We start from the raw sequence: 57671 nt of genomic DNA on the forward strand, positions 1-57671 counted from the left end.
TATAGCGCCAGCTAATTCCCAAGACTATGAGGTAATGATCAAATAATCTACATTATTCATATTTTTAATCCCCCTGTAAACATTTCGTCCAAAAATTTTCTCATTGCTGAAAGCGAAAGAATTTACTATCCATAAATTTTAAGTAAATTAGCCCTGCGATAAAAACATAGTGCCAATATGCTTCAAAAGCTTTTGATTAAAAATTACGCCTTAATTCAAGAACTTAATATCAACCCCTCCCGCAACCTCAATACTATTACAGGTGAAACAGGAGCAGGAAAATCTATTATGCTAGGTGCTGTTGGATTATTACTTGGTAAAAGGGCTGACACTAAAGTGCTTTACTCAACTGATGCCAAATGTGTTGTTGAAGGTATTTTTGATATTAAAGAATATAATTTAAATTCTTTTTTTGAAAATGAAGATCTAGATTATGATGAAGAGTGTGTCATCAGAAGAGAGATTAGTGCTAGTGGCAAATCAAGGGCTTTCATCAATGATACTCCAGTTACCTTAGATATTCTTAAGCATCTTGGAAGCTATTTGATGGATGTTCATTCGCAACATGAAACCTTGTTAATAGGAGACCAAGATTTTCAGTTGAGGATAATAGATGCTTATGCTGGTACGATTAGCGATCTAAAAAATTACCAATCACTTTTTTTAGCCTATACTAAAGCAAAAAAAGACTAGAGTCATTCAAAGAAAGTGCCTCCCAAATGCAACAAGAGAAGGATTTCAATCAATTCCTTTTTGATGAGTTGGATAAAGCTCAACTAAAAACAGGGGAGCAAGATGAGTTAGAAGAAAAATTGGAGGTACTAGAAAATGGTGAATTGATAAAAGTCAAATTATCTGAAGCTTATCAATTAGTGGATGGTCAAGAATTTGCAGCCATTCAAAATTTACATCAAGCCACCGAAAGTCTTAAAACTATTCAATCTTATGGGAAGAATTTTCAAGAATTATCGGAAAGATTAAATAGCAGCTTTATAGAAATTCAGGATATTGCAAAAGAGTTGGAGATAGCTGCTAATGAATTTGAACACCAACCTGATGAGCTTCAACAAACCCAGGAAAGATTAAGCTTAGTATATTCTTTACAACAAAAGCATCATGTGGATTCAGTTGAAGAATTACTCAAAATAAAAACAGAATTAGAGGAAAAACTCTTAGCCGTTGCTGATGTTGAAGGAAGTGAGAAAAAACTTCAAAAAGAGGTTGATGAAGCTTATTTACAAATGAATAAAAAAGCTCAAGCAATCAGTCAGCAAAGAATCCAACATTTTGAACGACTTGAAAATGAGTTAAAAGCTCTTTTATCTGGTTTGGGAATGGAAGATGCAGTTGTTAAAATTGCCAATCAAACTAAAACACATGATAAAAGCGGTATAGATGATATCAAAATATTATTTAGTGCCAACAAAGGAATAGCTCCACAAAATTTAAAAAGCATCGCTTCAGGAGGTGAATTTTCACGGCTAATGTTTGCCATTAAATATATAATGGCTGACAAAATTGCCATGCCTACGATTATTTTCGATGAAATTGACACAGGAATTTCGGGAGAGGTAGCTATTAAAATGGTAAATATGATGCAAAGAATGGCTGAAAATCATCAAGTGATTACCATCAGCCACTTGCCGCAAATTGCTGCTAAAGGACATCAGCACTACTTTGTATTCAAGGATAATACTGCAGAAAAATCTGTTAGTAAAATAAAATTGCTTAGCGATAATGAACGCTCATTAGAAATAGCAAAAATGATTGGGGGAGAAAACCCGAGCGAGTCAGCTATTCAAAGTGCGCGGGAGTTATTGGCGGTATAAAGCCCCTTAATCCCCAAAGGGGAAATTAGAGCTATAATCTACCAAAGAGAGGTCTTAGAAGTTAGAAGCTCGAAGTAGGAAGTTGGTTGGATGATTGAATGAAAATTTGCACTTAGATCAGTGCCAAAGGTCAGACCGGAAAGCCCCCTAACCCCCAAAGGTGGGAATGGTCGCCCCAATTATTGAATATCATTTAGATAAAAAGTGGGGAGTTTTGAAGTATTGAGGTGATTTACTAGATACTAGCTACTTGATACTTAATACTTAAAAAACCATTAAATTGCATCCTCTGATATCTGAATAATCAAAACGACCTAAAACTTTAAAGCTTCCATCAGAATTCACCAAACCCACATCTTGCGTTTCAATAAATGCACAACTATCAATATTAGCTAAATCCACCACATTTATTCCCCCACTTCTTTTATCTGAAAATTTAACATCAAATGGATCATTCACTTCTCTCACTAAAACTTTCATGCTGTGAGAGGGTTGGAAAACACCATTACCTTTACTGTAACTTTGAGACAATAATTCAGTCATGCCATATTCAGAATGAATTTTGTTAACATTTAATCCTGCGCACAAAATCTCATGTAACTCATCTCTTGTTATCTCCTTTCTTCTGCCTTTCATTCCTCCTGTTTCCATTATTATGCAATCTGAAAAATCCACTTGGAAATTTTCGGCTAAATCCAATAAAGCAAAACTTACACCCCAAATAATTACTTTCCTGCCGTTGTTTACTTTCTTTAGCTTCTTTACCTTTTCAACTAATTTATTCAAGTCATATAAATAAAATCCAGAATCATCAGATTTTGTCTTTTTTATAAAATCATCCACCATAGCTACCAAAGAAGATCCTTCTCGTTCCAAATAAGAAGGGAGTAGCGCCAAGATCACATAGTCATCCAAACTTCCGTAGTGATCCTCGAAAATTCGTTGAGCATTTGTTAAGTAATGATTTAAGTCAGGTACAAAGTGTTGACTAGTTGTTCTCGAACTAGTCCCACTGCTTTCAAAAATCGCCTCATATTTTTTGATATTGTCATGATGAGTGATGATTTTATGCTGCTTAAAGAACTCAATAGGGAGAAAAGGTATTTTTCGAATATCCTGTACAGCATCTATATTTATATTTAAGGCATCAATATATTTTTTATATATGAAATTGTATTTACTTTGGTATTGGAACAGGGCTAGAGCAAAATCTTGAAAATTTTCAACATTTAGGGCATCAAATTGCTTTAAAAAGCGTTCTCTTTCTGACATTTGTAAAATAAATTATGCGCTACAATATTATAAATAAGGCTCGGCATCTCATATTTAATTCATTATTAATTCTATCAGTATCACTATTGATTACTGCTTGTCCTACTCCACCAGAGTTTGACATGGTGCCGTCAATCACATTCGAATCTCTTGAATTCAGTGAAAGAACAGATACGACAGATAGCGGCCAACCGTTAAATAAAGAAGTAATAAGTTTGACTATTTCATTTGAAGATGGTGATGGTGATTTAGGCTTTCGAACTAATGAATTTGACCCTCCATATGATTTCTATGACTTAAAATTGGATGAAGAAGGAGAACTAATATTTTTTGGCAGTTCTCCAGATTTACCTCCATTCAATTACTATGATTATTTTGTAACTAGCGATACAACGGAAATAAACAATACAGTGCTTGTTAATGATACTATTCTGATTGATTTTAATGAGCGCTACTTTAATATCTACGTCAACTTTTTCTATAAACGACCTGGAAGCGAAGATTTCGAAGAATTTGAATGGGGGCGTGAGGAAGGCTTCTATCAACCATTTCATGGTAGATTTCCGATTCTAAATACTGAAAACTATGATCGTCCTCTTAATGGGTCGTTAACTTACGATATTGTTGGAAGTGGATTTAGATCGATCTTTAGAGATTATGAAATGTATTTTGAAGTCTATATTTTAGATAGAGCTGGAAATGTTAGCAATACGATTAGAACAGATATCATTCGACTACCCAGCCGTCAATAACCTGATTCACAAGATATTGCAAGAAGATTCAAACAAAATCTAAAACCAAGAATTGACAAATCCCTCTTTATCAGTTCTTGGTTTTAAGTTAGCTAAAGCAATCAATTACCTATCTTCATTTTTATTTTGGTCTTTTCTCCACTATTTTTTTCCTGAAGGTTTGTACTAGAAATGCTTCCTAAGTTCGGAATAGGATTGTTTTTAGCTTTACTACTTTTAGCATAATACTTCTGAGCTTCTGGTAGCAATTTGTTTAAGTCCTCAATTCGAGTATTATTACTTGGGTGAGTACTTAGAAATTCGGGAGGGGCTCCACCAGATTGTGCTTTCATTCTTTGCCAGAACTTTGGTGCCTCTGCAGGATCGTATCCTGCTAATGCCATAAACTTAATTCCTAATTCATCTGCTTCAGATTCGTGCAAACGACTAAAAGGTAAAACTCCCAAAACAGTACTGCCGCCAGTATATGCAGCCATTGCTAAGGCTTGAGTTTGTTCAGGTTGCTGTTGAAGGGCTACACTCAGAGCTACTCCGCCCAATTGTTGCACTAAAGCCTGACTCATACGCTCCCCTCCATGCTTCGCAATAGCATGAGCCACTTCATGTCCCATTACTACAGCTATACCAGCTTCATCTTTGCAAACTGGTAATATGCCTTCATAAAAAGCTACTTTCCCACCTGGCATACACCATGCATTTACAACATTCTCAGCAATCAGATTAAATTCCCATTTAAAACCTTCAGTAGCATCTCCTATATTATTTTCTTTTAAATACTGTTCAACTGCCTTTTTGATTCGATTCCCTACATCCTGTACCATTTTCACTTGACCTGAATTATTAGAAAGTTTACTTTCCTTTAGCACTTGATCGTAGGAAGTAAAACTTGAGGAGTTTAATTGACTATTTGGAATTACATTAAATTGATTTCGATCAGTCAAGGGTACCTTCTTACATCCTATAAGAATTAAAACAAGAATTAATATACTTAAAATTTTTTTCATAATCACTTTTATTAAATGGGGCAAGTTGTAAAATTACAGTTTAAAACCCCTTAAATACAATCTAAAATATTTCTTTTAATATTTAACGTAGCTTTCATTTTTATAGTTAAAAGAAAGCATATTTTTGCATAAAATTTCTCAAATGAAGATATTGGCTATAGGTAGAAATTATGGAGACCACATTGAAGAGCTTAAAAATGAGCGTCCTGATGAGCCTGTGATTTTCACTAAACCAGACACTGCTCTTCTAAAAAATAATGATCCATTCTACTACCCTCCTTTTAGCAATGAAATTCACCATGAAGTTGAATTAATTTTCAGAATTTGTAAAGAGGGTAAATTTGTAAAGGAAGAGCATGCGCATAAATACTATGATAAAATAGGTTTAGGAATAGATTTTACTGCCAGAGATTTACAATCAAAAGCTAAAGAAAAAGGCTTACCTTGGGATATTGCTAAAGGGTTTAATGGTTCTGCTCCTATTTCAGGGTGGTTAGATAAAAATGATTTTGAGGATCTTCAAAAAATTAACTTCTCGTTAAAAATAAATGATCAGCTCAAACAAGAAGGGAATTCGGCATTAATGTTGTTTTCCATTGACTACATCATTTCATATTTATCAAAATTTTTCACTTTAAAAACTGGAGATATTATTTTTACTGGGACTCCAAAAGGGGTTGGCCCAATTTCTATAGGTGATAAACTTGAAGGATATATTGAAAATCAAAAATTATTGGATTTTGAAATCAAATAGAATTAACTTAATACTTCTACTACTTATACATAGCTTACCATTTGCGGTGCAAGCGCAGAATTCCGACCCTTATACTTTCCCAATTCGACCCAACAAAACAAATTTCTTATCTGGCACAATGGGCGAATTACGTTCTTCCCACTTTCATGCCGGAATTGACATTAAAACAGGTGGTAAAATTGGCGAGCCTGTGCATGCTACTAAAAGAGGATATATTACAAGAATAAAAATATCAACCTCTGGTTATGGAAATGCGCTTTATATGTTGCACCCAGATGGAAATACCTCTGTTTATGCTCATTTAGAGGAATTTGCCCCGGAAATCCAGAAATATGTTAGACAGGAGCAATACAAACAACAAACTTTTGAAATAGAATTATTCCCTGAACCCTACCAATTTGCTTTCAAGGCGCAAGAAGTAATTGGACTTTCTGGAAATACGGGTGGTTCTTTAGGTCCTCATCTGCATTTCGAAATTAGAGATCCGCAACAAAGAGTTTTGAATCCTCTTCATTACGGTTTTGATGAGATCAAAGATAACATCCCTCCTATTTTGCAAGGATTTGCAATCCGGCCTATGAACATCACTTCCAGAATATCGGGTGAATTAACTAGAACTGATGTCAGAATAAACAGAACTGGATTTAATTACAAAGCCATGGATACCATAAAAGCCATCGGTAAAATTGGTTTGGAACTCTGGGGACACGACAAACTGAACGGTTCTGCAAATAAAAATGGGATTAGCATAATTGAGGTAGAAGTAAATGAAGAAACCCATTATAAGCAAATTATTGATGTCATGAGCTTTAGTTTACAACGACATATTTTGGTGCACTATCCCTATGACGTAAAAATGACAGATGGTTCAAGATTTCATAAATTATACATAGATGATGGAAATGAGCTAAGGTTTTATGAAAGCCCATCAAATAATGGTCTGCTAAATTTAGAACAAAGCAAGCTTTATGATATTAAAATTAAAATGTATGACCCTTATGGCAACATGAGTCAACTGGAAATGATCATTGAGGGTAAACAACCAGAAAAATTCTTAAACAAATCAATAGATTTTGAGCTGGATGAAATTGATTATACTATTGAAGAAAACATCCTAAAAGTATTTTCAGAATTCAATTGCGAAGATGAAAGTGAGGAACTAAATCTCAACCTTGGGGGAAAAATTGAATCCATTAAGCCAGATTATTATTTAAATAATGTTGCTGTCTATTTGTGGGATTTAAAGAATGGCATCCCTAAATCTCTACTTAATTGTGATAAAGGCTTAAATTTGAGAACAATCCACGAAGTCTTCCCTGGGGAAAATAAAAATATCTCAACTGAAAAAATGAACATTAACTTCAGTGCTTATTCTTTATTTGATACGCTCTATTTAGAAACAGATTATGCAATTAAAACGAATGATTCACTTGAGGTTTTTTCATTGGGGCCTTTCACCTCTCCTCTTAAAAGCTCAATGGAAATTGAATTAGCACCGATACCGAATCGTTATAATCCAGAAAAAAGTCACGTTTATAAAGCTGATGATACCGGCAATTTCTCGTTTGAAGGTGGAGAATGGCAAGATGGAAAAATAACTTTTAGCACAAGAGAGTTAGCAGATTACACGGTTTTAACTGACAGTATCGCCCCATTGATAAAAGAACATACTAAAAAATACAGTTATATAATTGAGGATGAATTATCAGGTATAAAATCTTTTGAAGCAAAACTCAATGGTGAATGGGTTTTAATGAAATATGAACCCAAAGACAATATGATTTGGATAGATTGGCTAAATGATGAAATGAAGAAAACAGGTGAGTTTGTATTAAAAGTTACCGACCATGCAGGAAACGAAAAAGAATATATCACTAAATTATAAATATTATGGAACTGAATATAGGCGATAAAGCACCAGATTTTAAGGCAAAAGATCAAGACGGCAACGACATCAAACTAAGTGATTTTAAAGGTAAAAAAGTAGTCCTTTATTTTTATCCGAAAGATAATACACCTGGTTGCACCGCCCAAGCATGCAATCTGAGAGATAATTATGAAGAACTTCAAAAACAAGGATATATCGTTTTAGGAGTTAGTCAGGATTCAGAAAAATCCCATCAAAAATTTATTGAAAAGCAAAATCTGCCATTTCCATTAATTTCAGATGAAGATCATACCGTCCATAATTTATATGACACATGGGGCGAGAAAAAAATGTACGGAAAAACCTATATGGGAACCAAACGCACTACCTTTATTATAGATGAAGAAGGTAAAATTGAGGACATTATCCAGAAAGTAAAAACAAAAGAACATACAGCACAAATTTTAAACTCATAATCAATGGCAAATCAGGCAAACATTCAAGAGCTTGAAAAAATAGCTTCTCAAGTAAGAAGAGATATCGTTAGGATGGTTCATGCGGTTAATTCCGGACATCCTGGAGGCTCTTTAGGATGCACAGATTTTTTTGTAGCATTATATTTCCACATTTTAAAGCACAATGTTGATTTCAATATGGATGCTAAAAATGAGGACTTATTTTTCCTATCAAACGGACATATTTCACCCGTTTGGTACAGCGTCTTAGCTAGAAGTGGCTATTTTGAAACGTCAGAATTAAGCACATTCAGAAAGATTGATAGCAGATTACAAGGACATCCCACTCCAGAAGAAAATCTTCCTGGTATTAGAATTGCATCTGGTTCATTAGGTCAAGGTTTATCCGCTGCTTTAGGTGCAGCTCAAACCAAGAAACTGAATAATGAAGATAATTTGGTTTATGTTCTAATGGGTGATGGAGAGTTACAAGAGGGACAAATCTGGGAAGCCGCCATGTATGGCGCTCATCATAAGGTAGATAATATCATTGCAACCGTTGATTATAATGGCCAGCAAATTGACGGGCCAATTACAGAAGTAATGGACTTAAAAGACCTAAAAGCTAAGTGGTTAGCTTTTGGTTGGGAAGTGATAGAAAGTAATGGTAACAATATGGAGGAAATTGTTAAATCATTAGAGCATGCAAAAAGCTTGACAGGAAAGGGGAAGCCTGTTTTAAATTTAATGAAAACAGAAATGGGCTTTGGAGTTGACTTTATGGTCGGCACCCATAAATGGCACGGTGTTGCTCCCAATGACGAGGAATTGGCAAATGCATTATCCCAACTGGAAGAAACACTTGGCGATTACTAAACTATGATCAAAAGCGTCAGGAGAATTCTTCTGGCGCTTAATAGTATTGAATGAAATATAAAATTATCATATCGACCCTTCTCATATTTACTGTGATATTCAACGTGAAATCACAAAAAGTAGAGCAAAGTATTCCTGAAAAAACACGGATTCTGTTTTTGTTTGATGCATCAGGAAGTATGCTAGCTAAATGGGGAAATGAACTTCGAATTGATGCTGCAAAAAGAGTTCTAACTGACTTAGTTGATTCTTTAAGGGTAAACAATAAAGTAGAATTAGCCTTAAGACCGTACGGACATTTAACACCAGCGAAAGAAAGAAATTGTCAGGACACAAAATTAGAAATCCCTTTTGCACCAAATAACAATGACCGAATAATTGATAGGTTAAAATATATCTATCCAAGAGGAACCACACCAATTGCCTATTCCTTAGAGCAATCAGCCAAAGATTTTCCAAAGGATAACAATTATAGAAATATCATCATCATCATAACGGACGGTATAGAATCATGTGATGGTGATCCATGTGCAGTTTCCTTAGAATTACAGAAAAAAGATATATTCTTAAGACCATTTGTAATTGGCTTGGGTATGGAAGAAAAATTTGCTGCAGAGTTTGAATGCATGGGTGAATATTTCAACGCAAAAGACATCAGTGCTTTCCAAGCTGTTTTAAATGGGATCTTAGACCAATCTTTGAGCAAAACTACTGCTAGTGTAGAATTACTGGATCAAAATGGTAAGCCCGTAGAAAAAGACGTTAATGTGTCTTTCATCAATTCTTTCACAGGGATCTCAGAATTCGACTTTATACATTTTAGAGACCGAAACGGTAAACCAGATACAGTAGAAGTTGACCCTGTGCTAAGCTATGATGTTATTGTAAATACTGTTCCACCAGTAGTAAAAAGAAATGTTTATCTAAAGGGTGGCACACACAATGTGATTGATATAAAAACACCTCAGGGAAATTTAAATGTTCGTCAGAAAAATACATTTGAATATGATCGTGATGTTCAAATTCTTATTAAAAAATCCTCTGGAAGTGAAATCATTAATAACCAAGCAATTAATTCAGACCAGAAGTATTTGATGGGTAGTTATGATTTGGAAATTTTAACACTACCCAAAATTGAAATGAATAATATTAAAATTCGACAGGGAGAAACACGAAACATCGAAATTCCAGCACCAGGAAGAATTAATATGGTATACAGTAGTAAAGGTATTGGAAGTTTATATTCCATTAATGAAAATGGAAGGCAACAATGGATTAAAAAGCTGGATTTAAGAGGAGATAAAGCGAGTTTTGGAATTCAACCCGGAAAATATAAATATGTATTCCGATCAGATCGGGCTATGGGAAGTAAATACACACAAATAAAAGAATTTACCGTACAATCAGGACAGACCCTAAACATCAAAATATATTAATTAGAGCAAGATGGCAGAAACTAAATTTACATTTACAGAAAAAAAAGATACACGTTCAGGCTTTGGAGATGGGCTTTTAGAAGCTGGTAGAAAAAACGATCAAATAGTTGGACTGTGTGCTGATTTAATTGGCTCGTTAAAAATGGGCGCATTTCAGAAAGAATTTCCAGAAAGATTCTTTCAAACAGGTATAGCTGAAGCGAACATGATGGGCTTAGCAGCTGGAATGACTATTGGTGGAAAAATACCATTTACAGGAACTTTTGCAAATTTCTCAACGGGAAGGGTTTATGACCAAATACGTCAGTCCATTGCCTATTCTGAGAAAAATGTGAAAATATGCGCCTCTCACGCAGGAGTTACCTTAGGCGAGGATGGTGCCACACACCAAATATTAGAAGATATAGGCATGATGAGAATGTTACCTAATATGACCGTCATCAACCCTTGTGATTATAATCAAACAAAAGCAGCCACACTTGCTATTGCTGAACACGAAGGACCAGTTTATTTAAGATTTGGAAGACCTAAAGTACCAATTTTTACTTCCGCTGATCAAAAGTTTGAAATTGGCAAAGCAATCAATATGATTGAAGGATCTGATGTAACCATATTTGCCACAGGCCACTTAGTTTGGGAAGCGATAGAAGCAGAAGCTATATTAAGAGAAAAAGGAATTAGTGTGGAATTAATCAATATCCATACTATAAAACCAATTGATGAAGAAGCTATTTTAAAATCAGTAGCTAAAACTGGCTGCGTGGTGACTGCTGAAGAACATCAACGAAATGGAGGCTTAGGAGATGCTGTAGCTCAAGTCTTAGCACAAAACAACCCTACACCTCAAGAATATGTTGCAGTTAATGATAAGTTTGGAGAAAGCGGTAAACCGGATGAACTTATGAAGAAATATGGACTTGATGCAGAGCATATTGTTGCAGCTGTAGAAAAAGTAATAAAAAGAAAATAAATAGAAATAGAAGACCGGCAAATTGCCGGTCTTTAATTGGCTTAAATTATGTTGATTAGAATAGTAAAAATGACTTTTCATAAAGATAAAATTGATGATTTCATCAAGATATTTGAAGAAAATAAAGAAGCTATTCGTAACCAAGCGGGCTGCATACACCTAGAGCTTTGGCAAGACCAAAATCAGCCCAATATTTTTAGTACTTACAGTTTATGGAAAAATGAGGATTACCTTAATCAATATAGGAATTCAGAAACATTTGGAAAGGTTTGGCCAGCTACAAAAGCATTATTTGTAGAAAAACCTATTGCCAGTTCGCACATTCAGCGATACAAATTAGAATAGATTACTTCTTCCGCTCAATGGTGTATTTCACCAAATCCATTAATGATTGACGGTATTCTGTTTTAGGAAAGTCTTTTATGATGGTCATAGCCTCATCGTAATAATTTTGCATTACTTCCTCCGCATAAGCTATACCATTTTTATTCTTCACAAAATCAACGACAGTTTTCACGGTTGAATTTTTGTCGCTCTTATTTTTAATCAATTTGATAATTTGCTTTTGCTCACTTTTATCAGCATTATTCAAGGCGTGGATCAAAGGCAAAGTCATCTTCTTTTCCTTAATATCAATACCTAGAGGTTTCCCAATATCATTAGTACCATAATCAAACAAATCATCCTTTATTTGAAATGCCATCCCTACTTTTTCACCGAAAAGCTTCATTTTTTCACTGATATCATCGTCCTTATTTACAGAACGGCTCCCCACTGCGCAGCAAGAAGCTATTAAAGAAGCCGTTTTTTGCTTAATGATGTCATAGTAAATATCCTCGGTGATATTGAGTTTTCTTGCCTTTTCAATCTGAAGCAATTCTCCTTCGCTCATTTCTCTTACAGCTTCAGAAACAATCTTCAATAGATCAAAATCTTCATTATCAATTGAAAGAAGCAAGCCTCTAGAAAGTAAATAATCACCAACAAGAATAGCGATTTTATTTTTCCATAATGCATTAATGGAAAAAAAACCTCTCCTATAGTTTGCATCATCTACCACATCATCATGAACCAAAGTGGCAGTATGTAACAATTCAATAAGAGCAGCACCACGATAAGTAGCTTCATTGATTTGACCATGTACTCCTGCAGAAAGAAACACGAACATAGGGCGCATTTGCTTCCCCTTCCTTTTTACAATATAGCCCATGATTTTATCCAGCAAATAAACCTTGCTTTTCATGAATTGGCGGAATTTTATTTCAAATTCTGCCATTTCGGTGGCTATTGGTGATTGTATTTCTTTAATTTTACTCCCCATGCGTGTGCAATATTACTACCAAATGTATATCTAAGCAATTCAATTAAACAAAATGATTAAAGAAAATATAATTATTACAAGTACGGTTCATAATAAGCCCATAACAGCTGATTTAAGATACATTTCTACAAATGATAAGAAACCGTTGATCCTTTTTGTTCATGGTTTTAAGGGATTTAAAGATTGGGGCGTTTTCAATTTAATGGCAGATGAATTTGCAGAAAATGGATTCATTTTTATGAAAATAAATTTGAGTCATAATGGTACTACACCTGAACAATTAACAGACTTCACAGATTTAGAGGCTTTTGGAAATAATAACTTCACCCTTGAATTAGCAGATCTTAAAGATAGTATAGACTATCTATTTTCATCTTCCAGCATTGTTTCGACAAAAGAAATCGATTTGAATAATATAAATCTACTGGGGCATAGCAGAGGTGGTGGTCTCATACTACTAAAGGCAAAAGAAGATCCTAGAGTTAATACAGTGACAACACTTGCTGCAATAAGTGATTTAAGTAAAAGGTGGCCACAGCGCTTCTTAGATGAATGGAGAGCAAAAGGAGTACAATATATAGAGAACAAAAGGACAAATCAGCAAATGCCAATTTATGTTCAATTGTATGATGATGTTTTAAACAATCCTGATAGATTATCTATACCATCAGCAGTAAAAGAAATGCAGCAACCCTTATTGGCTTTTCACGGCACTGAAGATGAAACTTTACCCGTCAATATGGCGCATCAAATAGAAAAATGGAAACCTGATACTAAACTAGTGATTTTGGAGAATGAAAATCATGTTTTTGGAGCTACTCATCCGTGGGAGAAAAATGATCTACCTCAAGCATATAAGGTAATCATTAAAAAAACTACAGATTTTATATTGTATGAAGCGGAAAAGTAAAAAAGGAGCCTTAGTAATTGGCTCCTTTTTTATTAGATGATTTCCCGGTTTTTACATTATAAATAGTCTTATAATCTTCTGCTGTTTCAAACTGATCCTTATGAATACCAGGAGGACTATAAATTTCCACTTCATAAGCCGATATCCAATTGATCTTACCTTGAGGTAAAGTGCCTTTTTTTAGTACCTTATCTTCGGATATATTAATAATAACATATTTTAATACGCCAGCATCGGTTGCATTACTTTCATTTTTATAATAAGTACCCAACACATAATCTTTTTCCGAATTTTCAGAAAACTGAACTGGTTCCACTTCTAGCGTTTCGTATGCCAACTTTCTATAATTCTCCATAGAGGAATTTGAAGAGGTTGTGCTTTGTTTAGCACAACCTCCAATGATACCTATTATGAGTAAAGAGATTAGAACTCTCATTATTCTTTAATAATTCTTTTAGTGAGCATTTTACCATCTTGACCAACTATTTGGATCAAGTAAACACCTTGGTTCAGTAAAGATAAATCAAGCTGAGTATTTTTAGCATTGGTGTTTACATCGATCTTATTTACTTGAACACCTTTGCTATTGTATATTTTAATTACATCAACTGCAATTGTATTAGATGATATATTTAAATAGCTAGCTGTTGGGTTAGGATAAACCTTAATGGCATTATCTTCTGAACGTATATTTGATGTCACAACATTTAAATTTGCTAGTGAAACAAACTCACTTCCATTTAGAAAAGCTTTTATTTTTAATTGAAACTCTCCTTGATCCTCATAATCAAATTGAATAATACGCTTTGCATCATTTCTTGTTAAGTTTTGTTGGTCGGTATGAACTAGTTGATCATCAAACAGTACCTCTACTCTATCAAAAAATTCATTGTTTTCTAATTCAATAGTTACTGGATATACGGCACCCTCTTTAGAAGTTTCAAAATTCAAAATCTCAGGAGCTACATTTATTGCTTCAATAGGGAATTTATTGGATGGAAATTCATTTCCTTGAATCACCCCAATAATTTGAATTTCTGCTCCTGAAAACTGATTAAAATCAGTAATTGGAACATCTATTTCACCTTCTTGAGGATTGTCTACTAAAGCAGTCTCTTCACCATTTATTAAAACCTTAACTTGATCATAACTGACAGGAAGATTTAAACTAATTTCTCCTTCTCCAAATCCTAAATAGTCGAAAGAAGCAACTGTTAAGGTATACTCAGCCAAATCCTCAATAGTAGCAGTCCAAATACCTCTTCCGTGAGTCCCTAAAACTACCTCATCATCCACTATCTTCATTGACCATATAGATACAGCGGGGATATCATTCCTAATATTCCAACTTAATCCTCCATCTAGCGATTCGTACAAACCAATTTCAGTTCCTGCCCAAATAATATCCGTATCGAATGGCATTACTAATAGGCTATGCACAAACACATCTGGGAATCCACGATCACTAACACCATTATTACCTTCAAAACCTGAAATATCCTCCCAAGATTGTCCTAAATCAGTAGTCTTTAAAATTTTAGGAAAATTAGCCCGACTAAACAATGCATAAGCAGTATTCTCATCTGTAGGGTGGGTATAAATACCTGTTGAAGAAGTATTCGGCAGTGGAGAGTAATTATTAACCGCAGTATAAGTTTCTCCAGCATCAGTAGAAACAAAGAAATTATATTTGGTATTTGTATCAATCATTCCAGCACCGGCCCAAACAATATCACTGTTGGCTTTTGAGACCTCCACGTCACTTGCACTTGCATTTCCACCCCAGCCAGTCTGATCAATTGTCTTCATCGTCCATGTGCTACCAAAATCAGTACTTTTATAAACTCCTTCAGCACCAATCGCATAGACGGTGTTTGGCGAATCGACTGAACCAGCTAATCTGGTAATAAATGGGCCGTCATTTGAAGTAATCCCACTTGCAGATGGAGAAAAAGACTGACCTCCATTTGTAGATTTCCTTATCTGGTTATTGTAAATACTGCCTAAAACTAAATCAGTATCAATTGGATGCCATAAAACTTCAAAGCCATCTCCACCAATTACAAAGTTATACGCATTGGTTTCGTCAACAGTGGTTCCAGATGAAACCCAAGTGCCATTATCTTGAGTTCCCCCAATATATTTTTCCTCCCCTGGTTTTTTATCAGCACCATAAAATTGCGTGGTTACATAGCCATCTGTAATTTGATCTATTACGCCACCACTATTGGAAGAAATTCCTAACCCACCATCGTTTCCATTTACTATCATAAAAGTCTCACTAGCATCATTCATTTTTATCATAGTTAAATGATGATGATCTGGATGAAGATTATTTTGATTTTGCCCTTCATAGCTTCCATATGCATCATAAACAGCAACAGCTTTTGCGGCTGCGGTAAGAGTTGAACCATATTTTAGTCGAACTGTAGACTCCTGTAAATTATTTGAATCCCATTCTGCATTTTCATTCAAAACAGGCCAGAAATAATACATATTCGCATATTCCACAGCTCCATCTTGAGCAATATTTTCATTAGGGCTTTCCTCATAAGTAACATCATGAATATAAAAATATTCTCTAGCATTACTCAAGTCAGAATCAGAATCAGACCTCTTATTCAAGTTAAAAACACCATCGTTTTCTTGATCTCTAAAAGAAAAAGCTAATTGTCTATTATTCTCTATATCCCAAATCTCAAAAGGAACCTCAACAAAATCCTGATATGCATAATTTGCTATGGGCACACCTGAAGTCTCTCCTTCAGGAACAGTAAAACGATGAGCCATTTGACTATTGTCGCCCCCGAACCTAATTTCAACAGTTACGGGATCTTCTGATGGACTATTATTTCCGCTGCCTATATCTAATGTTCCACCATTAGCCAATTGATCATTAAAAGAAACGAAGTCAAACAATACCGATGATTCCACTTCAACACCAATAAAATCTCTATCAGATTCACTCACATCGTTAGGATCAACCTCATATTTTCCAATACTGACTCCACCAACAAAAACTTCATAAGGATTGTATGGATTAACAGCCACGGTATTATCATACCAACCCTGTCCACCCAAGAAATCAGTATTGTAGTTAGGGTCATTTGCTAGCACCCAGTTTTCTCCTTTATCTTCTGAAAAGTATAAAAAAGTAGTGGAACCAGAATAAGTTGAGGTGTAAACTATATTTGGATCACTTGGTGAAACAGCAACCTCAAATCGTATACCTTCAGAAATTCCATCTGAAGAAATATCCCAGGTTTCTCCAGCATCATTTGACTTTATAATACCTAATCCATTAACCCCTGCATATTGAACACTAAAATCATTGGGGTCAACTTGCAAATCTTGAACTGCGCGGTAAGTTGCTCCTATTCCAGCTGGCGATTCATATTGAATATTCCATGAATCACCTCCATCACTAGATTTTAACACACCTTTATTAGTAGCTATAACTAGAATGTTTTCATTAGTAGGATCAACTTGAATTCTATTTACTGATTGAAAAACATCAGAATCGGTCGTAGAAGGAAGTAAAGCCCAATTCTCTCCTCGATCCGTTGATTTATAGATTCCTTCTCCTCTTACAAATGTAGTATTACCAGCAAAAACTTCACCAGTACCTACATAAATTACATCTGGATTTGATACAGCCTGAGCTATAGAATTAGTAGATAAATTAGGTAAATCAGGTGAAATATTCACCCAACTATCACCGCAATCAGTTGTTTTCCAAAGACCACCGCTTGCTGCCCCAGCTATCCAGGTACAATTAGTAGCATCATCAGGATCAATAGCAATTGCTCGAGTTCTACCGCCTACATTTCCAGGTCCTCTCGATTTAAATTCTGCATTTAAGCTTGATTTTCTAGCTTGAGCGGATTTTTTAATTGATTTAGAAAGCTCCTTAAAGCGATATCCATTAGCATAATCAGAGGTTTTTTGATCTACCCTCTTAGAAACTGAATTGTAATATTCAATGAATCCGTCAGGTTTCATATAAGCTTCTTTCCCTGACTTTACTTTAGTCTTTTTGGTAGACCAAATTTCCTCCTTGGTCTTGACAGAATAAGTAGACTGCTCCGAAACATTAGCTGTGTAGAAGTATAACCCGCCTAATGAAATGAAACAGAAGAAAATTAAATAGTAGAGGTAATATTTTTTCATATACGTTATTTTTTTTCAAAAATACTACAAAATATTACACTATAAAAATTAAACTTTAGATGAATGTGGCACTTTTCTTAAAACAGCTTATACAAACTACACAAAAAAAGGTGAGCTAAAATTAGCTCACCTTTTAGGAAAAATAAATATAAAAATATCTAATTACTCAGCTGGAGCGGCTGTTACAGAAACTGTATTAGCATCACCCAATACTACCTCACCATCGCCTGATGAAACTGCTGCCAATTCTACATTAAGCACTGTTGGTTCTGCACCTTCGGCAACCCAAGATTCATCAATATCTAATACGATTTGAGAACTTGTTTCACCTGCAAAGATTTCCACTGATCCTCCTGTTTTATCGGCACCCACTACAGGTAATCCGTTTTCATCCTCCACAGTATAGGAGATCGTTACATCTTCATTTATTGCAGCACTTAAACTAACATCTAAAAAGAAGTTTCCAGATGTATTTGTACCTATAGAATCAGACTCGACAACTAAATTTACTGATTTTAAATCATCAGCAATATAAAATACTGATTGTCCAATTTCCAAAGAATCTGGAGCATTTTCAACTGCTGTTGATTTCGGACCGGTGGTTAAAACATCACCTAATTCAACTCTAAAATCTCTAGTGCCATCAGCAGTGGTATTGTCAACCAATTGAACCAAAACATATGCTTCGGTCTCTCCTTCTTCGAAAGTTAAAACGTTTGATTCATTCAACACTTCAAAGTCAACACCTTCCTGAGCTGTTCCTTCCACAATACTAAATTCAGCTGTAGTTTCGAATACATTTCTTTCAGAAATCGTAACTGGCAAAAACAAAGTGTCTCCTCCTGCATTGTATTGATTTTCTGATAGATTCAATGTATCTACACCGACACCTAAGAATTCATTTACTGTAGAAATTGTAAATGCAAATGATCCGTCCAAACCATTGTCGTTTGAAACTGAAACAGTATAGTTACCAGCATCTTCAGCCATTACACTCACGAATTCACCTTCTCTATCTGGCACCACCTCTAGAGAGGCCTGACCATCACCCGAAACAGTCCAAGTGTAGGTCTCATCGACTGTAAATCCTTCAACATTAAATGAAGAAGGTTCGTATGTCAAAAACTCATCAGGTCCAGAAATCAACAGATCACTACCCGGTTTAAAACTAATTTGCTCTTCTTCTGTGTCACAGGCTACAAAACCCAATGACAACATAAACAAGGCAATTAAAAATATACTATTTAATTTTTTCATAATTTAAGAATTAATCAATATCCCAAAATAAATTTGTGTCATATGCATCTGAACCAATATTTTCAGAGGCTGCTGAATAATTACTACTATTTAAGTTTTGCTCATCTTGAGGATAAACTCTTCTGTTCAAGATATTTGAAACATCAACAAAGTTTACATCAGGATCTATTTCGACTAAATTAGCAGCAGGTAGGCTTTCAAGATCCATTCTTCTTATTTCAGCCCATGATTGCCATCCTTGATAGTACATAGCAATATATTTCTGAACTTTCAAATTCTGTTCAGAATAAGGATTACTTGCAATATATTCAGCAATTGCAGTCTGATCTGTAACACCCCAGTAATTCATACTAGCAGAAATTGCCTGAGCATAGTAATCAGCAGGAGCACCACTAACCCATCCGTTGGCAGCAGCTTCAGCCAAAATGAAAGATGTTTCAACATAATCCATTAAAATACCTGGGAAATCCGCAGCATAAACTTTAGGATTAAGCTGAGAAACTGCATCTCTACTTATCCCAGCAGCTACTGCACTCGTTACTCCATAAGGAAGACCAACAAAAGTACCAGTGTTTGCTGCTGGCAAGAAATATTCACCAATCCGTGGATCACCTAATCCATTTAATAGTTCAATAAAGTTTTCAGTTGCACAATAATCCTGACGCCCATTCACCACATATGAAACATATAATGGGTTAACATTAGGCTGAGCAGTAATATATTTCACTGAAGCATTATCATTCAAACTTTCCATTGCACCAGACGCTGCTGCAGAAATAGTTGACTCTGCTAATGAGGCATTAACCTCAGAAACTCTAATTCCCATTCTTAGCAATAAAGAATTACCGAATTTTTGCCACTTTTCTAAATCACCACCTAAAATCACATCTCCACCTGAAAATCCAGGTGCACTCGGGTCAATTGCATTTACAGCAGTTGAAACAGAATCAATCAAGGCTGCATAAATCTCCGTTTGATCCGAATAAGCAGGCGATGGGATGTCTACACCTTGAAGTGCTTCTTCAAATGGAATATCACCATAGATATCAACCATAGAATGGAATGCCCAAGATTGTAGTATAGTAGCCACAGCATCTTGGTTCACACCCTGTTGACCTTTGTCAATCGTCTGGTTTATTCTCTTAATTTCCTGCAAATCATTAATTGCAGTATAAAATTCTGACCAAAATGTATTGTTGGTATTAGCACGGAATTGATATCTGGTTTCATCAGAATACTCATTTTGAGCCCAATACTGTGAAACAGTCATTCCGAAAGCAACATTGTCAAATCCGCCATATAATCTGTTTCCTAATTCACGTTCCGCAGAAGTCAATAAATATTCAACGGGCACTTCTGTTGGCCTGTTGGGATCTTCGTTAAGCTCCGTAATATTCTCACACGATGTTCCAAATATTACAGCGAATAACAAGAAATATATCTTATGTAAATTTTTCATATTTAAGTTATTTCAATTTTAAAATCCTAAACTCACTTTAAAACCATATGATCTTAAGCTTGGTAAAGCTCCACCTTCAAGTCCTTGAATATTACCCGAATTTGTAACATTCTCTGGATCAAGATGAGGAATTTTCTTGGAAAGAATAGCTAAATTCCTACCTTCAACTGCTAAGTTAATTTTTGTAAATGGTGTATTGCTTATGATACTAGTAGGTAAAGAATAGCTTAATACTACTTCTCTCAATTTAACAAAACTTGCATCATAAACGTGAGCTCCTCCTAAACCGAAGTGTCCTTGGAAGAAAGAGATAGGGTCAATTACAGTGGTATTTTCCTCCCCACCTTCTGTGACACCATCAGCAATCAAACCTACTTGTCTGATATTCCCTTCAACAGTTTCTGTAGTCATACCAGAATATTTTGCAAAAAGATTTGTTACTGAGTGTAATGCTCCTCCTTTCTGAAAATCAACAAGGAAGCTTAAATTAACACCTTTATACGTAAAGCTATTTCTAACTCCACCTGTAAAATCCGCTAAAACAGATCCTAATGCTTGTGGACTACTAGTAGCTAAGTAATTTCCATTGGAACCAATAACTTTATTACCGTTATCATCTCTTACAAAATCAGCTCCGTAAATCGTTCCATAACGTTCACCAACTCTAGCATCTAAACTTACAACACCAAATAATTCATTAGCTAATCGGTAGTTATCAATACCTTCAGCCAATTCTTCAACTCGGTTGTCATTTTTTGCCCAGTTGATAAGTGCATTCCATTGGAAATCTTGATTTTGAACAATTGCACCTGATAAACTTAACTCAAGACCTTGATTAACCATCTTACCAGCATTAATGATCTGCGCATTATAACCTGAAGCTGCAGAAACATCAACCTCAAATATTTGATCTGTTGATACATTATTATAGTAAGTTGCATCAAAAACTAGACGATCACTAAGAAATCTCAATTCAGTTCCTACCTCATAACTGTTTGTCTGCTCTGGTCTCAAATTTGGGTTATTTAAAGTCCCTGGTAAAGAATAAGCTGGATTAGGCCCAAAATTCTGACCTGGTGCATACACAGTAGAAATTCTATATGGATCTGTATCATTACCAACTTGTGCCACACTGGCTCTTAATTTACCAAATGAGAATACATCTCCACCACTTAATGCGTCCAATTCAGAGAATATGAAAGTACCGCTTACAGAAGGATAGAAATAAGAATTTGATCCTTCAGGCAATGTTGACGATACATCATTTCTCAATGTAGCATCTAAGAAGACTAAATCCTCATAGCCCATTGTTAATGATGCAAACCAACTGTTAATTTGTCTTTCGGAGGTAAAATCAGTTAATACATTTCTATCAATTGAATTCTCTAAGTTATAAAAACCAGGAACACTTAACCCTCCTTGCGTATTTCCATCGTTTCTGTCGTACTTATCCATTCGAATATTACCTCCAACAAATGTAGAAAGTGAAATCTGATCGTTGATCTCTCCGTCATATTTCAAAATCAAATCCATATTGGTTTCTGAAACTTGACGAACATCTTCACTGTAGAACGACTGACCTACTGATCCCTCAGCAATACGGCCTTCTCTTCTGTCTGTATAGAAATCAGTCAAAACTCTCCCGGATAAGGACAGATTTTCAGTGAAATCATAGGTTAATCCTATGTTACCAAATACCCTATCTCTTCCATCATTTTGCAAATTCTTATTTCTGATCCAGTAGGGATTATCCGCATATAAAGGAAATGAGTTGCTCTCACTGATTCGGTTCCAAGATCTTTGCTCACCAGTGGCTTCCACTATATAGTTTTGCAATTCCGAATCGCTCAACTGTCTTTGACCAAAGTGGTTAAATTGAACTATTAAATCGCCATAACCTTGTTGAGGTCGACCTTTCGCTCTTGATTGAACATAATTAACTGTTGCATTTGCACTTAATTTATCAGTCAAGAAGTATGAACCATTGAAGTTCACAGTATTTCTAGTCATTTTACTATTCGGCATTATACCTTTTTGATCTAAATTAGTAAATGACATTCTGAAAGAACCTTTATCATTTGCCCCTGAAAATGAAACATTATTATTAAATGTAACTTGAGTTTGATAAAATTTCTCAATGTTATCAGGGTGCGCTTCCCATGGAGTTTCCTCTCCAAAATTAGGGTGATCTTCATAGTAGCTGTACCACTGACGAACAGGTCGTCCGTCTAATCTTGGCCCCCAACTTTGATCGACAGCAAAACTTACAATTTGCTGACCATCCTCATTAGTTCCAAAAGGACCAAATCCACCACCATATTCATTTTGGTAGTCTGGTAGTACTAATGGATTAGCAAAGGTCACACCTGAATTTACATTCACACCAATTCCTTTTCCTTTTTTACCTTTTTTAGTAGTGATAATAATTACACCATTAGAAGCTCTATTTCCATATAAAGCTGCTGCACTGGCACCCTTTAATACTGACATGCTTTCTATGTCTTCGGGGTTGATGTCCTGAGCAGCATTACCGTAATCATAACCGCTAGCTCCTCTTGATTGTGCAGTAGAGTTAAAGTTAGAATTGTCTATTGGGGTTCCATCTACCACGAAAAGTGGCTGATTGTTTCCAGCAATAGAATTTGCACCTCTGATCAAAATTCTAGAGGATCCTCCCAAAGCACCAGAGTTACCACCAATTTGCACCCCTGCAATTTTACCTTGCAAAGAATTCACAATATTAGTTTCACCGGCTTTAACGATTTCATCCCCTCCTACTTCCTGAACAGAGTAACCAAGTGATTTCTGTTCTCTTTCAATACCTAAAGCAGTTACAACCACTTCAGATAATTGTCGTACATCCGCTTCCATTGCTACGTCAATTACAGAACGTGAACCAATTTCCACTTCTTTATTTGCCATACCAATAAAAGTGAAAACCAATGTACCACCATCTGAAGGAACAGAAATCTTGTAATTTCCATTCAAATCAGTATTCACACCTTGCGAAGTACCTTTCAATAAAACATTCACACCTGGTAAGCCATCTCCTGATCCTGCGTCAGTTACTTTACCGCTTACGGTGCGATCCTGCGCCCATGCATGTAGCACGAACACCAACATGAGACATGTTAATAGAATCTTCTTCATTACTGTTTGTTTAGGTTAAAAATTTATTTACTCAAAACAAACTTAACAAAGATTTAACGCAGGCAAAACTTTACACCAACGAATATGAACTTATTCAATATAATAAAAGAATTTTTCACTAATAACTAAATTAGATATTGAAATATTTCAACTCACGAAAAAAAATCAATTTTTAGCAATTTTTGCAGTTTATTTAGCCTCAATTCACATATTTTTTTCAGTAAAAACATATAAAAATAATCATAATTTTAGCTAACTATCGAAAATATGAAAAACACATACATTTTTACATGAGGATCAACTAACACATTATTACAACACCGTATACATATATTAATTTAATTTTTCTTCTGTCTCTGGGTTTATAAAAACAAAGCCCCTAGCATCATTGCCTTCATGAAATTGCACTTCCATTCCTATAATGTACATCACATGACTTTTATCGATGTATACGGGTATATCCTCAATCTCAAAAGTTTTATCAGACTCTTTGGGTTTATCGAAACCTAACATATAATTCATTCCTGCAGCACTACAGCCTCCACCGCCACGCACACCAACGCGCAACCCATAGCCTTCTGGAATATTTTTATTCTCCATTATATTTTTCACTTCTTTTAAAGCTTCTTTTGAGATTTTAACTGGAATCATAAATTATGAATTTTAATACATGAACGAACAAGCAAAAACAAAAGTTTGACCTACCTACTTGCTTTTATTTGCTGCGAAATTAACTAAATTTGAACATCATCATAGAATAAGAAATTTATGGAGCCGATTTGGGACTTATTTAAAATCATCATTCCAGCTGGAATCGTTTTGTACGCCATGTTTTTAACTGTCAAAACCATGTTACAGAAACAAAATGAAGCTAAGATCATTGAAATAAAAGCCAAAAACAAAGAAATTGTTCTACCAATTAGGCTTCAAGCTTATGAAAGAATGAGCCTTTTCTTGGAAAGGATTTCTCCAGATCAAATTATTAAGCGAGTTCAGAAAAGCGACATGAATGTGGCCGAACTTCAATATTTATTGCTAAACGAGATTAGAGAAGAGTTTAACCATAACTTGTCTCAGCAAGTCTATATGAGTGATGAAGCTTGGAAAATCATAAAAAATGCCAAAGAAGAACTGATTATGGTAGTGAATCAATCAGCAAAAGCCTTGGATCCTGAAGCCAAAAGTATAGAACTAGTTAAAAGAATTTACGAAGAATCATTGGATAAAAAGATTGACAATATAGAATATGGACTTAGTTTTCTTAAAAATGAGATTCAGCAGGAATTTTGATTAGAATTATAAGATTTAAGCATCAAGTTATAAAAAACAAAAATTTATTTTTTAGTCTTCTGCGAAAGAATTCCACATTTATTCCAAACAATCCCCTATTATTTTCTCAAAATCACTTTTCTTCGGTGAGTTCTAGAAACTGATCTATTTTATCATTGTCAATTGTAACAGATAAATCATAAAGGGCTATTTTCCATTCATCTTCCTTAAATACTAAAACAGCTGTTCCTTTACATATACCCATCCAAGTATCTAGTTTTTCATTGAGCCAGGCTGTATTTCCATCTTCAGAAAAATATACATCCCTTTGAATAGCTGTGAACGACCATGCGGATTCCCTTTGGAAATATTCATTTGCCCACTCTGCCATTTCATCTCTAGTCCATTTTTCAGTTTTATCAGTACCTAAATAAACACCTTTTTCAGCCATACTTCCAAAAAATACGTCTTCATCAGCTGTAGCAGCAGCTTTATGCCAATCATCCATGAATTGATTCACCGTTTCTAGCGGAGTTTGAGCAAACAAATAAGCAGGAAAAAGTAGGGCGAAAATAATTAAGGAAGTTCTCATTTGTATAAATGTTTAAATATATGAACATAGAACTAAATACAATTATAGTAAATTGATCTCTACAATTTCACTGTTATGGCAATAAAAGGAATACCAAAAGGGATTACTTCTGCTATTTCTTGATTAAATAAAAACCCTAAATCATAGCTTGCCGTCTCGGTTAGATATCTCCCACCATAAAAAATAATAATTTCATTATTATCATTCTGAAGAGGAACGTAAAAACCTTCTGAAACTATCATTAATTTCTTTGAAATACGAGCCATACCTGCTAAGGAATAAAATGGATCTAATCTTTCGAAATCACTTAAGGCTCCCCAATATACCGTTCCAGTTATATTTAAATCTGGTTCCCCTATTGTTATTCCAGTATTTATAAATGCTGCAGCAGCACCGCCTTCTTCAAAAGAAGTGCCAGCAAAAGCATCCAAGCCAATCTTATATCGCACATTTCTCCCCAATTGGGTAGTGAATTGAGGATTCACATAAATAATTGGTACTCTTAACACCAATGCCCACAGACTGGTACCTACGCCTATTGAAAAATTATCGGTTACACCTCTATGATAGGTCATAGGGTTATTCCTTAAATAATCCCCACCTTTTTCATAGTTAAAAGCACTGGTTCCTACCATGTATCTGACAGCATTAACTTGTTTTAATCGTTCCTCAGCTTCACTATCATTCTCTTGGTTATCATCTAAGGTACTAATAGTTTTAATTCGTTGTGTTGGTATTTTTAATATCCCAACACTTTCGGTCTCTATTTCAAGAAAATCCTTGTTTTGACTGATGAAATAGCCTTTGTAGATTTCTCCTGTTTTTGTGTGAACTACTATTTTTGCCTTAGATTTATTTGAAGTTTCTTCTATTTTCGGATCTTCAATTTGGGCATTGCTTATTAGGCTTGTAAAAAACAACAATATGAAAAGGAAGTATAGTTTTTTCATAAGAAATAGATATTAAAAATTTAGATTCGAATTTAGAACAACCGAAAATTTTAAATCAAAGAACCCATCCCAGTAGATACGGGGCAAATTGTTACCATCAAAAAGCAAATATTATATTCATAGAAAAACAAAATCGGTTCAAATATTGTAAATTTACCAAACGTTTAAATATCAAAAAGTATTATGATAAATCCACATAAAAATAGTCAAATAAAAGCAAACAACATCAGGTTATGGGTAGGCGTTATAAGTTTAGTTGTTGCTTGGAGTCTATTCATATATAAAGAGCTACTGCAAGACTTATACTTAATATTAATTGGGGCTTTTACCATTTATACAATATTTGCGTATATATGGATACCAATTCAGAAGAATAAAAAGTTGAGAGAATCAGAAGATGAGTAAAAGATTGACCTATAAGAATGCTTTTAAGAGAGCTTCTAGAGTTCTAGCTGACAAACGATTAAGTAATAGACTTATAACTCAAGCAAAAGAAACTTTAACAAGTCGCGCTAAAGCATCTGAAAAAATCTCACATATAAAAAACAAAATCTTTACACTAATCCGATTGGTAAAAGCCTACACTAAAGGTAAATACAAGGATATATCCTTTAAGAGTATGCTTTACACAGTGGGTGTTCTCATTTATTTTATAACTCCAACGGATATCATACCTGATTTCATCCCTATTTCTGGTTTTCTTGATGACGCTTCCCTTATTCTATGGCTTTATGGTCATTTAGGTCAAGAATTGCAACAATTTAAAGCTTGGGAGAGTAAGCAAGAAGAAAAGGAAAGTTAATGACTGAAAACACTACCCATTCAATGAAAGTTGACGCTTTTTCAAAAGGTATCGACTATCCATCTTATAGAAGCTTAATAAAATCCTTGCTTGCTGAAAACAAAACTACGGGAACTAATCATTCTGAAGCTATGATCGCTTACACGAAAATGAATGATCAGCGAATGAATAGATGGGATAAGAAACTACTTTTAGAAAACGAGCTTATCGACAACCTAAAATCTTTACCCAAATCTAAGTGGTTGGTGATTACGGAAGCTTGGTGTGGAGATGCCGCTCAAAACATTCCATTTATTGCTAAGCTTGCTTCAGAAAACCCCAAAATTGATTTAAGATTCATTATGCGAGATGAACATCCAGAGATAATGGATCAATACCTTACCAATGGTGCCAAATCTATCCCTATTCTTGTTATGATGGATGAAAATTTTCAGGATTTAGCAGTATGGGGACCTCGACCAGAACCCGTTCAAAAAATGGTGATGGCGGCAAAAGAAAAGCCTGATTTGGATCAGCCAAAATTTATTGAAAGCATTCACAAATGGTATGCAGTGGATAAAAGCCAGACGATTTCGAATGAATTTAAACAATTATTAAACACTATGAAATAATGGCAAAAACAGCGTTAATTGCAGGAGCAACAGGTTTAGTAGGAGGTCATCTTTTAGATTTATTGCTGGAAGATGACAGTTATTCAGTAGTCAAAGTTTTAAGCCGCAGAACATTGGGCGGGGATGATGAAAAATTGAAAGAAATCATCATTGAAGATTTTGACAAAATGGAAAGCCATTCCAACGAGCTAAAAGCAGATGATTATTTTTGTTGCTTAGGAACTACCATGAAGAAAGCTGGGAGCAAATCAGCTTTCAAAAAGGTAGATTTTCAATATCCTACCACTTTAGCAGCAATTGCGAGGGAAAACAATGCAAATTCATTTCACTTAATCTCTGCCATGGGAGCAGATTCTAGTTCCATGATATTTTACAATAAAGTAAAAGGTGAAACAGAAGATGCTGTTCAATCCATGAAGTTGGAGAAAGCATTTATTTATCGACCTTCATTTATAGCTGGAGCAAGAGCAGAAAAACGTGCAGCAGAAAAAGCCGCCCTATGGGTTGCCGATAAATTAGACTTTCTTTTCTCTGGGCCACTAAAAAAATATGCGGCAGTTCATGCTAAAACAATTGCCAATGCAATGCTAGAAACTGCTAAAAGTGGAAAAGAGAAATTCAAAATAATTCCTTCAGATGAAATAGAAAAAATAGGAAAATGATAGCCGTAATACAGCGAGTTACAGAAGCCTCCGTTACCGTTGAAAATAAGGTGAAAGGAGAAATCCATAACGGATTAATGATTTTACTGGGGATAGAAGAAGTCGATAATGAAGAGGATATTGAATGGCTTAATCGCAAAATTATTAATATGCGTATTTTCAATGATGAAAATGGAGTGATGAATAAAAGTCTATTGGATATTGAAGGAGAAATTCTGCTAATAAGTCAGTTTACTTTACATGCCAGTACAAAAAAAGGGAACAGACCTTCCTACATTAAAGCTGCAAAACCTGATATTGCTATTCCGCTTTATGAAAAAATGCTTAGGTCTTTAGATATGGCTATTCCTACCCAAATACAAAGTGGGGAATTTGGTGGTGATATGAAGGTAAGTTTGGTGAATGATGGACCTGTTACTATCATTTTGGATAGTAAAGATAAGAAGTAAGCAGCTGAAAGTTGACAATTTTCAATTGACATTCTTTAACAACAAAGGTAACAGAATCAAATCCGTCAGCAAAGCAAAAAGCATAGCCAAAGACAAGAATAGTCCAAGATAAAAGGTTGTTGCAAAAGAGGATAAAGTAAAAAGAATAAACCCTCCAATTATTAAAATTGAAGTAATAAGAATAGCCAATCCGGCCGATTTAAAGGTTTTGATAATACGCCATAACGGACTTTTGGCTTTTTGTTTCTTATAAGCTCCTAAAAAATGAATGGTATCATCTACCGCTATTCCGAAAGCCACCACAAATATTATGGCAGTGGTTAATTTTAGAGGTACTCCCATAAATCCCATAATTCCTGCGGTGAACAGCAATGGAATAAAATTAGGGATTAAGCTAATCAACAACATTTTAAAAGACTTAAAATAAATCGCTAAGGCAATTGCTATCATGAAAACGGCTAGTAGCAAACCTTGCAAGAGCTCCATCGACAAGCTCTCATTACTTTTGTCAATTAAGTAAGTTGTACCCGTGATTCTGGCTTTTAAAATATCTTCATTTACTTTTCTATCAATAAATGCTTCTAATTTATGGTTCCGATTTTGTGTGTCATTTGACCCCCATTCTGGAATAAATCCTGCAATCCTTGCATACTGCCCGCTTGAATCCATCACTGCATTAGCTATTCCCCTATTGAACAATAAATTTCGTATTGATTTTTGACTTTTAAAATCCGATCTGTCTGGAAATTCATAATACCGATTTGCTCCACCCTTGTCAATTTGGTTGGCATATTTCACTAGATCTAAAGGAGAGAAGAAATTCTCAATCCCAAAAGAATCTTTTAAGTAGGTCTCAATTTTTAAAGCTTCTTGAAGATAATTATAATCCATTACATCTTCAGCCTTCATAGCTGGCATTATTGCCATTTCCCAAGGTTTAGAGCCACCAAATACTTTATCTAGATACTTAAAATCACTTCTAACCTGAGAGTTTTCGGGCAAGTCTTTTAGCAAATAGGCATCCGATTTGAGTTGTGAAAAACCTACAACAGCAACAATTACTAGAATGAAATATATTAAAAAAACCGCCTTTCGCCCTTTAATTAATTTCATAGCCCAAAGCTTATATGGAAGTTTAATGCTTTGCCTCCTGTAGTTTCGTCTAATCAAGAGCGGTCCGAATAAAAAATTCACGCAAAAGGCAATTAAAACTCCTATTCCTGCAAAAACACCTAACTCTTGTATTGGCTGGGTAGGTAAAATCAATAAACTAAAAAAACCTAAAGCTGTAGTAATGGAAGTAAGTAAGGTGGGTGAAAACACCTTTTTTATTGCTCCTTTTAATCTTTTCAAAAAGTCTTCCTCCTCATTTTGCCGGTAAGCATTCACTAAATGAATCGCATCAGAAGTAGAGACGAAAAGAATAATTGGAGGTATTAAAACGCTCAAAATACTTAACTCAATCTTCATAATAGCCATCAATCCTAGCAAATAAATCAAAGAGGAAAGGCTCATTAGTAGAGGTAAAAGCATTATATTGAAAGAGCGATAAATAAGCAGTAGCAGAATGATGGTTACTAAAATCCCTAATCCTAAAAAAATACTGAAATCTGAACGGATATGGTCAATAAAGCTTTTTTGAGCCACTAGTTTCCCAACCAGCCGGTAATCTTCAATTTTATGTTGGATTAAAGAGGATTTCAAACTGCTGAAGAATACTTGCTCATTCTTGGGCGATTTGAAATGCTTGTGGTTAAGCTGAATAATAAGTGATGATGCATCTTTGGCAACAAAATTACTGTAGAGCGGATGACTCATTATTCTTGAACTATCACTTTCTAGCTTTTCGGAATCCTGACTATGAATCAATGGAATAGCTGTAATTCCATAAGGTGATTTAATTAAATGCTTTAGATCAAATATGGATTGCGTACCAACTAGACCACCAATAGAATCTAACCCATTTTTCCAGTTTTCTACCTTTGTTAAAAATTCAGTATCAAATACAGAAGGATGATGTTCAATAGTGATTAATAAATAATCATTATCATAGCCAAATTTCTCAACATGTTTTTCGAAGAACACTTTATCTTCGTTATCATCGGCAAAGAATTTCTCAAATTCAAAAGCTACGGATAATTTAGGAAACTGAGCAATAAAAAAAGCTATGCTAATAAGCCAAACTGCATATAGCATAAAGCGGAATTCTTTTTCGTTGAAATTATCGTAAAATTGTTTAGCTAATTTTTTCAATACTGACTGAAGTTCTAGATCGTAAAGTTAAATAAACGAATATAAGTAGCATTTCAGATTGCTTCTAAATTATGGCCTTCTGTTTGCAACAGTATGCTTAGCCAATATTCTTTTGGCTTCTAGTTTAACCTTCGGGTCTTTGCGCATTTCCCAAATGACCTTTCTGGCTTTCTTTCCTGCATCTTCCAGATCAATAATAGGGCTTGGATAATCTTTACCCAATTCAAAATGGATACTTTTTTGTTCAATATAACTTAACTTCCAAGGTTCATGGATAAAAGCAATCGGTACATTTTGTAATTCTGGCACCCACTTTTTTATGAAATCTCCATTTGGGTCATGCTCTTTTGATTGCTTTACAGGATTGTACATACGGATAGTATTAATACCGGTAACACCTGCCTGCATCTGAAACTGTGGGTAATGAATACCGGGCTCAAAATCCAAAAATTGTCTTCCTAAGTGCATAGCACCTCTTTTCCAGGGTTGCCATAAATGATATACCAAAAACGAAACTAACATAGCTCGCATCCTGAAATTCAGATAACCTGTTTCTGTTACACATCTCATACAAGCATCTACTAAAGGAAAACCAGTTTCTCCTTTCTCCCAAGCTTCATATAAAATATCATTTTCATTTTGGCGGATGCTATCATATCCCCTATTGATATTTTCAAATTCGTAGCGATCTTCCATTTCAAATTTTTGAATGAAATGACAATGCCATCGCAAGCGAGATCCAAAATTATTTAAAGCACTTTTGTTACCATGTTCTTTTGCACTAATCATGGATTGAAAAACCACTCGCATACTAATATTTCCATAAGCTAAATAAGGAGATAAGCGACTGCAGGATTTTCTTGCTTCAGCCGGCTTACTAATATTTTTATTATAACCGAAATGCCTGTCCGATAAAAAGCTGTTTAAATATTTATAGGCTTGGGCAGTCCCACCAGTTTGCGCAATACCTTTTTCTTTATAAATATTTAGTTCTTCAGAATCATTAATGAGTATAATTCCAGGTAGTTCATTTAAATGAATGGTTTTTATATCATTAAGATCAATTTTGATAATTGGCTTTGACATAAATTCATACCAGGATTTTGACCAATCCTGTCTATTTTTCCTACCCCTTTGTAAACCAAATTGCTGAAATTCTTGCCATTCTATATTTTGATTTTCACAAAAGAATTTGACTGCATTATCTCGCTCATAAGTTATTTTTAATCCAGTTTCCTCATGAGAGAATAAATAGTTAATATCAAACTTTTCTTGTACGGCTTTCAAAAAGTCAATGACTTCAGTATGAACTTGAATAAGTGACATTTCAAGTTGTGATAATTTACTTTGCATTTCTATTAAGGATTCAGCGATAAAATTCCAATGCCGATTGCTGAAATCAGAGGATGCTAATAAACTTGGTTCCCAAGCATAAAATATAATAGTTGGTAAACCGATATTTGATGCTTTTTGAAGTGGTGCATGGTCTTCCAGCCTTAAATCTCTTTTTAGCCAGACCAAGGCGATCGGTTTCTTGATTTCATTTGGGCTTGTCATAGGTTAAAGGAAAACCTAATGGAAGTCCCATTGTTTGGAATGGTTTATAAAAACTACTGTATAAAAAAAACCGATTTGATAAATAACTCATCAAATCGGTTTTACTTAATACTTACTACTTAAAACTCAATTATTTTCTTAAAAAATCTCTCAATACATACTGCAGAATACCTTTATTTTTATAGTATTCCACCTCAATTTGAGAATCTAGTCTAGCCAATACTTCAAACTTTACTTCCGTACCATCTGATTTTTTGGCTACTGCCGAGAGCTTTTTAGAAGGAGATAAGCCTTCACTTATTCCACTAATTGAAAATTTCTCAGAACCGTCCAAACCTAAGGATTCAGCGGTTTCTCCATCAGCATATTGCAATGGCAATACCCCCATCCCAACTAAATTGCTTCGGTGGATTCGTTCATAGCTCTCTGCTATTACTGCTTTAATTCCCAAGAGGTATGTACCTTTAGCGGCCCAGTCACGGGAAGAACCACTTCCATATTCCTTACGTCCTAAAACAACTAATTGAGTATTCTCTTCTTTGTATTTCTCAGCTGCGTCAAATACCGTCATTTCCTCGCCACTTGGGATATGCTTCGTATAACCGCCTTCTTTTTCAGCCAACTGATTCTTAATTCTCACATTGGCGAAAGTTCCTCTTGTCATCACTTCGTCATTACCTCTTCTGGAACCATAAGAGTTGAAATCCTTTTTCTCTACTCCCCTTCCTTTGAGGTATTTACCGGCCGGACTATCTTCTGCAAATGCTCCTGCTGGTGAAATATGGTCTGTGGTAATAGAATCGCCTAATTTTAATAAAACATGAGCATTATTAATATCTTCAAAGTCTTCTGCATCTGCACTTATCCCTTTGAAAAATGGCGCTTCTTTGATGTAGGTGGATTTATCATCCCATTCATAATCTTCAGTTTCAGGCGCTGTCATGCTTCTCCATTGCTCATTACCATCGAATATCTCACCATAGTTCTCTTTTTATAAGAATCTGGTGAAAGCACTTTTCGCATCACCTCGAAAATCTCATCTTGAGTAGGCCATAAGTCTTTTAAATAGACCGGTTCTCCATTAACATCGTAGCTAAGTGGGTCATTATTTAAATCAATATCTACCCGACCTGCTATGGCATAAGCCACCACTAGCATAGGTGACATCAAGAAATTCATCTTCACATCTGGATGTACCCTAGCTTCAAAGTTTCTATTTCCTGAAAGCACAGAAGAAACCACCAAATCATTTTCTTTCACTGCTTTAGCTATATGTGGCGGTAATGGTCCGGAATTTCCGATACAAGAAGTACAGCCATATCCTACCACATGGAATTTCAAGGCTTCCAAATCATCTAATAAGCCTGCAGCTTCTAGATAATCTGTCACCACTTTTGAGCCTGGAGCCAAACTGGTTTTTACCCATGGCTTCACATCAACGCCTCTTTCAATAGCCTTTTGTGCAACTAATCCAGCACCTAGCATTACACTCGGATTGGAAGTATTGGTACAACTCGTAATAGCCGCTATCACAATAGACCCATCACTCAAGCTAAACTCATCGTTATGCGTCCTAATTTTTACCGTTTTCAAACCATTGCTCTCTCCTTCTTCAATAGCCACGTCATCATCCACTTTTTTCGGCTGCTGAACTGGCTGAGAACCACCTTCGGAATACCATCTGCTTACAGGTCTTTCAAAAACATCAATATATTGGCGACCATGTTCTTCTTTTAGTAAATCCTTAAATTTATCTTCAAACTCCCTTACCAATATTTTATCCTGCGGTCTTTTTGGACCGGAAACTGTTGGTTCTACAGTACTTAAATCTAATTCCAGAACTGTTGAATAGTTAATTTTATCTTCGTTTTCCCTCCACAACATGTTGGATTTGGCATATTTCTCTACCAAATCAATTTGTTCTTGCGAGCGATTGGTTTTATCCATGTAGGAAAGTGTCTGATCATCGATTGGGAAATAAGTGACCGTGCAACCAAACTCAGGAGACATATTGGAAATAGTAGCTCTATCAGGAATGGTTAATTTATCTAATCCTGGACCGAAAACCTCAACAAATTTACCAACTACACCATGGCTTCTTAATAGATGGGTGATGGTTAATACCAAATCGGTAGCGGTTGTACCTAAAGGCATTTCTCCGGTTAACTTCAGTCCAATTACTTCGGGCATGATGAAATAAATAGGTTGTCCTAAAATAGCAGCTTCTGCTTCTATTCCGCCAACTCCCCATCCTACTACTCCAATACCGTTGACCATAGGGGTGTGGGAATCAGTTCCAACTAGGGTATCAGGAAAAACATATCCATCTCTTTCAATCGCACCCTTTGCCAAATACTCTAGATTTACCTGATGGCAAATCCCCATACCAGGCGGCACTACAGAAAAATTATCAAATGCTTTTTGTGCCCACTTTAGGAATTGATATCGTTCCCCATTTCTTTCATATTCTTTATCTACATTTTTGGCATAAGAATAATTGGTTCCAAAATAATCCACTTGAACGGAATGGTCAATTACTAAATCTACCGGAATTAGTGGATTGATTTTTTTTGGATCTTTTCCTTTACGAACAGCCTCAGCTCTAAGGGAGGCAATGTCCACAACGGCTGGAACACCCGTAAAATCCTGCATTAAAACTCGTGCTGGTTTGTAAGGAATATCTTTATCGGATGGTTCAGGTTTCCAGTTGAGAAGGGTTTCTACATTTTCTTTTGTAATGGCAAAATCGTCAAAATTACGGACAGCATTTTCCAACAAAATTCTGATGGAAAAAGGCAGTTTATCAATATCATGACCTTGCTTTTGGAGTTCTTCCAAGCTGTAGTACTTTAGCTTGCCTTTCTTGGTATCTAGCTCTTTTACGATTTTGTATGGATCTTTGCTCATGGTGAAAAGTTTTAGTTTCAATAAGTTGATATAAATTAAAAAGGAGGTAGCTTCTTTCAAACTACCTCCTTTATTATACCTATTTTTCAGGAAATTGTTACTCCAGGCTTACAACTAGATCATCTTGCTGCACCATGTCCCCTGATTTTAAGTGGACTTCTTTTACCACTCCGGCTCTTGGAGCTGTTATGGAGGATTCCATTTTCATGGCCTCTATAACAAATAATGCAGTGTTTTCCGTTACTTTATCTCCCCGTTTCACCTTGATAGAAGCCAGCTTTCCTTGCAGAGGTGCTCCAACCTCATTTTCACCAGAAATCTTCTTGTTGGTTACTTTATCAACCTTAGCAGAATTGTCTTTTATTTGAACCCTTCTGGTTTGTCCGTTCAATTCAAAAGACACTGTTCTTAATGCTTCTTCATTTGGTTCGGAGATGTACAATAACTTGATGATGATGGTTTTACCTTCAGAAATTTCCACCAAAATCTCTTCCCCATTTTTCATTCCATAGAAAAAGGCTAAGGTCGGGATGTAGCCTACTTCTCCATATTTCTGTTGATGATTATAGAATTCTTCATATACTTTTGGATAAAGCAAGTATGCCAATAAATCAGCCTCATCATCATGCCCATCAAACTTCTTTTTGAAGGCTTCCATTTCCTTATTGAAATCTATTGGTTCCAAATGCTTATTAGGCTTATCCGTAAATGGTTTTTCTCCCTTCAAAATAATTTTACTTAATTTTTCAGGAAACCCACCTACTGGCTGACCCAATTCACCTCTAAATAAATCCACAACAGAATCTGGAAATGAAAGGGTATGCCCTTTTTCAAAAATATCATCTGGCGTTAAATTGTTGGAAGTCATGTAAAGTGCCATATCTCCCACCACTTTAGATGACGGAGTTACTTTCACTAAATCGCCAAACATGAGATTAACCAATGCATAATTCTTTTTAACCGTTTCAAATTTATTACCTAGTCCTAATGCATTAGCCTGTGGACGTAGGTTTGAATACTGTCCGCCTGGGATTTCATTATCATAAATCTCGGCAGTCCCAGCTTTTAAGCCAGACTCGAATGGATAATAATACTCACGAACATATTCCCAATAAGTCGAATAATCATTTAAAGAGTTGATATTCAATTTCTGCTCGCGTTCATGTCCTTGCATGTAACTGGCTACTGAATTGAAATTAGGCTGAGAAGTTAATCCTGACATGCTGCCCAATGCGACATCCACTACATCTACTCCCGCTTCAATAGCTTGCAAATAAGTAGCCGATTGCACAGATGATGTATCGTGGGTATGAAGATGAATAGGTAAATTAATTTCAGATTTCAAAGCAGAGATTAATTCTTTGGCGGCATACGGTTTCAACAAACCTGCCATATCTTTAATTGCAATTATATGAGCCCCTTCACCTTCTAGTTGCTTTGCAAAGTCAATATAGTAATCCAGCGTATATTTCTTTTGCTCAGGATCTAAAATATCGCCAGTATAGCATATAGCAGCTTCTGCAATGGAATTGGTCCTTTCCCTTACCGTTTTGATGCTGACTTTCATTGCCTCTAGCCAATTGAGAGAATCAAAAATTCTGAAAATATCTATTCCTGTTTCAGCTGATTTTTCAATGAATTTCTCAATCAAATTATCAGGATATGCTTTATAGCCTACTGCATTGGAGCCTCGCAATAACATCTGCAATAAAACATTAGGCATCGCCCTTCTGAACTTCGCTAAACGCTCCCAAGGATTTTCATGTAAAAACCGCATGCAAACATCAAAAGTGGCTCCACCCCAAACTTCCATAGAGAAAATTTCAGGATTGTTTTTGGCATAACCTTCAGCCACTTTCATCATATCAATGCCTCGCATCCGTGTTGCTAATAAGGATTGATGCGCATCTCTAAAAGTAGTATCGGTATAATGAATAGCTTTTTCTTTTCTCAACCATTCAGCGAATTTTTCAGGACCTAACTCTGTCAGTATATTTTTCGTCCCTTTAGGGTAAGTTCCATACTTGTCATAATCTGGAACTACTGGGTGACGGAAAGTTTTATTCTCTTCTTTAAATTTCACATCTGGATGCCCATTTACACTCACATCAGCTAAGAAGCGAAGTGTTTTAGTTCCACGGTCAAATTTTTGTGTAATTTTGAATAAATCGGGATGCTCGTCAATAAACTTAACGGTACATTCACCATTATAGAATGTTGGATGGGAAATCACATTCTCAAGGAAACCAATATTAGTTTTTACTCCTCTAATTCTAAATTCTCTAAGTGCACGGTGCAATCTTTGAGCGGCTCCTTTTAAAGTTCTACCATGAGAAGAAACTTTCACCAACATAGAATCAAAGAAAGGCGAAATATTCACTCCGGCATAAGAACTTCCTTCATCTATTCTAATCCCGAAACCACCTGCATTTCTATAGGCTATGATAGTACCATAATCAGGCTTAAAGCCATTTTCAGGGTCTTCTGTGGTGATTCTACATTGAATAGCAAAGCCATTACACTGCACATCTTCCTGACTTTGAATATAAATCCTAGGGTCATCCAAAGCATGACCCTTTGCAATAAGGATTTGCGAGCGAACAATATCAACTCCTGTGATTTCTTCTGTAATAGTATGTTCTACCTGAATCCTTGGGTTTACCTCAATAAAGTAGATATTCTCCTCTTTATCGACCAAGAACTCAACTGTCCCAACATTATTGTAATTAACCTCCCGTGTGATGGCTAGTGCGTACTCGTAAAGTTTATCTCTGGTTTCTTGAGAAAGATTGGCTGAAGGCGCCACTTCCACTACTTTTTGAAATCTTCTCTGTACGGAGCAATCCCTTTCGAACAAATGGACAATATTCCCATAATTATCGCCCATAATCTGCACTTCTATGTGCTTAGGATGGTCAATGTATTTCTCTAAGAAAATAGTGTCATCTCCAAAAGCATTTCCAGCCTCACTTTTAGAATCTGCGAAAGCGGTTTTCAATTGGTCTTTATTTTGAACTACTCGCATACCGCGACCACCACCACCGGCAGCAGCCTTCACCATAATAGGATAGCCAATTCTTTCCGCCTCTTGCAAAGCGGTTTCCGTATCGACCAAATCAATTTTACTATCTTCAATGATAGGAACATTGGCTTTTATAGCAATATCTTTAGCTCTAACTTTATCTCCTAAGGCATTCATCACTTCAGGCTCAGGCCCTACGAAAATGATGCCTTCTTCCCTACATCTTCTGGCTAATTTTACATTCTCCGAAAGAAAGCCATAACCGGGGTGAATGGCATCCACGCCTTTATGCTTGGCAAGCTTGATGATTTCTTCAATATCCAAATAAGGCTTTAGTGGATCATCATCTTTCCCGATTTGATAAGCTTCATCTGATTTATATCTATGGAGTGAATAGCGGTCTTCATAAGTGTAAACAGCTACTGTCCGGATTCGAAGTTCCGAAGCAGCACGCAACACCCGAATTGCAATTTCACCTCTATTCGCTACTAGTAATTTATTGATTTCAAATAATTTTGTTGTCATGTTGATAAGTTGTAATGTCTGTATTTAAGCTTTTTTATTAAGGATGCTGAATTTAAAAAGGGATTCTGAGAAAGGGAAGGAAAATGATGGGAAATTCGGTTTTAAGATAGAGATAGTGGTAAAATTTCATTAAATCTAAGGTATTAGCTTTTTAGGTCTCACTAAACATGAATAATAATCGAAAATTGAAATATCTGACAAATCTAATACTTAAGACAGCTTATCTCTTGCTTACTTTCCTCCTAACTTTCCTATATTTGCCACAAATTACAAGCAATGCAAAAATTGAATAATAGATATACCATTACAGCGGCATTACCTTATGCCAATGGACCTTTACATATTGGACATATAGCAGGTGCCTATTTGCCTGCGGATATTTTCGTGCGCTACCTCAGATTGCGCAAAAAAGAAGTGGCTTTTATGTGCGGAAGTGATGAGCACGGTGCTGCCATTACGATTCGCGCTAAGAAAGAAGGCATTACGCCCAATGCCATTATTGATAAATACCACGAACTCAATAAAAAGACTTTCGAAAAATTTGGGATTGCTTTTGATATGTATCATAGGACATCAGAACCTTCTCATCATGAGCTTTCGCAAGAGTTTTTCACCAAACTTTATGAGAAAGGTGAGTTTGAGGAGCGAGAAAGTGAACAATATTACGATGAAGAATTCAATCAGTTTTTAGCAGATCGATATATAACCGGAAAATGTCCAAAATGTGGAAATGAAAGCGCATATGGTGATCAATGTGAAAAATGTGGAAGTTCTTTGAACCCTACCGATTTGATTAATCCGGTTTCTACCTTGAGTGGAAAAACACCTATATTAAAGAAAACGACCCACTGGTTTCTGCCATTAGACAAATATCAGGAATGGATGGAAAAATGGTTGGTTGAAGGCAAAAAAGGCAAGTGGAAATCGAATGTTTACGGACAATGCAGTTCATGGCTTAATCAAGGTTTGCAAGCCAGAGCCATGACGCGTGATTTGGACTGGGGAGTGGATGTTCCATTAAAAGGAGCTGAAGGAAAGAAATTGTATGTTTGGTTGGATGCCCCGATAGGCTACATTTCTGCTACCAAACAATGGGCAAAAGATACTGGGAACGATTGGGAGAAATTCTGGAAGAAACAAGAGAATCCTGAAGATGACAGTACTTTGATTCATTTCATTGGAAAGGATAACATTGTATTTCACTGCATCATTTTCCCTGTGATTTTACATGCACATGGGGATTACATTTTACCAGAAAACGTTCCTGCCAATGAATTCTTAAATCTGGAAGGCCATAAACTTTCTACCAGCAGAAACTGGGCAGTTTGGTTACATGAATATTTAGAATCATTCCCAGGCAAGGAGGATGTTTTAAGATATGCATTAGCTGCAACTCTACCAGAAACAAAAGACAGTGAATTTACCTGGAAAGATTTTCAAACTCGTAATAACAGTGAGTTGGTCGCTATTTTCGGTAATTTCATTAATAGAGCCGTAGTATTGACTCATAAGTACTATGATGGCAAAGTGCCGGAAAGAGGGGAATGGTTTGATTACGATCAGGAAATTCTAAATGAATTGAAAGGCTATCCTGATTTGATTGAGGAGAAAATTGTCAATTATAAATTCAGGGAAGCATTAGCTGCTATGATGGAATTTGCCCGTTTGGGTAATAAATATTTAGCGGAAACTGAGCCTTGGAAATTGCAAAAAGAAAATCCAGAAAGGGTTAAAACTATTATGAATCTGGCTTTACAGATTGCTGCTAATTTGAGCATAGTTTGTGAGCCATTCTTGCCATTTACTGCAACTAAGTTGAGAAAGATGTTGAATATTGAGGCTTATGAATGGGATTTAGCAGGCAGTGCTGATTTACTGGAAGCCGGACATCAAATCAACAAAGCAGAGTTATTATTTGAAAAAATTGAAGACAAAACCGTGGAAGAACAAGTCAATAAATTAGAAGAGGCTAAAAAAGCCAATGCAGGCGGAAGCCCTGAAGTAACTCCAATGAAAGAAGAAATCAAGTTTGAGGATTTCATGAAAATGGATATGCGAGTGGGGACTATTTTGACAGCGGAAAAAGTAAAAAAATCAAATAAGCTTCTTAAGCTTACTATTGATACCGGAATAGACAAACGCACTATCTTAAGTGGAATAGCCAAGCATTTCAAAGCAGAAGAAGTAGTTGGTAAGCAAGTAACTGTTTTAGTGAATCTGGCACCCCGACCGATGATGGGTGAAGTTTCTGAAGGCATGGTGTTGATGGCAGAAGATTCTGAAGGGAATTTGCAATTTATGCAGCCGGGAGCGGAAGTAAATCCAGGAAGCACGATTTCATAGGTAGTAATGAGTATTGGGTAGTGTGTAGTCAGAAATGGGACAGAAACAGATATTTTATGTATAATTAAAGGTTTTAGGTTATAAGTTGTAAGTTTAAGAATAATAATCTGAATTCCGAGTAAAAGTCTCAATACTCGCCACTCAATACTGAATACTGACAAAAATATGACATTTAAGGAATTAGAACACAAAATCAATCAATACCAATCAGAAGGGAAGAAGTATTTCACTACTTCTTCTTTTCAATCGCATAGTTTGGTATTGTTGCACATGTTGAGCAAAATAGATTCTAATATTCCTGTTTATTTTATCAATACAGGCTATCATTTTCCTGATACGGTTGCTTTTAGAGATAAAATCATGGCTGATTTTGGCTTGACTAATTTAAAGGATTTAAAGCCTTTGACTCCGAAAAATATGCAGCGTGATGCCAACGGAAAGATGTTCTTCACTTCAGATCCAGATTATTGCTGCTACCTCAATAAAACTCAACCGATGGATGCTGTATTGATGCAAAATGATATTTGGATCAATGGAGTTCGTGCCGATCAAAGCAAGACCCGTTCAGCCATGAAAGTAGAACAGCAAGCTCCTCATGGTGCTATGCGCTTGCACCCGATGTTGGACTGGAACTCCAAAATGATTCACGATTACCGAAAAGAATACCAGCTACCAGATCATCCACTAGAAGCAAAAGGCTATTTCAGCATTGGTTGCGAGCCTTGCACCCGCAAATTTGATTTGGATATGCAAGAGCGAGAAAGCCGTTGGTATGGTATGAATAAGACCGAATGTGGCTTACATACTGACTTGGTTAAATAAAGGATTAACATACAATTCACTTATATGTAGATACATGTAAATATTACAAAGGTCATATTCCTGATATATACACAACTTTTGAAGTATTTTCTCTACTTTTCAGCAATTATAGATTTCAAAAATTAAATGTGGAAAAGGTATTTCATCTTCTCCATATCTAGATATAATTATTCTCATTTCTTCTTCATCTAAGAAAACCACAAATTGGTTTTAACTTATTAGTAGTTCATAGATTCTTCAAAACATTAACAAGCCATATCCATAAACTAAGTTTCTTTAAAATATCCTCTTTAACCGTAATCTCAATCAAAACCTACAACTTGTACTTTCTACTGTGAAAAACATACCCATATCTTTTATATTAGCCTTATTTTTGTATTATAATTATTAGTTAGTAAATTAATAGGGATCAAAACACTATGTGGAAGCAGTCATTATCCATTTTCTTCACCATACTTTTCACCATAACATCACTTGCTCATGGTCAGCGAGCTGTGTTTAATCTTCAACAAAGTAATTTAAATGACGAAATTGTATTACTTCAAGGAGAATGGCAATTTGAATATGGGGAACTACTTTCTGCAGAGGAAATGCGAGAATTAAAATCCCCAGTTTATATTGAGATTCCGAAAACTTGGACAGGCATTGAATACAAAGGAGAAGAGCTTCCTTCCACAGGTTACGCAACCTATTATGCACAAATAATTGTCGATAAAAGCATTAGTAATCTAGCATTAAATGGAAAAGTTCAAAGTACTAACTACAAGCTGTTCGTAAATGGCAAAGAATTGGGAGAAGTAGGCAAATTAGGTACTTCTGATGAAACTGCTGAGCCAGATTATCAAAATAAAATATTCTCCTTACCCGTGGATGACACATTAGATATTGTATTTCAAATTTCAAATTTTCACTATAGAAAAGGTGGAATGTCCAGACCGCCAGAGTTAGCAGAAAAGGAGCTTTTAATTGAAGATAGGGGACAAAATATTTCACTATCATTCTTCTTAATTGGTTCGATCTTTTTTATGGGGCTGTATCATCTAGGGTCAAATTTTTTTCGTACTCGAAATAGAATGAATACCTATTTCGCATTGGTGTGCTTATTTACTATCCTTCGGGCGCTTAGTGTAAACGAATATTTGCTTATCGACTATTTAAATTTCCCATGGTGGTTAAGCACTCGAATCGAGCTAATCAGTTTCTATTTGATTTTCGCTTTTACTATTCGTTTTATTTACTACCTCTTTCCAGAATATATTCCTAAATTTTTTGCTTCTATTCCATACTATATAGGAATTTCAGCAACTGTTATTACACTTTTCACCCCAATTCTATACAATTCAAACTTAGTTCCGATTATGCAACTGGTTACTGTCATTACAGGGATTGCTATTTTATACTTTATTTTCAGAGCAAGCCTAAAAGGAAACAAAGAAGTAATAATTGCACTAATTGGTTTTTTATTGCTCTTTGCTGTAACCGTAATAGAAATACTGATTCACCAATCGCACATTGTTGGGGAAATGGTTTTTGCACTAGGTATTTTCTTTTATTTATTTAGCCATGTCATCATTTTGGCAAACCGACAAAATCAAACTTATATTAAAAATCAGGATTTGAGTTTAGCACTTCAACAATCGAATCAGCGACTTGAAAGAACGGTGGAAGAAAGAACCAAAGAATTGAATGAGCGAAACAAGGAACTCGTTCAGAATAATGAAGAATTAAAAAAGATTCATGATGAAAAAAACGGCTTAATCCACGTTTTGGCCCATGATTTAAAATCTCCATTAAACAATAATAAAGGATTGATTCAATTGGTAAGAATGCCTGAAAATTTAACTGAGGACCAAAAAGATTACTTAAATAAATTAGAGAAATCAAATCAGCAAGGTATACAATTGATTGAAGATCTACTTCAACTCTACCGCATGGAATCGCAACAAAAAGCTGAAATAGAAGCTATAGATGTAGGTTCATATTTTGATGAATTGATACAAAAACATGAGGATACTGCTAAACTTAAGAGTATCAAAATTGAAACTAAGATAGAACCCACAAAAAAAGCATTCTATACGGATCCAGATAAGCTTCAGCGTATAATGGATAACCTAATTTCAAATGCCTTGAAATTTTCTTATGAAGAAAGTACCATCTATCTAAAAATAAAGCATGAGGGACATCAGCTACATATTGAGGTTAAAGACGAAGGAATGGGTATTTTGAAAGAAGAACAACCTAAAATATTTCAGAAATTTCAAAAAATGAGCAACAAACCCACAGCGGGTGAAAGCACCTCAGGCTTGGGCTTATCCATTGTGAAAACCTTAGTAGAGCAGTTAGAAGGGACAATAGAGTTTGAAAGTGCACCGAGGAAAGGGACTAGTTTTAAGGTTAGTTTAGAAGACCTTAAATCCGATCATTGAATTTCCGCTTCAACTAATATCAGTTGCTCCTTTTCTGTATCATTGGGTGAAAGCAAAAAATATATTTTACCATCATATATCTGTGGGATCATTCTTTTGGTAGTCCCCACTAGATTGTTTCCACCTATCTTAAATGTATTTAAAGATTTTTTCGCTAAATCTAATACTCCCAATTTAAACTCCAGTGTTTCATAACCTTTTGGTGGAATTTCATTATCATAACGTTGGTAAGAAAAGTAAATCAATGAATCTTGTTTTACTACATCTTTTCCTATTTGTGTGATCTGATCATTTATTTTGGAATCGAAAGGACTATTCTCAAAGTAATAAATTTGTTCGTTAAAATCATTTAGCTCAAATCTATATGAATTCTGCAAACTTCCCGTTAAATCATATTGTCTTATTCGTGGCGCACCAACCGAATTTAATGTAAAAACATTTTTCTGATCCAGTAAATAGTTGTAAAACTTGCTGAGAACAATGCCACCACTATAATAGCTTTCTGGAAAATCACCAAAGGACTTTATAGCTTTTCCGGTATTTTGATATACTCCAATTGTTTTTGTATTCTGAAATAAGTATTGCAAAGATTTATAGCCATCCACCTCTTGATTGATAACAAAATCACCATCTTCTGTTATCTCAAAAAATTCTCTCCCTTCCGCATTAGAACCCTCATTGGGCTGTTCAATAGTTATTTTTTGGATAAATTCTCCATGGATAGTAAATTGATATATTTTATAAATACTCTTGTAAAAAAGGTAAACATAACCCTTGTGGAAAATGTAATCATGTATTGAAACATTAGGAAGACGTGTCCCCCTTACATAATCATTATCCCAAATGCTTAATTGAGCTGTTTTTAGATTATACATGAACAAATCCTGGTATGCTCCATCAATGGTGAATAAAAGACTGTCACCATATAGTTTAGGATTTAAAGCTGATAGCGCTATACTTTGGTTTCTAATTTCAATAGTATCACTAAAAACTAATGACTGATTATTTTCAGTAGTTTCACGAACTACTTTTTCATTAGAGCATCCTATTGATACTAAAATTAATGAAAGAAATATAATCCTCATATTAGTACCAAATATTGCAATAATAATTAAACTATTAAAGTCGTTTATAAAAACTTTTTAAAATGAACATTCATTAATTAGAATTATTAATTTAACTTCCCTGCTCCCTCATTTTCACAACTACCAATAATACGTTAATTTCGCTCTCTTTAAATTAAACACCCCATGAAGAAAATATTGATTACAGGAGGAGCCGGTTATATTGGTTCAGCATTGATTGAGAAACTTTTACCTTTGCAGGAAGTAGAACAAATCGTTATATATGATAACCTGAGCCGAAATAATTATCATTTCTTTTTAGGGAATAAGCTCCCCAATCAAGAGAAGATCAATTTTATTCAAGGGGAATTATTGGATACAAGAAAGCTTAAAAAAGCTCTGAATGGGATTGATACAGTCATCCATTTGGCAGCTAAAGTAACCACTCCCTTTGCAGATGCTGATCCACATTATTTTGAACAGAGTAATCATTGGGGTACGGCAGAATTGGTTTATGCAGTGGAAGAATCTGAAGTAGATCATTTTATTTTTGCTAGTAGCGTTTCCGTATTTGGTTCATCTACAGATCTGATTGGTGAAAACCACCATCCCAATCCAAGAACCATTTACGGTATTTCAAAATTAAGAGGAGAAGAACATGTTGCACGATTGATGGATAAAATCAACACGCAAATTTTAAGATTGGGCAATGTTTATGGCTTTGCCAATGCCGTCCGATTTGATGCCGTGATCAACCGCTTTATGTTTGATGCCAATTTCAACAATCAAATTGCTATTCATGGAGATGGGAAGCAACACCGCCCTTTTATCTCCATTCAAAAGGCTTCTGAAATATTAAAAGAAGTAAGCATCAACCATGATATTCCTTCAGACTATTATAATGTGGTAGATCAAAATCTGCAAGTTTTGGATATTGTAGATGCTTTAAAAGCCATTTATCCTGACATGGAATTCACTTTTATTAACCAGCATTTGAAATTAAGAGAACTGCTTGTCAGCCCAGACAGCAAACTCCAAAAATACATTGATTTTCCAAAGAGCAACACCAATCTTAAAGATGATTTAATGATTTTTAAAGAGGCTTTGAGGTTTTAGTGAGTTGGAAGTTAGAAGTGGGAAGCTCGAAGAAATACTTCCCACTTCAAGCTTCCGACTTCTAACTTACTAATCTTCGGTGTCTCGAATAATTGTCTTCAACTGATCACCTGAGACTTCTTCTACGGTCTCCCATTCTCCGTTTTCATTTAGCCGCTGAATCACATACTTTTTTACGCCTTCTTCCCAGCCTTTAAAAGCATTCCATTTGAGCTCATATTTTCTGAATTGCACATCTTTTTGTAATAATACGGTATTACTTTCCCCGCTTGCTTCAGTATCGATGGAGCAGTCGTTAACCACTTTCACTTGATAATTATAAGTATTATTTCTAGTATCACTTTCTTCGTCTATGTAGAATTGTTCATGGGGTTCAACGCTATCAAAATACTCAAATTCACCCCCATTTTCACTTCTGTATATTTCAAAAGCCGTGATTCTTCCTTTACCTTCTTCAGGAATAGCCCATTCCGTGAAAACTTCACCTGATTCCAAAACTGTTGTATTCTGAATATCAGCTACTTGATTTATATAAATATCATCAGACACCTCATACTCGACATAATTACTTACAGAGCGTAAAGAATTTTGCTCAAATGCCCCTACTCTATATTGATAAACAGCGGGACATAAATCTTCCTTATCTTGGAAACCTAAGACCTTGCTTTCAAGTACTGCGATTTCTTGCCATTGCTCCTCTCCTTTTGCTTTTCTGAAAATTCGTTGGTTATCAATATCAAACCCTTTTGATAAATTCCATTGGATAATTCTTTCCCTGTTTTCAGTGTCCTCTTGTTTATTCAGAAGTAAAGTATTGAATACGGTCAATTGTTCTTTTGCAACAGAATCTTCACACAATGGAACTGCCTGAAAAATGTATTCATGTGACATATCCTGCGGGCGGCATGTTTGATCGTCATATATAACTCTTTGATTAGATTGACCTTCAACATTGATCGTTTTAATTAAATTAAACCCACTTGGACTGTCCCTATAAACATTATAGTGTGAAATATTATTGTAGTTGTAAGCTTCCAATTCAAAATGAACTTTGTTATTCTCGACCAAAACTTGATTCAAATCAGCTTCAATATGTTTTACAGTATCTCGAACCAAAACCTGGTCAGCATGAGTAAAACTTATAGGGCAGCCATCATCATTTTTCACAGTTAAGGAAACATTGAATCTTCCTGTATTTTCAATTAAGATAGTTGGGCTTACTTCAGTAGAAGTTTTTCCGTTTCCAAAATCCCAGAAATAAGAAGGCTTAAGAAGATTTGTGCTATTATTAGTCAATTTTACTTCTACAGGATAACATTCACCTGAAACCTCCATATCAAAATTTACTTCGGGAGTAGGTAAAACCTTAATACCATCCATTTTGAATACCTGCTCACAGCCTTCTTCATTTTCGGCTATTAAAGTAACATTATAAACGCCTGGTTTGTCATAAAAATGCTGCGGATTTTGTTCTGTGGAAGTATTACCGTCACCAAATATCCATTGCCATTGAACTGCACTTTTTGATTTGTCAGTGAAATTGGCAGCATTAGGTAAACAAACTATTTTTTCATCAATTTCAAATGCTGTTTGCGGCCCACTAACCCTGACTAAGTTTTCTTTTCTTAAAGTATCTTGACAACCCAACTTGTTTGTAATAACTAAGCTAACATCAAATTGTCCAACCTTTTCATATAAATGAACTGGACTGGCAACTCTAGAAGTTTTGCCATCTCCGAAATCCCAATGATAACTAATAGCTCCTTCTGATAAATCTGTAAATTCAACTTGTACAGGAACACAAGAATTTTGAGTGACTTCTTTCAATTCAAAATCTGCTCTATAAGGTGAAACTTCGATAAATTGCTCCATGGTAACGGTGTCTTGACAGCCTGATTCGTTTGCTGCTATTAAACTAACATCATATACTCCTTGTGTTTCATAGTGATGCACGGGATTCCGCTCTGTACTGCTATTTCCATCACCAAAAGTCCAGAACCAGTCTACTGCATCTTCGCTAACGGCTGAAAAATTTACATCCGAGCCCACACATACTTGATTAGCATCTACCTGAAAATCGGCACTAAAAATAAAGTCTAAAAGCTTTTTACTCGTTTGCTTACATGCATTTTCATTTTGAACAGTAAGTTTCACCTTACTGTCAGGTAGTTCATAGTAAGTATGACTAGGATTTTGCTCCGTTGAAGTATTGCCATCTCCAAAATCCCACAACCAACTGCTAGCATTTATACTTTCATCTTTAAAGCTCACCGTTACTGGTAAGCACGTTTGATCATATTGAAAAGAAAACTCACTAGTCAATTCATCAATATCTATTAAATCTGTATATGTAATTGAATCTGAACATTGACCAGTGCTAGCTATTAAACTAACAGAATACGTCCCTGCTTGAAATTTTACTTTAGGATTTTCTTCAGTGCTGGTTTTACCATTTCCAAAATCCCAAAACCAAGTTGTAGCCCCTTGCGATTGATTTTGAAAACTGATTTGAACTTCTCCGCAACCTTGGGTTTTATCTACTGTAAATTCTGCTTTGGGGTTTTTGATTCCTACTAAGTTGGGCAATTTAAAATTGTACTGACATCCTTCAAAATCCATGGCAACAACCGAAATTTGATATTCCCCTGCCTCATCATATACATACTGAGAATCAAAACTGGAAACAGTTTCACCATTGCCCATATCCCATTCAAAACTCTCAAATCCTTGAAGATTATGTGAAACAGTTATTCCTTCTCCTAAACATAAGGCTGTAGGATAATCAAATTGATTTTCATCATTGCCGATGTAAATGTTTTTAATCTTAGTAGCCTCACAACTAGACTGTCCACTAGCTGATAAACTTACAGAATACAAGCCTTCATCCCCTAATAAATAACTGCCGTCTGCATCCAGCTCAATAATTGAATTGTTAATTTTCCAATTATAAGCTTCGAATTCTGGATTCTCAGGGCTTAAGTATACCTTGAAGCCTGCACAAACTTTTTCAAGTTGATAATCGAAATCAATGATAGGATTTTGAATCGTTACTGTAATATAATCTTCCACCAAAAAACTACTGTCCTTACTAAATTCAGCATAATAATCAATGGTGAATTCACCAGGAGTAGTGTATGTTTCTGTAAAACTATTTTTAGAGTGAGACTTTTTATCGTCAAATCTCCACTCAAAAAATGTAGCTTCCGGGGCTGGATTCACAATATCCAGACTATAAGGCACACTGCAACTGCTAAATCTAAATCTTCCAATAGGACTATCACTATCTGTCTCTTCTGCTTCTTCTTCTATTTCTGGATTTTCACAATCTGCCCACGGATTAGGAATCATAATTGCTTTTGACTTTGAACACTGTCCGTCACTTTGGACACTTAATGTAATGCTCACATCGCCTAATGAAATAAACGACAAACTTAGTTTCCTTCCATTTCCAATAAGATTTTCATTATAAAACCATCTTACAGTTTGCCCCTCATTAATTTCAGTTGATAAATCAACCCTAAAGTAACCACATTCATGGCCAGCAGTAACCTCATATTGAGCTTTAGGGTCTAAATCAGGGATTTCAATTATGTTATATCTTTCTATGGTAGTTGCGCAGCCATTTTTATTATTAGTTGTCAAAGAGACCTCATATGTTCCTGCTTCACTATAGGCATGCATTGGGTTTTGTTCAGATGAGGTATTGCCATCACCAAAATCCCATTCCCAATAATCATAGCCCATGCTTCCGCTAAATTGAACCTCGGTGTAAGTACATGATTCAATAATCTCTGGTTCTGATAAGTTGATGGAAGAATTTAATACTGAAATAGGATTTTCAAATACATACTCAACCTGACAGCCCTTATTATTGACATAGCTTACACTTGGGTAGTAAACACCGGAGTTGGCGTATTCAAAGTTGACTTTTCCACCTTCATATGATTTACCATCTCCATTATTCCATATAACTTCATTTGCACCACCATTAAGCAAACTAACTTCCGTTATAAAGGGAGCACAGCCTTGCCAATCGTCAACCTTTAAATTTGTTTCTCGCTTAAACACCTGAATCCTATCTTCTAATTTCTTTTCAATAACACATCCGCTTTCATATTCAGTAATGGCTACTATTTCATAGTTTCCATGTTGCTCGAAAGTATAATCAAGTTCTTGACCAGGTATAATTTTATTATTGATTTTCCATGAAAATGCTACAGCACCTTGAGATTGGTTGATAGCAGAAAAATTAAAAGGAGCACATCCAGTGATTTCATCATATTCAATTGTAGGTTCTGAAACTTCAAAAACCTCAATCAAATCTTCTTCTAAAACATCAATTACACAACCGTTTGGGTCAGTATAGCTTAATAGGACATCATGATTTCCAGGTTGATTAAAAACGACATCAACATTTTTACCTTGATATGAAATACCATTAACAGTCCAAATAAACCCTTGCGAATTAGAATGATTGGCAGAAAATTCCAGAGACTGACCTAAACAAACAATTGACTTTTCTACTACCATTTCAGGAACTTCAATCTCACTTACTTGAATAGCAGAATCCAATTCTATTGTACCTGAGCACCCATTAGCATCAATATAATCTACACTAACAAGGTAACTTCCCACAGAAGAATACAAATGACTAACAGTCTTTCCCTCATCAGTTTGTCCATCACCAAAATTCCAAACTGCTTCTGTGATCTCTCCTAATAATTCAAACTCGATAGGTGTACTCTCTTGCAAGCATTGACTGTAAGTACTAACATGCGTGTTGATCTCTATTGCTTCTCTTACCTCAATAACATTTTCCTGAATTTTTAAATCCTGACAACCTCCAAGAGATTTTGCTGTAAGTGTTACGGTATAAACACCAGCATCTTCATATTCATGAACTGGATTTTCTTCTGAAGACTGATTACCATCTCCAAATGACCATTGATATTCCTGCGCATTTTCAGATTCATTTTGAAAACTTACAGATTGGCTAACACAAATAGTTTCATTTTCAACTGAAAAACTAGCAATAGGGCTTTCTGAAATAGTGATCATTTCACTTATTGAAATAGTATCCTTTTCACCAGAAGTTTTATTCAAGACTGCCATTACATCAAAAATGCCAACTTCTTCAAATATGATCGTAGGAGCTTCTGCATTAGAAGTTTGTCCATCTCCAAAAACCCAACTAACAGACTGAAAATCAATTCCTTCTAATTCGAAGTTAACCACTAAAGGAGCGCAACCCTCTGTTTTGTCGGCAGTTATTTGGGCATATGCAAACTGAGACAAGCCAAAATTGACTATTAGAAATAAAAATATGCTCTTAATGATGATAGAAATTTTCATGATGCTGATGATTAATTAATTAAAGTAACTTTACCGGAACGATTTACAGATGTTCCTTCCTGACCTTCTGCATAGACTTGATAAACATAAGCGCCAGAAGGAGCCGTTTCGCCTTGAATTTTACCATCCCACTTTGTTTCGATATCAGTTGATGAGAAAATTACCTCACCAAAGCGGTTATAAATAATAATTTTAAAATCCTCTACTCCTTTAGCAACAGCGCCAAAATTATCGTTCAAGCCATCTCCATTAGGTGTAAATGCGGTAGGAAATTCAACAGAAAAAGGTTGAAATAAGGTTATAATATTAGATGCACTCATGATAGAATCATTTGAAGCACTTATTGCTAATATACGAAATTTAGTGGGTTTATTGTCAGGATCTACTGTTGCAAATCCAGCATTGAGGCCTATAAATGAAAGTGCGATTATGATGATGATCTTTTTCATGATGAATTCCGATTAATGATATATCAAAATTCGACATATAAACACTCCTATAAATCAGCAGGATTCTTATTTAAAAAAATACGCATTAAGCGTATTAAAATAGGGGATTGTACTAAAAGGGTTTAGGTGAATTACGTAAAGTCATAAACAGGATCTTTAAAGTTCAATTGTGTTTAAGCACGAGCGCAGCTAGCGCTAGCTTTCCATTAGAAAACCTAAGATTTTGAAAGTCTTTCGGGTTAAGTTAGTATCACAAACTTTCTAACATTTCTTCAACAGCTTCATAAACTTTATCAATCTCTTCTTTTTTGATAATATAGGGAGGTAAAATGTAGATTACATTTCCTAATGGGCGAAGCAGAATATTTCTTTCTAAGAAGAATGGATATAACTTATGGCGAACTTCATTTACATAAGATGTATCTGCATCTGTTTTTAATTCCAATGCGAAAATTGTCCCCAGTACTCTACTCTTCAACACTTTTGGGTGAGATGAGATTTTGTCATGAAATTCTTTTTGCCATTGACTGATTTTCTCAATTTGGCTTTGGGTTTCTTCTGCCACTAATAATTTAAAACTAGCAATAGAAGCAGCACAAGCAATAGGGTTTGCGGTAAAACTATGACCATGAAAGAAAGTCTTCATGATATCAGTAGATTTGTAAGCGCTCATGATTTCTTCTGTGCAAGATGTAACACCTAAAGCCATAGTGCCGCCGGTGAGTCCTTTAGAAAGACAAAATACATCTGGTTTATTTGCTAAATAATCTGAAGCAAAATGCTTTCCGGTTCTACCGAAACCGGTAAAAACTTCATCAGCAATACAAATCACATGATTATCTTGAGCAATTCTGATGAGTTTATCCAAAAATCTTCCATCATACATTTTCATGCCTGCTGAGCCCAGAACTAAGGGTTCAAAAATAAAGCCAGCTACCTTCCCTGATTCTACTAGTTGATAAAATTTCTGCAGAACTTCATCTTCATTCCCATTTTCTGGCATCGGCAAGAACTCCACGTCAAATAGGAAGGGAGCGAATGGGGCAGAAAAAGGCCCCCTGTCTCCTACTGACATTGCTCCGAAGGTATCACCATGGTAAGCTCCGTCAAATGCTATAATCTTTTTCCTTTCTTCATTTCCTTTATTATACCAATATTGAAATGCCATTTTTAAAGCCACTTCATTCGCTGTGCTTCCGTTATCAGAATAAAATATTTTTGATTGATTATCAGGCAAAATTGATAAGAGATTTTCAGCTAATTCAATAGCTGGGGCATGTGTAAAGCCAGCAAAAATCACATGTTCTAAGTTTTGAGCTTGTTTAGCTACTGCTTCTGCAATTTTAGGATGACTGTGGCCATGTAAATTCACCCACCAACTGGAAATGGCATCCATGATTTTACGGCCATCTGATGTATGCAAATACATTCCTTCTGCCTTTTCCACCATGATGTGTTCAAAACCATTTACCAATTGGGTAAATGGATGCCATATACTCTCACTATCTCTTTCTAACCAATTCATAAATTCTTTTTTAATTCTGCAGCATATTTTCGAACTACCGCATGATTAATATCTTTTTCATCAGCTATCCTTAACAAACATGAATAACCACTATATTTTAATATGATTTCTTCACTTGCAGGATTTGATGGGCCGTTAAAAACAATTCCTTTTACCTTAACTCCTCTTCTTTGCAACTCGTTAACTGTTAGTAAAGTGTGATTAATACTTCCTAAATACAGATTAGCAACCAAAATGACAGGAATGTTCCATTGCTGAGGGAAATCAATAACAAATTCTTGATCGTTGATCGGCACTAAAACACCTCCTGCACCCTCAATTACTAGATTTTCATTATCAGTATCAGGGATATCAAAATCCATCACTTCCAATTTAACATTATCAATTTCTGCTGCATAATGGGGAGAGGCTGGTGTATTCAATACATATTTTTCAGGGATTAAATCCGATTTTAAATTACTTAATAACCCACCTACATAATCCGTATCACGAGGATAACCTGCCTGAATAGGCTTCCAATAGTCGGCTTCAAGGGCTTCACATATTATGGCACTAAACAACGACTTTCCGCTGTCCGTACCTATTGCAGTAATAAAATAGTTCATTGAAAGTATTGATTGATATGATGACACAAATTTGTTATTTCTTCTTCAGAATTGAAAGCGTGAAGGCATATCCTTACCCTTTCTTTTCCTTTTGGAACTGTTGGGCTGAGAATAGGACGAATATCAAAGCTATGATCATATAGATAATTAGCGAAATTTACAGCTTCACCAGCATTGCCCAATATAATTCCTTGCACAGGATGTTCGCTTTCTAATTTGTTTACGTTATTACTCAAAAGCCTGTTGAATAGCTCTATTTTGGCCTGCAATTCTAGCCACAATTCAGGATGATTTGCTCTATAACCCAAAGCATTGCGAATGACTTGGACGCTATGATGCGGCAAAGCAGTAGTATAAATAAATTGTCTACTATAATTGATAAGATACTCTTTCAAGACATTGCTTCCAACCACAGCCGCACCATGAACTCCCACTGCTTTTCCAAATGTGTAAATTCTGGCAAAAATTTGCGCTTCCAAACCTAAGTGGCAGCACAAGCCAAAGCCTGAATCACCAAATAAACCAGTACTGTGCGCCTCATCCACAATTACATTTGCATCATATTGATCAGATAAATCAACAATTGCTTTTAAAGGTGCTTGATCACCGTCCATAGAATAGACCGATTCCACTACTATAAATATATTTCCTGTCTCAATTTTTTTAAGCTTCTTTTCTAAATCTTGAAGGTCATTGTGCTTGAAATTATAATAATTAGCCCTACTCAACCGTACCCCTTCTTTAATACATACATGAGAAAGTTCATCCAATAGAACAGTATCTCCCTTTTGTGGTACGGAAGATAAAACCCCTAGATTAGCCATATAACCAGAATTAAAAAGCAATGCTGATTCTGATTTAAAATACTTTTCTAAAAAAATTTCTAACTCTTCATGATAATCTTTATTCCCACTTAACAAACGTGATCCAGTTGCACCATTATCTATAAAATCATTTTCATAACTATGAATCTCCTCGATTTTAGATAGACCCAGATAATCATTAGAACTAAAATCTGTTAGAGCGCTACGCTGCTTCTTTAGTTGTCTGTATCCACCTTTGCTTTTACGTTTTTCCAGTTGACTTTGTAAATGTTTTTCGAGTTTCATCTTTCTATTCATAGGAATTGTCGTCAAAAATATAACATTTATCGCCATATTCGTTATAACACAATCAAACACTAAAATTAATCAAGATGAAAAAGCTTTTTACATTAACATTGTTATTATTTTTTATTGGATTAAGTGCTGAAGCGCAAATATTCACTATTGGGCCTAAATTAGGGATAAGTAATACGACTTTAAGCTTAAAAGAAAATGCTGAAATATATCAATCAGGCGATGCACAATACAGTTATCACGGAGGAGTATTCGCTAGGGTTAAAATAACTGGTTTTTACATTCAACCAGAATTATATTTTAATTCAGTAAACGGTGAATATACTGACGCAACTGATCCAAATGACATCAAAACTTTAGAGTTTAATCAAAACAAAATTGACTTGCCTATTTTGCTTGGGTGGAAAATGGGACCATTTCGAATTAATGCCGGACCTGTAGCTACTTTTAACCTAAATGATGAGGTTGACGCAAGTAGTACAAATAGTGCAGTATCAGAGTACAAAAATGCTGTATTTGCTTATCAAGCTGGAATTGGCTTAGATATCTCCAAATTAATTGTTGATCTAAGATATGAAGGCAATTTAAGCAATCAAGCTATTTTAGGAAATGATGAAGGTGGCGTTCGAGTAAATCAAATCATGTTAAGCGTTGGACTAAAATTATTATAATATTAGAAAGAGGTTGTTTTAAAGTAAAACAACCTCTTTTTTTTACCCTTTGAACAGATTTATATCCCCTCTTTAATTAAAGGAGTATCCGAATACCTTATCTCAAATTGATCTGTAAATACCAAATGTCCTTTTTCTCCTCTGGTACTTAATAAATGTAAACTCTCACCGCTGACCTGATAATTGTATTTTATCTCAATTGGTTCTTTAAAACTAAATGCCTTGTTAGCAAGTGTATTAAAATTATTGTCCAACAAGCTTAGGTATATATTTTTATTATCCTCTGATTGTGCGCTCACTACTATACCTTTCTCCGTTTGAAAAACACCTGTATATTTGCCATTGATGTCAATTTCTTTTATAGAATAATCAGAACTATCCGGATGAAATTTAACTATAGTCAAATTTGTGGGCCATAAGGCATCGCCTAATCCATCGCCTTGGTAAAGTGCTAATTGAAAATTACTATTCCGCAAAGAAGTTAATTCAACGGGCTGTTCTTGAGTATGTACTTCAATTTCATTTTTGATTTCACCACTTTCATCTGAAACCAGAATTCGGTTTGTAAAATCCAATGAATCAGCATGGCTTTCATATACCAAAAAGTTTAAGTCACCTCCACCAGCAACATTTATATCCTTAACTTTTTGCCAAACTTTACCATTTCCGTAAAAAGAAGGCACTGCATTATACCATCTAACTTTACTACCCATTTTTGCTCCGTAAAAGGCCTGTGACACACTATCGGGATCGAAATAAAAGCCACTAAAATATTCCAAATCATTTACGTTTTTAGCGGAGTAATTTATAAATGCTATATTCTTTTCTAAAGAATCATACTCAAGCCCTGGCATTTGCCATTCAAATCCCACACCTCTATAAATAGGAATTTCTTGTAAATATGGTTCCTCTAAATGATCTACTATTTGTCTTTTTAATTTTTTAGCTGACTCGCTTCTTATATTCAATAATTCTTTCTCCTCAGATTCAAAATAGGCTTTAATACCCTCCATTCCCCCATAATACTTTTGATAGAATTCTTTATTCTTATTTAAATTACTATTTGGGATTTCAGAATTATATTTTCTTAAGTCATTTT

43 protein-coding genes and 1 pseudogene (2 of these 44 cut by a window edge) are annotated in these 57671 nt (G+C 35.2%); 22 read left to right on the forward strand and 22 right to left on the reverse strand.

Annotation, left to right across the window (positions count from 1 at the left end):
- The 3 genes from porD to FTRAC_RS04900 all read left to right on the forward strand — a co-directional run.
- Positions 1 to 46, forward strand: the 3' portion of a protein-coding gene (gene porD, locus FTRAC_RS04895; RefSeq protein ID WP_013453124.1) for a type IX secretion system protein PorD. 854 nt of this gene lie to the left of the window's left edge; the window shows 46 of its 900 coding nt (coding positions 855-900); the start codon falls outside the window, past its left edge; its stop codon occupies positions 44 to 46.
- Positions 47 to 177: 131 nt separating this feature from the next.
- Positions 178 to 693: an AAA family ATPase gene (locus FTRAC_RS20140; RefSeq protein ID WP_316928287.1), complete on the forward strand. Its 516-nt coding sequence runs from the start codon at positions 178 to 180 to the stop codon at positions 691 to 693.
- A gap of 26 nt (positions 694 to 719) precedes the next feature.
- Complete coding sequence (locus FTRAC_RS04900) at positions 720 to 1829, forward strand: DNA repair protein RecN (protein WP_316928288.1); 1110 nt, start codon at positions 720 to 722, stop codon at positions 1827 to 1829.
- A gap of 264 nt (positions 1830 to 2093) precedes the next feature.
- Here FTRAC_RS04900 and FTRAC_RS04905 read toward each other — a convergent pair whose 3' ends face one another.
- On the reverse strand, positions 2094 to 3101 hold the full coding sequence (locus FTRAC_RS04905) for an acyltransferase (RefSeq protein WP_013453125.1): 1008 nt from the start codon (positions 3099 to 3101) through the stop codon (positions 2094 to 2096).
- Positions 3102 to 3115: 14 nt separating this feature from the next.
- Between FTRAC_RS04905 and FTRAC_RS04910 the strand changes: the two genes are divergently transcribed.
- Positions 3116 to 3853 (forward strand): hypothetical protein, encoded by a 738-nt coding sequence (locus FTRAC_RS04910; protein WP_013453126.1) that lies wholly within the window; start codon positions 3116 to 3118, stop codon positions 3851 to 3853.
- Between the two features lie 101 nt (positions 3854 to 3954).
- On the opposite strand, the gene FTRAC_RS04915 is transcribed toward FTRAC_RS04910, so the two are convergent.
- Positions 3955 to 4857 (reverse strand): M48 family metallopeptidase, encoded by a 903-nt coding sequence (locus FTRAC_RS04915; RefSeq protein WP_013453127.1) that lies wholly within the window; start codon positions 4855 to 4857, stop codon positions 3955 to 3957.
- 142 nt (positions 4858 to 4999) lie between these two features.
- Here FTRAC_RS04915 and FTRAC_RS04920 point away from each other — a divergent pair, with 142 nt between their 5' ends.
- From FTRAC_RS04920 to FTRAC_RS04950, 7 genes are read left to right on the forward strand one after another with little or no spacing between them, the layout of a single operon-like run.
- Positions 5000 to 5611 carry a fumarylacetoacetate hydrolase family protein gene (locus tag FTRAC_RS04920; RefSeq protein ID WP_013453128.1) on the forward strand — a complete coding sequence of 204 codons (612 nt, stop codon included), beginning with the start codon at positions 5000 to 5002 and terminating at the stop codon, positions 5609 to 5611.
- Positions 5598 to 7496 (forward strand): M23 family metallopeptidase, encoded by a 1899-nt coding sequence (locus FTRAC_RS04925; protein WP_013453129.1) that lies wholly within the window; start codon positions 5598 to 5600, stop codon positions 7494 to 7496. Before FTRAC_RS04920 ends, FTRAC_RS04925 begins: the two co-directional genes overlap by 14 nt.
- Before the next feature lie 5 nt (positions 7497 to 7501).
- Entirely contained in the window at positions 7502 to 7954 is a 453-nt protein-coding gene (bcp, locus tag FTRAC_RS04930; protein WP_013453130.1) for a thioredoxin-dependent thiol peroxidase, read from the forward strand.
- A 3-nt stretch (positions 7955 to 7957) separates the two neighbouring features.
- Positions 7958 to 8809, forward strand: a complete 852-nt coding sequence (locus FTRAC_RS04935; RefSeq protein WP_013453131.1) for a transketolase — start codon at positions 7958 to 7960, stop codon at positions 8807 to 8809.
- A gap of 50 nt (positions 8810 to 8859) precedes the next feature.
- Positions 8860 to 10245 carry a vWA domain-containing protein gene (locus tag FTRAC_RS04940; protein WP_013453132.1) on the forward strand — a complete coding sequence of 462 codons (1386 nt, stop codon included), beginning with the start codon at positions 8860 to 8862 and terminating at the stop codon, positions 10243 to 10245.
- Positions 10246 to 10255: 10 nt separating this feature from the next.
- On the forward strand, positions 10256 to 11215 hold the full coding sequence (locus FTRAC_RS04945) for a transketolase family protein (protein ID WP_013453133.1): 960 nt from the start codon (positions 10256 to 10258) through the stop codon (positions 11213 to 11215).
- 48 nt (positions 11216 to 11263) lie between these two features.
- Positions 11264 to 11560, forward strand: coding sequence for a putative quinol monooxygenase (locus FTRAC_RS04950; protein WP_013453134.1), 297 nt, complete (start codon positions 11264 to 11266; stop codon positions 11558 to 11560).
- A gap of 1 nt (position 11561) precedes the next feature.
- On the opposite strand, the gene FTRAC_RS04955 is transcribed toward FTRAC_RS04950, so the two are convergent.
- Complete coding sequence (locus FTRAC_RS04955; RefSeq protein ID WP_013453135.1) at positions 11562 to 12536, reverse strand: polyprenyl synthetase family protein; 975 nt, start codon at positions 12534 to 12536, stop codon at positions 11562 to 11564.
- A 52-nt stretch (positions 12537 to 12588) separates the two neighbouring features.
- Here FTRAC_RS04955 and FTRAC_RS04960 point away from each other — a divergent pair, with 52 nt between their 5' ends.
- Positions 12589 to 13446 carry an alpha/beta hydrolase family protein gene (locus FTRAC_RS04960; protein WP_013453136.1) on the forward strand — a complete coding sequence of 286 codons (858 nt, stop codon included), beginning with the start codon at positions 12589 to 12591 and terminating at the stop codon, positions 13444 to 13446.
- A 10-nt stretch (positions 13447 to 13456) separates the two neighbouring features.
- Here the strand turns inward: FTRAC_RS04960 and FTRAC_RS04965 are convergent, their stop codons facing one another.
- From FTRAC_RS04965 to FTRAC_RS04990, 6 genes are all read right to left on the reverse strand, one after another.
- A complete protein-coding gene (locus FTRAC_RS04965) occupies positions 13457 to 13882 on the reverse strand; it encodes a hypothetical protein (protein ID WP_013453137.1) in 426 nt (141 codons plus the stop codon).
- Positions 13882 to 17616 (reverse strand): T9SS type A sorting domain-containing protein, encoded by a 3735-nt coding sequence (locus FTRAC_RS04970; RefSeq protein ID WP_013453138.1) that lies wholly within the window; start codon positions 17614 to 17616, stop codon positions 13882 to 13884. The genes FTRAC_RS04965 and FTRAC_RS04970 overlap by 1 nt, the downstream gene beginning before the upstream one ends.
- Before the next feature lie 162 nt (positions 17617 to 17778).
- On the reverse strand, positions 17779 to 18873 hold the full coding sequence (locus tag FTRAC_RS04975) for a Calx-beta domain-containing protein (RefSeq protein ID WP_013453139.1): 1095 nt from the start codon (positions 18871 to 18873) through the stop codon (positions 17779 to 17781).
- 10 nt (positions 18874 to 18883) lie between these two features.
- Positions 18884 to 20332: a SusD/RagB family nutrient-binding outer membrane lipoprotein gene (locus tag FTRAC_RS04980; RefSeq protein ID WP_013453140.1), complete on the reverse strand. Its 1449-nt coding sequence runs from the start codon at positions 20330 to 20332 to the stop codon at positions 18884 to 18886.
- Between the two features lie 18 nt (positions 20333 to 20350).
- On the reverse strand, positions 20351 to 23482 hold the full coding sequence (locus FTRAC_RS04985; protein WP_013453141.1) for a SusC/RagA family TonB-linked outer membrane protein: 3132 nt from the start codon (positions 23480 to 23482) through the stop codon (positions 20351 to 20353).
- Positions 23483 to 23815: 333 nt separating this feature from the next.
- Positions 23816 to 24133 carry a HesB/IscA family protein gene (locus FTRAC_RS04990; RefSeq protein ID WP_013453142.1) on the reverse strand — a complete coding sequence of 106 codons (318 nt, stop codon included), beginning with the start codon at positions 24131 to 24133 and terminating at the stop codon, positions 23816 to 23818.
- Between the two features lie 117 nt (positions 24134 to 24250).
- Between FTRAC_RS04990 and FTRAC_RS04995 the strand changes: the two genes are divergently transcribed.
- Complete coding sequence (locus FTRAC_RS04995; RefSeq protein WP_013453143.1) at positions 24251 to 24772, forward strand: DUF7935 family protein; 522 nt, start codon at positions 24251 to 24253, stop codon at positions 24770 to 24772.
- Positions 24773 to 24884: 112 nt separating this feature from the next.
- Here FTRAC_RS04995 and FTRAC_RS05000 read toward each other — a convergent pair whose 3' ends face one another.
- Positions 24885 to 25343: a nuclear transport factor 2 family protein gene (locus FTRAC_RS05000; RefSeq protein ID WP_013453144.1), complete on the reverse strand. Its 459-nt coding sequence runs from the start codon at positions 25341 to 25343 to the stop codon at positions 24885 to 24887.
- A gap of 59 nt (positions 25344 to 25402) precedes the next feature.
- Positions 25403 to 26293, reverse strand: a complete 891-nt coding sequence (locus FTRAC_RS05005; RefSeq protein ID WP_013453145.1) for a hypothetical protein — start codon at positions 26291 to 26293, stop codon at positions 25403 to 25405.
- Positions 26294 to 26690: 397 nt separating this feature from the next.
- On the opposite strand from FTRAC_RS05005, the gene FTRAC_RS05015 reads away from it, so the two are divergent.
- From FTRAC_RS05015 to dtd, 4 genes are read left to right on the forward strand one after another with little or no spacing between them, the layout of a single operon-like run.
- Positions 26691 to 27095, forward strand: a complete 405-nt coding sequence (locus FTRAC_RS05015; RefSeq protein WP_013453146.1) for a YkvA family protein — start codon at positions 26691 to 26693, stop codon at positions 27093 to 27095.
- Between the two features lie 23 nt (positions 27096 to 27118).
- Positions 27119 to 27706: a thioredoxin family protein gene (locus FTRAC_RS05020; RefSeq protein WP_041650368.1), complete on the forward strand. Its 588-nt coding sequence runs from the start codon at positions 27119 to 27121 to the stop codon at positions 27704 to 27706.
- On the forward strand, positions 27706 to 28368 hold the full coding sequence (locus FTRAC_RS05025; protein WP_013453148.1) for an NAD-dependent epimerase/dehydratase family protein: 663 nt from the start codon (positions 27706 to 27708) through the stop codon (positions 28366 to 28368). The genes FTRAC_RS05020 and FTRAC_RS05025 overlap by 1 nt, the downstream gene beginning before the upstream one ends.
- Positions 28365 to 28817: a D-aminoacyl-tRNA deacylase gene (gene dtd, locus FTRAC_RS05030; protein ID WP_013453149.1), complete on the forward strand. Its 453-nt coding sequence runs from the start codon at positions 28365 to 28367 to the stop codon at positions 28815 to 28817. Before FTRAC_RS05025 ends, dtd begins: the two co-directional genes overlap by 4 nt.
- A gap of 21 nt (positions 28818 to 28838) precedes the next feature.
- Here dtd and FTRAC_RS05035 read toward each other — a convergent pair whose 3' ends face one another.
- The 4 genes and pseudogenes from FTRAC_RS05035 to FTRAC_RS05050 all read right to left on the reverse strand — a co-directional run bounded on the left by FTRAC_RS05035 (position 28839) and on the right by FTRAC_RS05050 (position 39081).
- Complete coding sequence (locus FTRAC_RS05035) at positions 28839 to 31070, reverse strand: efflux RND transporter permease subunit (protein WP_041649542.1); 2232 nt, start codon at positions 31068 to 31070, stop codon at positions 28839 to 28841.
- A 69-nt stretch (positions 31071 to 31139) separates the two neighbouring features.
- Entirely contained in the window at positions 31140 to 32627 is a 1488-nt protein-coding gene (locus FTRAC_RS05040; protein WP_013453151.1) for a cryptochrome/deoxyribodipyrimidine photo-lyase family protein, read from the reverse strand.
- 130 nt (positions 32628 to 32757) lie between these two features.
- A pseudogene (gene acnA / locus FTRAC_RS05045) lies at positions 32758 to 35534 on the reverse strand (aconitate hydratase AcnA).
- Between the two features lie 97 nt (positions 35535 to 35631).
- Positions 35632 to 39081, reverse strand: coding sequence for a pyruvate carboxylase (locus FTRAC_RS05050; protein ID WP_013453152.1), 3450 nt, complete (start codon positions 39079 to 39081; stop codon positions 35632 to 35634).
- Positions 39082 to 39357: 276 nt separating this feature from the next.
- Between FTRAC_RS05050 and metG the strand changes: the two genes are divergently transcribed.
- The 3 genes from metG to FTRAC_RS05065 all read left to right on the forward strand — a co-directional run bounded on the left by metG (position 39358) and on the right by FTRAC_RS05065 (position 44672).
- A complete protein-coding gene (metG, locus tag FTRAC_RS05055) occupies positions 39358 to 41424 on the forward strand; it encodes a methionine--tRNA ligase (protein WP_013453153.1) in 2067 nt (688 codons plus the stop codon).
- Between the two features lie 165 nt (positions 41425 to 41589).
- Complete coding sequence (locus FTRAC_RS05060) at positions 41590 to 42246, forward strand: phosphoadenylyl-sulfate reductase (protein ID WP_013453154.1); 657 nt, start codon at positions 41590 to 41592, stop codon at positions 42244 to 42246.
- A gap of 419 nt (positions 42247 to 42665) precedes the next feature.
- Complete coding sequence (locus FTRAC_RS05065; protein WP_013453155.1) at positions 42666 to 44672, forward strand: sensor histidine kinase; 2007 nt, start codon at positions 42666 to 42668, stop codon at positions 44670 to 44672.
- On the opposite strand, the gene FTRAC_RS05070 is transcribed toward FTRAC_RS05065, so the two are convergent.
- Positions 44666 to 45757 carry a hypothetical protein gene (locus FTRAC_RS05070; RefSeq protein ID WP_013453156.1) on the reverse strand — a complete coding sequence of 364 codons (1092 nt, stop codon included), beginning with the start codon at positions 45755 to 45757 and terminating at the stop codon, positions 44666 to 44668. The two genes, FTRAC_RS05065 and FTRAC_RS05070, sit on opposite strands and share 7 nt — an antisense overlap.
- Positions 45758 to 45922: 165 nt before the next feature.
- Between FTRAC_RS05070 and FTRAC_RS05075 the strand changes: the two genes are divergently transcribed.
- A complete protein-coding gene (locus tag FTRAC_RS05075; protein ID WP_013453157.1) occupies positions 45923 to 46852 on the forward strand; it encodes an NAD-dependent epimerase/dehydratase family protein in 930 nt (309 codons plus the stop codon).
- Positions 46853 to 46921: 69 nt separating this feature from the next.
- On the opposite strand, the gene FTRAC_RS05080 is transcribed toward FTRAC_RS05075, so the two are convergent.
- The 5 genes from FTRAC_RS05080 to FTRAC_RS05100 all read right to left on the reverse strand — a co-directional run bounded on the left by FTRAC_RS05080 (position 46922) and on the right by FTRAC_RS05100 (position 55892).
- A complete protein-coding gene (locus tag FTRAC_RS05080) occupies positions 46922 to 52204 on the reverse strand; it encodes a PKD domain-containing protein (RefSeq protein WP_013453158.1) in 5283 nt (1760 codons plus the stop codon).
- An 11-nt stretch (positions 52205 to 52215) separates the two neighbouring features.
- Positions 52216 to 52653, reverse strand: a complete 438-nt coding sequence (locus FTRAC_RS05085; RefSeq protein WP_013453159.1) for a T9SS C-terminal target domain-containing protein — start codon at positions 52651 to 52653, stop codon at positions 52216 to 52218.
- 250 nt (positions 52654 to 52903) lie between these two features.
- Positions 52904 to 54178, reverse strand: a complete 1275-nt coding sequence (gene bioA / locus FTRAC_RS05090) for an adenosylmethionine--8-amino-7-oxononanoate transaminase (protein WP_013453160.1) — start codon at positions 54176 to 54178, stop codon at positions 52904 to 52906.
- On the reverse strand, positions 54175 to 54783 hold the full coding sequence (gene bioD, locus FTRAC_RS05095; protein WP_013453161.1) for a dethiobiotin synthase: 609 nt from the start codon (positions 54781 to 54783) through the stop codon (positions 54175 to 54177). Before bioD ends, bioA begins: the two co-directional genes overlap by 4 nt.
- Entirely contained in the window at positions 54780 to 55892 is a 1113-nt protein-coding gene (locus FTRAC_RS05100; RefSeq protein ID WP_041650370.1) for an aminotransferase class I/II-fold pyridoxal phosphate-dependent enzyme, read from the reverse strand. The genes bioD and FTRAC_RS05100 overlap by 4 nt, the downstream gene beginning before the upstream one ends.
- Before the next feature lie 86 nt (positions 55893 to 55978).
- On the opposite strand from FTRAC_RS05100, the gene FTRAC_RS05105 reads away from it, so the two are divergent.
- On the forward strand, positions 55979 to 56572 hold the full coding sequence (locus FTRAC_RS05105; protein WP_013453163.1) for a porin family protein: 594 nt from the start codon (positions 55979 to 55981) through the stop codon (positions 56570 to 56572).
- Positions 56573 to 56631: 59 nt separating this feature from the next.
- Here the strand turns inward: FTRAC_RS05105 and FTRAC_RS05110 are convergent, their stop codons facing one another.
- On the reverse strand, positions 56632 to 57671 hold the 3' portion of the coding sequence (locus FTRAC_RS05110) for a hypothetical protein (protein WP_013453164.1). It continues 1123 nt past the right edge of the window; 1040 of the gene's 2163 nt are visible here — the last part of the coding sequence; its start codon lies off the right edge, out of view; its stop codon occupies positions 56632 to 56634.

The organism is Marivirga tractuosa DSM 4126 (genome assembly GCF_000183425.1).
Taxonomy (GTDB): domain Bacteria; phylum Bacteroidota; class Bacteroidia; order Cytophagales; family Cyclobacteriaceae; genus Marivirga; species Marivirga tractuosa.

What these genes read in the sequence shown, in the direction of transcription:
- FTRAC_RS05050 (WP_013453152.1), bottom strand. Translation starts at nt 39,081, where the DNA reads ATGACAACAAAATTATTTGAAATCAATAAATTACTAGTAGCGAATAGA.
- FTRAC_RS05070 (WP_013453156.1), bottom strand. Translation starts at nt 45,757, where the DNA reads ATGAGGATTATATTTCTTTCATTAATTTTAGTATCAATAGGATGCTCT.
- FTRAC_RS05105 (WP_013453163.1), top strand. Translation starts at nt 55,979, where the DNA reads ATGAAAAAGCTTTTTACATTAACATTGTTATTATTTTTTATTGGATTA.
- FTRAC_RS04945 (WP_013453133.1), top strand. Translation starts at nt 10,256, where the DNA reads ATGGCAGAAACTAAATTTACATTTACAGAAAAAAAAGATACACGTTCA.
- FTRAC_RS05060 (WP_013453154.1), top strand. Translation starts at nt 41,590, where the DNA reads ATGACATTTAAGGAATTAGAACACAAAATCAATCAATACCAATCAGAA.
- FTRAC_RS05015 (WP_013453146.1), top strand. Translation starts at nt 26,691, where the DNA reads ATGAGTAAAAGATTGACCTATAAGAATGCTTTTAAGAGAGCTTCTAGA.
- bcp (WP_013453130.1), top strand. Translation starts at nt 7,502, where the DNA reads ATGGAACTGAATATAGGCGATAAAGCACCAGATTTTAAGGCAAAAGAT.
- FTRAC_RS04995 (WP_013453143.1), top strand. Translation starts at nt 24,251, where the DNA reads ATGGAGCCGATTTGGGACTTATTTAAAATCATCATTCCAGCTGGAATC.
- FTRAC_RS20140 (WP_316928287.1), top strand. Translation starts at nt 178, where the DNA reads ATGCTTCAAAAGCTTTTGATTAAAAATTACGCCTTAATTCAAGAACTT.
- FTRAC_RS04950 (WP_013453134.1), top strand. Translation starts at nt 11,264, where the DNA reads ATGTTGATTAGAATAGTAAAAATGACTTTTCATAAAGATAAAATTGAT.
- FTRAC_RS05100 (WP_041650370.1), bottom strand. Translation starts at nt 55,892, where the DNA reads ATGAAACTCGAAAAACATTTACAAAGTCAACTGGAAAAACGTAAAAGC.
- FTRAC_RS04900 (WP_316928288.1), top strand. Translation starts at nt 720, where the DNA reads ATGCAACAAGAGAAGGATTTCAATCAATTCCTTTTTGATGAGTTGGAT.
- FTRAC_RS04990 (WP_013453142.1), bottom strand. Translation starts at nt 24,133, where the DNA reads ATGATTCCAGTTAAAATCTCAAAAGAAGCTTTAAAAGAAGTGAAAAAT.
- FTRAC_RS05040 (WP_013453151.1), bottom strand. Translation starts at nt 32,627, where the DNA reads ATGACAAGCCCAAATGAAATCAAGAAACCGATCGCCTTGGTCTGGCTA.
- FTRAC_RS04915 (WP_013453127.1), bottom strand. Translation starts at nt 4,857, where the DNA reads ATGAAAAAAATTTTAAGTATATTAATTCTTGTTTTAATTCTTATAGGA.
- FTRAC_RS05085 (WP_013453159.1), bottom strand. Translation starts at nt 52,653, where the DNA reads ATGAAAAAGATCATCATCATAATCGCACTTTCATTTATAGGCCTCAAT.
- FTRAC_RS04980 (WP_013453140.1), bottom strand. Translation starts at nt 20,332, where the DNA reads ATGAAAAATTTACATAAGATATATTTCTTGTTATTCGCTGTAATATTT.
- FTRAC_RS05020 (WP_041650368.1), top strand. Translation starts at nt 27,119, where the DNA reads ATGAAAGTTGACGCTTTTTCAAAAGGTATCGACTATCCATCTTATAGA.
- FTRAC_RS05000 (WP_013453144.1), bottom strand. Translation starts at nt 25,343, where the DNA reads ATGAGAACTTCCTTAATTATTTTCGCCCTACTTTTTCCTGCTTATTTG.
- bioD (WP_013453161.1), bottom strand. Translation starts at nt 54,783, where the DNA reads ATGAACTATTTTATTACTGCAATAGGTACGGACAGCGGAAAGTCGTTG.
- dtd (WP_013453149.1), top strand. Translation starts at nt 28,365, where the DNA reads ATGATAGCCGTAATACAGCGAGTTACAGAAGCCTCCGTTACCGTTGAA.
- FTRAC_RS04970 (WP_013453138.1), bottom strand. Translation starts at nt 17,616, where the DNA reads ATGAAAAAATATTACCTCTACTATTTAATTTTCTTCTGTTTCATTTCA.
- FTRAC_RS04940 (WP_013453132.1), top strand. Translation starts at nt 8,860, where the DNA reads ATGAAATATAAAATTATCATATCGACCCTTCTCATATTTACTGTGATA.
- FTRAC_RS05005 (WP_013453145.1), bottom strand. Translation starts at nt 26,293, where the DNA reads ATGAAAAAACTATACTTCCTTTTCATATTGTTGTTTTTTACAAGCCTA.
- FTRAC_RS04965 (WP_013453137.1), bottom strand. Translation starts at nt 13,882, where the DNA reads ATGAGAGTTCTAATCTCTTTACTCATAATAGGTATCATTGGAGGTTGT.
- FTRAC_RS05080 (WP_013453158.1), bottom strand. Translation starts at nt 52,204, where the DNA reads ATGAAAATTTCTATCATCATTAAGAGCATATTTTTATTTCTAATAGTC.
- FTRAC_RS04920 (WP_013453128.1), top strand. Translation starts at nt 5,000, where the DNA reads ATGAAGATATTGGCTATAGGTAGAAATTATGGAGACCACATTGAAGAG.
- FTRAC_RS04985 (WP_013453141.1), bottom strand. Translation starts at nt 23,482, where the DNA reads ATGAAGAAGATTCTATTAACATGTCTCATGTTGGTGTTCGTGCTACAT.
- FTRAC_RS04975 (WP_013453139.1), bottom strand. Translation starts at nt 18,873, where the DNA reads ATGAAAAAATTAAATAGTATATTTTTAATTGCCTTGTTTATGTTGTCA.
- FTRAC_RS04960 (WP_013453136.1), top strand. Translation starts at nt 12,589, where the DNA reads ATGATTAAAGAAAATATAATTATTACAAGTACGGTTCATAATAAGCCC.
- FTRAC_RS04955 (WP_013453135.1), bottom strand. Translation starts at nt 12,536, where the DNA reads ATGGGGAGTAAAATTAAAGAAATACAATCACCAATAGCCACCGAAATG.
- FTRAC_RS05075 (WP_013453157.1), top strand. Translation starts at nt 45,923, where the DNA reads ATGAAGAAAATATTGATTACAGGAGGAGCCGGTTATATTGGTTCAGCA.
- FTRAC_RS04910 (WP_013453126.1), top strand. Translation starts at nt 3,116, where the DNA reads ATGCGCTACAATATTATAAATAAGGCTCGGCATCTCATATTTAATTCA.
- FTRAC_RS05065 (WP_013453155.1), top strand. Translation starts at nt 42,666, where the DNA reads ATGTGGAAGCAGTCATTATCCATTTTCTTCACCATACTTTTCACCATA.
- FTRAC_RS04905 (WP_013453125.1), bottom strand. Translation starts at nt 3,101, where the DNA reads ATGTCAGAAAGAGAACGCTTTTTAAAGCAATTTGATGCCCTAAATGTT.
- FTRAC_RS04935 (WP_013453131.1), top strand. Translation starts at nt 7,958, where the DNA reads ATGGCAAATCAGGCAAACATTCAAGAGCTTGAAAAAATAGCTTCTCAA.
- bioA (WP_013453160.1), bottom strand. Translation starts at nt 54,178, where the DNA reads ATGAATTGGTTAGAAAGAGATAGTGAGAGTATATGGCATCCATTTACC.
- FTRAC_RS05025 (WP_013453148.1), top strand. Translation starts at nt 27,706, where the DNA reads ATGGCAAAAACAGCGTTAATTGCAGGAGCAACAGGTTTAGTAGGAGGT.
- metG (WP_013453153.1), top strand. Translation starts at nt 39,358, where the DNA reads ATGCAAAAATTGAATAATAGATATACCATTACAGCGGCATTACCTTAT.